Raw genomic sequence first — 41,048 nt, 5'->3', positions numbered from 1 at the left:
GCTGTGTATTGCTAGCCCGAATGCGGATATCTTCCCAAACAGTATCGCTGCTGAGAAATTCATCAGGTTTGGGGGGTAGACCGCCACGTCCAGCATCAACAAATGCACTAGCAACCTTTTCATTCACCGCGCTACAGCTTTGGGCTATCTGTTGCGAAGGGTCGGTGGCATTGATTGGTAACGAAACTATTCCTTTGCTGGGGTCAATCTCTGGCGAACTGATGCTGACTATGCCATTTAACTGCGGGTTGGTTTGAGAAATCGCTGTAATATCGTTGGTTGAGAGAAATTGTGGGTCGAGTTTTTCCGGGTCGGTGGTGCCTAATTTCTGCTCAAGTTCTTGTCTAGTCAGCGTTGCTAACCCAATTACGCCTTTGGCGTTGATTTCGATAGTTCCGCCGCTACCTGAGAACGCATTTGCAGAGATATCGTTATTTTCCACAGATGGGGAGACAATAAAACCGCGATTAGTATCTAGGTTAATTGCGATCGCACCGCCATCGCCACCTGCACCTTGTCTACCTGCGGTGGTGGAGACGACACTTTTGCGCCGAAACAGCAATAAATCTTGCAAGTTGAGTGCGATGCTACCACCTTGACCGCTATTGGTGTCGGCGGTAATCTTTGCTTGATTGTCCAGAGTCAAACGATTGGATGTAATGCTGATACTTCCAGCTATACCTGTTCCTTGGCTATCTACAGAGATTCTGGCACTATCTTTAATTGTGGCTTGTCCTGATACAACATCAATCGTACCGCCATTACCTGTAGAGTTCGCTTCGGTGTTGGCAAACAGTCCACTATATTGATTAATCGGGCCGAGGATGCGTCTAATTTCCGCATCATTTTCAGGGGTAACAAAATCGTAAGTTTTTTTAATAAAATCGAATTGATTTTTTAGTTGAGTCAATCGGCGATCGTAAGTTAAGTCTTGACCCGCGATCGCAACATTATCAGTTGCATTAATTTTAATGTTACCGGCTTGCCCGCTTCTATAGGCATTAGTAATAATTTGTCCGCCACCTGCAACATCAATATTATTAACATTAACGTTGATATTGCCACCACTGCCACTACTTTGAGAAGAGGCGCTCAAAACAGCACCATCCTCAATAGTTAAATTACCAGTATTAATAGTAATACTGCCTCCAGCACCAGCATTTGATAGTTCGCTTTCTGTATTGACAAATAATCCACTAGAAAATCCATTTAAAGGATCTGCTCCTGAGAGAGTAACCGCAGCAGCCGATTGTGATTGAAAATCAAGAGGATTAATAGTAATATTGCCACCTTTGCCACTACCAAAAGTATCAGCATTAATTCTCGAACCATCTGTTAATGATAAAGATTGGGTTTTTATATTAGCATTACCTGCATTACCACTATCAAAAGTTTGAGCATCAATTCTGGATGCATTACTTAATGATAAAAGTTCAGCAGCTATATCTAAATTACCTGCGTTACCACTGTCAAAAGTTTCCGCTTGAATCAGTGAGCCATTATTGAATGAAATTTCCTGAGCTTTGATATTGACATTACCAGCATTTCCATTTGTGTAAGTTCTGGCATTTAAACTAGAAAGGTCTGTAAAAGATACTGTTTTATCTGCCGTAATATAGACATTACCACTGTTTCCAGAACCAAAAGTACTAACATTTAAAAGAGAGTTCTTTGTTAGCAATACAGAATTAGCAGTGATATTAATATCACCACCGCCTTGACCTTCTTTTTTTTCTACATTTTCGGGTTCTGTGGGAATTAGCCCATCGCTACCAGTGTTAATACTACTCTCAGAAAGCGATACTGCACCACCAGTTGCGTTAACAGTTACGCTTCCGGCTTTTCCTGTTCCTTGAGTATTAGCTAATAGAGAACTTTTATTGTTTAATGAGACTGAATTAGCCTCAACATAAATACTTCCTCCTTTTCCCGAACCATAAGTTGCAGTTTCTAGATTACTGCTATTGAGAAATAAGTCTCCAGTTGCTTGAACTATTATATTGCCTGCATCTTTAGTCAGAATATTTTCTTGACTATTACCTTCGGCTTTATTGCTAGTAGTCAAGAAAGTCTGGTCAAGTATTACTTGTTTAGGAATAATTGGCTGATTGTCTACAGCATAACCAATAAAGATGTTTCCCAAATAGCCATTACTAAAAATGCCTTTATTTAGAGTTCCCTCATTACCTGAATTACCAATAAGAGAAATCTCATTTAGTGCATTAATAATTATATTTCCAGCATAGCCCCCACCTGTATTAGTTGTACTCACTCTCGAATTATTCACCTGTACCGAGCCTCGATTAGCATTAATTTGAATGTAGCCAGGTAAAAAGTAGGGATTAGAATCGTTAGGATTACTGACTAAGTTATTACTTTCACTAGTTATTTGGCTGTTATTAATAGAAATATCTTTCTCAATAGCATGAATCTTGACAGATCCCGCTTCTCCTATGCCATTATTATCTGTTTTGAGAATAGCTTCTTGCAGGGATATCGCACCTGCTTCAACACTAATATTACCTGCATCACCTGTACCGCTTAAGACATCACTATTTAGCCAAGAATTCAAAATCTTTACTGTACTAGGAGAGAAGTTGGCATATTCTGAGTTGCCAATGAAAATTCTGCCATAATTTCCAGTACTAGAAATTTGAGTTTTGTTCTCTATGCTGACTTCGTGACGAGCGCTAATATTGATATCTCCAGCATAGCCTGAACTAGCATTATTAGTATTCAGATGAGACCCATTTAAGTAGACAGAACCATTCGTAGATTTTATATTTATGCTGCTAAATTCTTTACCATTTGAACTATTATCTCCATCTAGAAAATAACTAGCAGCTGTTATATTACCTACATAAATATCACCAGGAGCTTCAATAGTTACATCTCCAGCAAATCCATTGGGTGTTGCCGATATAATCTCTCCTAATCTTGTATCAATTCCCCCATTTTTACTAATGAGGGTAATATTACCTCCATTACCGCCGCTAGTATCGCGTAAATTTGAAAGCAATGAACCACCAATAGTAATATTATTATTAGCTAGAAATAGGATATTATTATTACTGTCAACGCCGAGAGAAATATCAATTACTCCATTAGTTGCAATGTCGCCTCTTGAATCAATGGTGACATCACCGAAATTCAAAATTGAACCAGCTTTGATATTGCCTGGTAATTGATTAGGTGCATACTGATTAGTTAAAAGAATTTTGCCTTTTACAGGTTCACCAATGCCAGAATAATTTAAATTCTCAATACTACCGATATTGATATCTGCACTTGAACTGGGTGCGTTAGGGTTAAGCATACCGATAACACCAACAATAGAATTTGGTGTTAGCCCAGGACTTGCAAAAGCAGTAGTTCCAGCGCGAATATCTAAGGTTGGTTCTCCTCTACCGTTAATCGCAACAGATTTCGTACCATCAGAGAGGCTGGTTGATAGCGGTACATTTTCTGCGATCGCGTTAGTTGCATCTGCACCTATAATTTTGATACTGCCAATATTTACAGAACCTCCTGCTAAGATGTGCAAAGAGGCTCCTTCATAGCTATCAAAGCTGACATCTCCACTAGCACGAATAATCGGATCGCCAGGACTAGTAAGATTTCCTAAATTACCATCGAGTTTCTCAATACGAAAATTGCCACCAGCCCAGTAGTGCGCATCTCCAGCTACAGCATTGGGACTGCGCAATACTATATCGCTACCAGAGAACAAACCACTATCGGGGTGATTCAGGGCAAATATATCGACAGCGCGATCGCCTTGTACAATTAACTGATTACCTGCTGCAACTATTAAAGGATTGGCAACCGAATCTCGCAGTTTGACAGTATCTTGAGCTTGCAATGTTAAATCTCTGCCAGCCTGTAACTTACCTTGTAAATCGAGATTACCAGCAATGAGGCTCAAATCTTGTGCAACGTTTAAATTCCCATTATTACTAATACTTCCCGCTAGACTTGCGCCAAACTGCAACCCCGGACGCAAACTGACTGTCAGGAGTGGCGCTGTTTCGGGATTTGTAGCACTGAATTTCAAGCCATTTTCAAAGACAAAGCTATTGGCTGTCGTCGCCAGAAACGAACCTGCAACATCTAAGCGGGCATTGGAACCGAAAATAATACCATTGGGATTGAGGAAGAACAGATTTGCCCTCCCATCCACACCTAAAGTCCCGAAAATCTTGGAGGGGTCGCTACCTGTAACGCGAGTGAAGATATTTTCAATCCCTGCGGGATTAGCAAAGTAAACTCTTTGTCCATCACCAACGTTGAATTGTAAAAAACTCTGGAATAAATTGACACCTCTGGTAGCACCGCCTTCAATTAAGCTTGCAGGTAATCCCTGAACGTTAGTATTTGGTGTGAGTATTGTACTTTCTGCTCCTAATGTGCCATCTGGGACAATTTGAGCGCGTGCAGAATTCGTTAATGTAGTAATTACGCTACTGATAGCTAGTACAATTACCAGCCCCAATTTTCCTAACTGTTGGTGATTAGCTCGAAGCATGTCAGAATTGCCCTTGCAGTCTTTAGTATTTCGGATATACAAAATTCAGAAATAAATTAAGTAGATTTTTGGATAAAAAGTATCCAACATTCTACTCACATACCAGGGCAACTGGCGAGGTTAGCAATTTTATCAGCCTCGTCCTAAAAAAGACACGATCTAAGTCCTAAAGATATGAAAAAACCTAGTTTCTCACAAGAAACCAGGTCTGTAACTAATGATTAATTCATTTCTGCGCGCTGCAACAAGGCAATAGAGGCTTATCTGTAACCTCATCAAGGTTCACTGATTTCAACAAATCTGTCCAATATTGTTGGACTTCAGTATTAGTAGGATTCTGACGGCGTAAATCAGCCAAAATGCTCAGTGCGTTCTCCCAAAATCCAGCCGTTGCATACAAAACTGCCCGATCTAAAGGTTTGGGAGTCTCTTGTATCTGCTCTGCAATGTTCTCATCTTGCATGAGTTCAATTTTACCTTCTAGATACACATCGCGATCGCGGCTGTTAGGATCGCAAATCATGGAAAAACTCCAGGTATACTCTTTACCTGCTTTTAAAGATGGTTGGTTAGCAGGTAAGGTGACACTCACAATTCCAGCCTGCCCAACTGGCGGGAAACTTTCTTTATATAAAGGATCTGTATTCTCGTCATCCCGCAAAGCAAATTCTATTCCTGCTACTGTTTCAGAAGTTTTCGGAATATAGAAAAAGAATGTCGGATGGTCATTTGTGGTATGTTGCGCTTCTTTGCTGCTAGGAATTAAGGGAATAGCAATCTCTGCATTCTGGAAACACGATCCCCGCGATGCTGCTGACCTTACCCTACCTGGTTTTCCGGGAACAAAGCCAATCAAACTTCTGCGACCTTGAATATAACCTGTAACATTCCTAATTGCCGCAGTTGCATATCTATCCCCAGGACGTAACTGTGCTGCTTGCTGAAAAAATCCCAAAGCTTTGCGGTAGTTTCTCTGCCTAGTTGCAGTGTAGCCCGATCGCATATATTGGTCATAAGCCGACTTCGCTTGTGCTACCCTAACAACTGAATCTGCTGCAAAAAGTTTGTTTGTGCTGATAGCACCAAAAGGTAAACATACTAAAGCAGCAAACAGATAACTTAGCCACAATTTACGTTTCATAATCTTCATATCTGCTGGTACCACTGTACTCAGTTTCTAATACAGTCAAAGCTTTTTTCTATAACAGTTTTCCAAAACGCATTCCTAATAATCTTAAAAACTTCATGTTAAAAGCCTTGAATTTATGTATATCTCCTTAGATATACATAGTGGTATTAGACAGCAGCTAATAATTACTAGTTCCCAATAGAACTTTTATAGTCCTTTAAATCCCATACCCATTTCTATTTGCTGTTCAACCTGCATAGAACTCAAATTACGAGATGCAATTCTGCGAGAATTTTGCCGTTGCATACCAAGTTGGCTGAGGAATATACCCGCTAATATCAAGCTACCACCAAGGTATTGAGCCATACTAGGAGTTTCATTTAATATCAAAAAAGCTGCAATAATGCCGATGATTGGCGTAAAAGAGCCAATTAAGGAAGCCGTTGATACTGTAGAGCTTCTTAAACCTTTAATCCAAAATGACTGGCCTAGCACTACAATCACGAAACCATAAACTAACATCCATTGCCAAAGAAAAGGTGAGAATACATCTATAAAATGCTCTTGACCGTAAAGTCCCAAAGCAATAAAGAAAAATATAACTGTTCCTAGGGCAGTACGAAATATAGTGTAAATTCCTAAGGGAATTTGGGAAAGGTATTTTTTACCAATAATTGTAGAAATAGCAACAGCTAAAGCTCCTACGGCTGTCAAGATTTCCCCTAAACCCAATTTTAAACCACCCATATTCATCATAGGTGTATCTGGCGATGGCAGAAGAATTGTCAGGCTCACACCAATAAATGCAGCGATCGCACCTCCAATTTCCCATTTATTTACCCGTTCTCGCAACAACCAAACAGAGAAAGCCAAAGTTAATGGCGGTTCCAAGCGACTAATTAAGACGACATTGTTAACTCCTGTAATTGCTAGTGCTTGGAAAATTAAGCCAGGAGCCAGCGCTCCCGATAAGATGGCTACTATAGTGAGACTAATCCAATCTCTTTTGGATAGCTGGCGCAAGTTCGTTTGATTCCACTGTCGCCAGTAGATTGCAATCAGCACCATTAAGGCGCACAGATTGCCGACAAACAAGACATTGCACAATGATATGGGATTGCGATCGCCTATGAGGTGATGGGCACCAATTTCTGTTAGCTTGCGGGTGACTGCACTAGATGCGCCAAAGATTAGGATTGCTAGCCAGAGATATATTTGCCCTGGAATTTTGTGAGTGAGGCGGTGTTGTCTTTTTACTCTGGTCACAATATACCACTGCATACTAAATTGCCCTCATCGATTTATCATGAGGCTTTGCTAAAAAAAATACTGAAATTCACTGGTAAATTTAAGATGTCATAACTCTATGAGGAAACGCTGAGAAGCAAGTTAAATTTCTCAGGGGATAAATTCATCAAAATCATGGTTGAGTTTCAGATGGGTTTCAGTCTCAACAGCGATAGTTTGATTATTCCAGACAAGCCCAAGATTAGGAGTCACAAATGAAACTCGCCGCCATGCTCACAAGTGTTGCTTTAGTTGGTTGTTTTACAGTTTGGGATGCTCCCCTTAAAGCAATCAATCCTTTACTAGTTCAAGCATCAGCCGCAGAAGCCAAAGATGCTACAGGGTTAACTGCTCAACAAAAAATTGAATATCTCGGAAAGCATAAAGGTGAATTTGGTAGCGGTGATGCTTTACGTCGTTACTTTTTTGGCGATTTAGAGCCAATTGCTGTACAGCCTGGTGGTGCGGGTATGGTGGTTAACCTTTACAACAAAACCAATGATGTCACGATCGCTTACTGTACAACCTACGATGTGGTTGTCGCGATTAAGAAAGGCAAGATTACTAAATTTGCTGCTAACGAAGTAAAGTAAACCCCCAATTTCCGCAGCTAGTGGGGACGAGGGACTTTTCCCCGCGTCCCTGCGTCATTTGCTGGCGATCGATTGATAAGCTGCATTTATGGATACTATCCATAATTATTTGTCAAGCCGTGTTGACTTATTGTAACAATCTTGTTAAATTTATTTACATAAGTTAACAAGCAAAAGAAAAAATTATGTATACCACAGTTAATGAAGACGGCGTTCTCAACAACTACGCAACTGAACCCCAGATTTACTACGCTGAGTACCCAACAATTTGGGAACAACGCAAATATCTTTTACAAGCTGGATTCGCTACATTACTTGTCACCACTCTTCTATTGGTTGGCTTGAGCGTTAGCTAAGATTTTTAGATTTCGGTAAAAGTAGCTCTCATCGTCATTTAACCTCTTCCCCATTACCTCGGTTGGTCGCCGAGGTTTTTTTTGTTGCTGTGGCAATGAGTTTTCCGACGTCAATTAAAAGTGAAACTGCTTACTACCTGATTATTTGCTTGTGCCTGTTCTAAGCAAACAATTAATTTTTCGGCTAAAATCTGCACCGTTGGTTCTCCCAGCATACCGAGATGTGTCCCAGGAACCTCGTGAATCTCCACTCCTTGTTTAGCCATTTCATTCCAGCCTCTACAGAGTTTGAACTGACACCATCTCAACACTTCTTTAGTAGTAAATAAAGTTACCTTACCAGCATAGGGTTGTGGTATATAATCCGCCATTGTGGCTTGCTTGAGAGCTTCTATTAATGCCATGTTGTAAGGGTTGGCATCTTCAGTAAAAGAGTGTTCATTCCACAAGTCAAACTTGCTGCTTGGTTTCCCAGTTAACATAGATCTCAACCAATCTAGTTTGGCGAGAAAATAATTCCATCTATCTGTCGATCTCAGTCGCCAGAAAGTCAGCAAATAGACATAAAGTGTACGCAATAGCGAAGGATTATTAATATACAAACTAGGGCTATATGTATCAAACATAGCTAGTAAAGCCACGCGATCGCCTTGAGCAACTAACTGACGCGCCATTTCAAAAGCAACTGTCCCGCCACTAGAGAAACCACCCAACAGATAGGGGCCATACGGTTGAACAGTGCGAATTTCTTGGATGTAGTGAGATGCCATATCCTCAACTTTAGTGTGGGGAGTTTGTTTACCATCAAGTCCTTGTGCTTGCAACCCATACACAGGTTGTTCTGTACCCAGGTAACGCACTAGAGTTTGGTAGCCAATAACATTACCTCCGAGGGCATGGATTAAGAATAAAGGCTGTTTCGCACTGCTACCTGGCTGAATAGTTACCAGAGAAGACCAAGAAGCTGATGTATTTGATTGACTGAGAATGCTAGCTAATTGTTCTATGGTTGGTGATTGGAACAAGGTAGCTAGGGGAAGTTTTTGACCAAATTTCTTTTCGATTTGTGTAAATAATTTGACTGCTAGTAGCGAGTTTCCCCCCAACTCAAAGAAATTATCTTTGACTCCAATTGACTCAATACCTAAAACCGCTGACCAAATTTGTGCTAACTCGATTTCTACGGTGTTTTTTGGAGAAACAAAGGCTTTTTCTAATTCGGGTCGGCTTTGGTCAGGGATGGGCAAAGCACGGCGGTCTACCTTACCATTTGGAGTCAGTGGGATTTTGGCGATCGCTACAAAGGCAGATGGAATCATATACTCTGGCAATTTCTCTTGCAGAAAACGCCGCAATTCATTCATCGTTGGTTTAGGCTCACCATTGACCACTACATAAGCTACTAATCGCTTATTTCCAGGCTCATCTTCCCGCGCTATAACTACAGTCTCCTGTACACAATTGTGTTGTGCCAATACATTCTCAATTTCTCCCAACTCGATGCGGAAACCGCGAATCTTTACCTGATGGTCAATCCGACCGAGAAATTCAATGTTACCATCACTGAGATAGCGGGCTAAGTCTCCTGTTTTATAGAGTCGTGCTGATTTCTTATCGCTAAAGGGATTGGGAATGAATTTTTGGGCTGTAAGTTCGGGTTGATTTAAATAGCCAGAGGCTAAACATTCTCCACCAATATGCAATTCCCCAGAAACACCAATGGGACAGGGATTGAGGTAATCATCAAGAATGTAATATTCAGCGTTTTGGATGGGTTTACCATAGGGAATACTCTTCCAATATGGCTCGACTTTGCCAATGGGATAATAATTAGACCAAACTGTTGCTTCGGTTGCGCCACCCAAACTAATTACTTCTACTCCTGGGAAGGTGGCTTTAAGTAAATCTGGCAGTGTGACTGGTATCCAATCACCACTCATAAATACTAGCCGCAATTGGGGATGGCAATTACTTTCTTGAACCTTGGAGAAAAAGCCAGCCAGTTGTTGCAGTGCAGGCGGTGCAGAGTCCCAGAATGTAATTGGCTCATGGCAAAGAATGTGCAATAAAGCTTCTGGATCTCGGACATCATGGCTAGGGACAACCCGAATTGAACCACCTGCGGCTAATAACCCGAAAATGTCATAAACTGACAGGTCAAAACACAAAGATGTGATAAATAAAACTCTGTCAGCAGAATTAACATTAAATGTTTTGTTAACCCACTCAATCAGGTTGATAACGGGTCGATGACGAACCACAACCCCCTTTGGTGTGCCTGTAGAGCCAGAGGTAAAAATCACATAGGCAATATCATTTGAATTGGCAGATGCAGGCAAATTTCTGCTAGGTAGTAAATCTAGATAAGAACCATTCCATACCTGCTGATGTCCAACTTGCCATACAGATTCAGTATGTGCAGATTTATCTAAACAGATTAAGTGTTGCAGTGCTACCAGTTCTAGGTCATGAATATTAGGTAATAACCAAGTTTGGGTGACTAGACAGTTAATTTCTAGAGAAGACAGCAGTAATTGAATGCGTGCCTTGGGGAAACTGGGTTCTAGTGGTACGTATGCACCTCCAGCTTTTAAAATCCCTAGCACCGTCGGAATCATTTCTAGCGATCGCTCTAAATAAACAGCAACTAACACTCCTGGTTTGACACCCAGTTGCTTCAAGTGATGGGCTAACTGATTAGCTCTACAGTTCAACTGTTGGTAGGTTAGTTGTTCCTGTCCACAAACGACGGCTACAGCATCGGGTGTCTGCTCTACCTGCGCCTCAAACAGTTGATGAATACAAAGTTGCTCCTCAAAATCTGCTTGTGTATGATTCCACTCCATCAACATTTGATGTTTTTCATCGGTCGTCAATAGTGGTAATTCTCCTAAACACTGCCAGGGATTATTTGCCATGCTGGACAATAAAGTCTCAAGGTGTCCCAGCATCCGAGCGATTTTGGCATTGTCGAAGAGATTTTGGTCGTATTTGAGTTTCAATAACAGTTCTGAATCTGCATAACCAACTAATGTCAAAGGAAAGTTCGTCTGTTCTTCTAGCCGGAATTCCAGGTTTTGCCATCTGCCACCCTGAGAACGTAAAGCCGAATTCAATTCATAGTTTTCAAATACCAAAATACTATCGAACAAGGGCTTTCCTGGTGGAACATCGCTCCATCTTTGCACGTTGACTAGGGGAGTATGTTCATAGTTTCGCAAAGCCACCCACTGCGATCGCAATTCTTTGAGCCAAGTCAGAAGCGGTTTTTTCCCTGACACCTTGACTCGAACTGGCAAGGTATTGATCAACAGTCCTACCATTGATTCAGCTCCAGCTACAGAGGAATGACGACAGGCTCTTGTAGCACCAAATACAATATCGCTTTCACCACTATAACGACTCAAAAGTATTGCCCAAGCGCCTTGTACTAAAGTATTCAGCGTCAGTTGATGTTGTTGTGCTAAAGACTGCAACATCGCCGTAGTTTTTTCTGAGAGTCGGATTGCTTGCTCGCCAAAACCGCTTTGATCGCGCGGATTTGAGTCTACTAATAAAGGCGTGGGTGCGGTAAATCCTTTGAGCAAGTTCCGCCAAAAACTTTCAGCCTTAGACCAATCTTGTTGCTGTAGCCATGCGATATAGTCTTGATAAGGACGTGGTTGGGGAAGTTGTAGGTCGTTGCCTTCGCAGAAAGCGTCATAAAAAGCGAACACTTCCTTAATAATGATTGACAAGGAACGACCATCTAACAAAGCATGGTGAAAAGTCCAAATAAATTGGTAGACAGATTCTCTTAGCTGAAATAATGCAAGGCGCATCAATGGCGCGACATTTAACTCAAAGCCAAGAGTGCGATCGCTTTGCAAATAAGCTTGCAATTTAGTTGATTGTTCTGTGTCAGACAAGTCACACCAATCTTGCTGTTCCAGAGGAATTATTACTTTTTGATGCACATATTGCTGAGGTTCTCGTTGACTTTCCCAATCAAAGCTAGTTCTCAAAACTGCGTGTCTTTCTACAACTTTCTCGCATGCTTGTTGAAATGCAAAAAAATCAATTTTTTCGTATACTACACACATCATCTGCTCAATATCTACTCCTGATTTTTGAGCAACCAGATTGTTAAACAGCATTCCTTGCTGTAGAGATGACAGTTGATATGAATATTTTCTGGTTTCTACTTTCATTTTGTTTTTATAAAAATCATGAATGACTTGATAGTCACTAAAAATGTAACTATCCGATAAAAGGTTAGATGATTACAAAATTAAATAAAATAAATTCTCTGCAATATCTAGTAATTAATACATTGACTACAATGCATTAAATATATCCATTAATTACTAAATAAATTTTTTCTAACAGGCAGAGAACTTATTTATAAAAATTATGGTAGTGCAGCTTTATCAATAAGTATCAATAGAATTTAGCAGGTAATATTTCAAATTATATATAAAAATAATAAAGAATTATCTAGATTCTGCAAATAAAAGATAAAGTTATAATAGCTACTCCGTGGTTTCAGCTAATAAATTTGATATTTTTAACCAGTGAACTATAGCTAAAATTCAATATATTAAATAATATTTACCACATAAATATTACATAAAAAGCAAAGTATCTATTTTCGTAATTAGATAGCTTGATACCAGCAGTGGCAAAGTCAAAATTTCCTAATTTGGATAAAATATATACTCACCAATCTTGTGAACCAATACTGAGTCAAAAGGGTGAGCAAAATTGGCTACATAGAGTCTTGTACATCAGATCGGATTGACTGTTGTATTAAGCAAGCCTTTGGTGATAGTGGCTATGATACAAAAAGCTAAAGCTAAGATTCCGCCTCGCTTTAATCCCAAGATTCAACAACAAGGCATTTTATTTTTTAGCTTTTGCCAGTGGTAACGAGCGCTACATAAAATTTAAGCAAATAAAAAGGCGGCTTTGCCACCTTTTTATTTATCTAGTTTTTAGATAACGGTACAGTATCAACTACACGGCTGGCTACAAATTATTCTCCGCGTCCCCATATCATCATGTAGCCAAATTCAAGCGAATTGAAGTTACCACTTGTGTCTTATCCAGTCGTAAATCTCTACATATTCACTGCCTGGAATATTCCATGAGTAGTCATACTCCATACCCTGAATAGCTAATTCGCGGAACTCGTCAGGAGAGTAATTCCACAAATCAATTGCCCGTTCCATTGCTGATTCAAGCGCTTGATTATCGCTCTGATAAAACACATAACCATTGCGCTTTTCTGGCGGTACATTCTCGTCGTAATTGCGGTCAAATACTGTATTTACTAGACCGCCAACACCGCGCACAATAGGTACAGTGCCGTATTTCAAGCCAATCATTTGCGTTAAGCCACAGGGTTCGTAATTGCTAGGGACAACTATCATATCTGCCCCTGCATAAATTAGGTGAGATAATTCTTCGTTAAAGCCCAGTTCTAAATGGACATCTGGGTTGCTATTTAAAAATTGTTTTTCATGCTGGAATTTTGCATTAATTCCTGGTTCTGTTGCCGAACCTAGCAATACAAATTGCGCTCCTTTATTCAGGGCATAATAAATTGCATGGTGAACAAGATGTACGCCTTTTTGATTATCTAAACGACCAATGTAAGCAACGATGGGTTTATCATCTTGGCGGAGCAGAAGACGCTCTCGCAAAGCTTTTTTGTTATCAAATTTTTGTTCAAAATTGTCTTTGGTATAGTTAGAGGGGATGTAGCGATCGACTTCTGGATTCCAAAAATCGTAATCAATACCGTTGAGTACCCCACGGAATTTATCTTGATGCAAATGCAAAGTATGGCCTAAGCCGCAACCAACATCGCTGGTACTGGCTTCCCACGCATGGTTTGGTGAAACTGTGGTGACAGCATTGGAATACACAATCCCCGCCTTCATGAAGTTCAAAGCAAAGGGGTTGAAGTTGTCACGCAGCTTATCGTATTGGAAGTAATATTCTGGTCGATTTAAACCTGTAGCTTGTAGAGTTTCTACGCCGCCCATTCCTTGATGCTTAAAGTTATGGATGGTGTAACAAACTCGCTGATACTCCAAACCGTAATACTTGTACATTTCATTGAGCATGACAGGAACTAAGCCTGTTTGCCAGTCATGACAATGGATAACATCGGGTCGCTTATTGCTTTGAAGTAAAAACTCTAAAGCCGCTTTGCTAAAGAAGGCAAAGCGCATATTATCGTCATTGCAGCCGTAATAGCAACCGCGATTAAAGAAATTATCTTGAGAGTGGGGTTCAATAAAGAAACACACTCTTCCATGTACCCAACCGCAATACACAGAACACTGAATCGCTCCACCATACCAAGGTACTGATAAGTTGCGGTAGGCATCATGCAGCCCCCAAATATGGTCGTAGCGCATACAATCATACTTGGGCAAAATTAGCTCAACGCAATGTCCGCGAATCTCTAATTCCCGACTCAGTCCGTAGACAACGTCCCCTAAACCGCCAGCTTTAATTACAGGCGCACACTCCGAGGCAATCTGTACAATGTACATTCCTAGTCCCCGCTTCACAAAACTTCATTAATACTCTATTCTTATCAGTACCTGAAAAATGTACTCATTGACACGCGAGTGGTTGAATGATAAGTAAAAAAAGTTAAACATCCGTCTAGCAATAACGAAATCTATTAGCATCGATTCAAATTTATACAATTTGCGAGATGCGATTTATTGCTAATGTCGTACTATTACCTTTTGTATGTGCTTTAGCACGCTGCAATTAGATAAAGCTTGATTTACTAACTTTCGCCTGATGCTAACTTTTGCAGCCATCTTTGAGCTTCGGCATATAATTTGAATCGGCTTTCATCAGAGCGAAACTCTGGAGTATGCACCATTCTTCTACCATTTACCCATTTTGTGCCGTGGTATTTGTGCAGTAATTCGTGAAATAACACAAACTCGGTAACAAATTCAGGTATCTTGGCATTATCTAGAGCCGAACTCATCACTACTCTATCTCTAGCTGGCTCATAATGTCCGAACTTACGGTAAGTATTAATTTTGCTCCATGCGAGGCGAGGTTTGAGAAGATTTGCGTCAAAATATTCGTGGTTAAGTTTGTCGAATAAATCGTCTAAGTTATAAAATCCACCTTGTGGGTTTTCTGAGATGACTTCAGCAATTAAATCCAGCATTAGCAGTATGCTGCTGTATTCTTCGGAAGCAGCAAACGAACGAATTATGTGTGAATTATCTTGACTTTTACCTATAATAGTAGATTTGACTAATGCTTGTAAAACTTCATCAGGTGCATTGATAAATCCTTCACTGATGGAAATATGGGCGTAGGTATGAGATTTTTTCCCTTTATATAAGCCTGCTAAATTAGTTAATTCAACCGTAAGTTTGAGTGAGCTTAGTTGATGTTTATGGAGAATTTCTTGAGCGATTTGTCGTATTCGATAAGTGCTGCTTAGGTGAAGTTGTAAGTTCTGTTCATCTGTTAAAAACTTCATCCAAGAGTAAATTTGTCGAGATGTACTAGTTAGATTGGCTGGTGTTGTTTGTTGATGAGAACATATTGCTTCGATTGTGGTAACTGTTTTGATTAAACTGTGAGTTATTTGTTCTATAGCAGCAGAGTTAGGATTTGCAGTAGAAGCTAAATTAAAAATATTTTCTAGAATATTATTTTGTTGTGCTTTGATGTTTTTAATGCTGATACTTGCAATTTGAGTTTGGGTAGCTTGACTGGAAGCAATGGGTAAATTATCTAAGTCTATACTTTTAAGAAAATAATAAGCTTCGCGAGAGCGTCTTGGTAAATGGTGAGGGGTAGTTTTAGCTTCAGCACATATCTTCTCAATAGTTGTAACTGAACTTGTAATAAATTGTTTAAATTCGGCAACTTTATGGGTTGATAATCCATTCTCCAAGTTGTCTTGTACTGTTTGAGCAGTTTTTAAAATGCCGCGAATTTTTATCATGCTATTTTATCTAGCGCTAAAGCGCAACTACGAGCCAAATCCAAAGATTTTACTTATTGTAGAGACTGTCTTGAGTATAAAGCGATCGCGCTGACTATTTCACAAGCGGTAATTGAACGCTGACAATAGTCCCCGTTAATGGCTGAGACTGAATGCTTAACTTTCCACCATGAGCATTAACAATGCGTTTGCTAATAGCCAGTCCTAATCCAGTACCTTCAGGTTTCGTAGAAAAGAATGGTTGAGAAAGCTTGCAGAGGATTTCTGATGGAATCGGATTACCACTATTATGTACATTAATGCAAACTTCATCTTCTAGGGAAGAATTTACTTCCCATGTGACAACATCTCCATCTCCAACTGCTTCACAAGCATTGCGGACAATGTTAATAAAAACTTGTTTGAGTTTGTCCTTATCTCCGGCAATTTTTACTATTGATGATGCGGGTATAAATTTGATTTCTGTTTTCACAGCTTCTGGCATTTCACGGATTGTAAGCAGCAACTCGTTAATGAATTCATTTACATCTAATTGAGCAAGTTGCAATACCTGTGGCTTGGCGTAGAGTAAAATTTCACTTAGTAGCCTTTCTAAACGGCTAGCTTCGCTGAGTGCTAACTCTAATCGTTCTTGAGCAGCTTCCGTTATAACAGTCTTTTTAAAATACTTCAATCCCATAACCATAGTAGTTAAGGGATTACGAATTTCATGCACAATTATGGAAGAAAATTCCCCAATAGCTGCCAATCTTTCTTGTTCTACAAGTTTAGCTTGGGCTGCTCTTAATTCTGCTGTACGTTTTTCTACTTCTGCTTCTAGTATTTGATTAAAGTGACACTGTTGTTGATAGAGATGATAGTGGTCAATTGCTGTAGCTGCACGTTCTGCAAACAGTTCGACAATTTGGATTTCATCAGTAGTAAATTCACGTGCTTGTCGATGAAAAGAACAAATCGTACCAAATACTTGACCTTCAGAAGTTTGCAAAGGTATCCCTAAATATGCTCGATAACCTGGCGCTGGTCTACCATATTCTGGATTATTGACAGCATCTTCAACGGCTAATGTGCGCTTAATTTCCATCACTGTACCAATCAATCGACCGTGTAGTGCATAAACACGGGGTTGATCTTCACCCATTTCAATACTGCTTGCTAAAATAGTTTCAAAACCTTCTTGGCAATAAGTAACAACAGTCCAATCTACTCCTATTAACTCGCTAACTCCGCAGGCAATATTGTGTAAATAGCAGCTAAGTTCACCAGTTCGATAGTTCAAAGAAGATAAAAGTTCTATTATCCGTCGCTCGCGCTGCCATCTTTGGGTTTGCAACAATATTTCATCATCACTGGTTTTGCTCATGGATGCCTGTTGCATAATTTAATAAAAGAATTTCAAAAAAATTAAATAATAAATTTTTTATGTTAAATAGTATTTGGGATATCAAGCTAGTAGCTTTACAAAATAACTTTGATGATTGATTCGGGTCTTTAATCTTAAGTTCAGTACTAAAGTTATGACTACAAACCTGACAAAGTTGATATGAAGATTTTACTAGAGATATGTGCGATTCGTATACAGCACAATTATGAAAATTTGCTTAAATAAGCTTAAATTAATGCAAGAGATGTTAAAAAGTTAGATTTTGCTGAGAAATCCCTAAGAGTTTTCTCGATAAAATATCAGCTTTATAGATGTAAATCCTTAGTTCTGCATAATTTCCTGATTCCTCATGCAAGCAATAATCAGTTTAAAGCTCAAGCAAAAAGTAGGAATTTTAATTATGCAATTCAGGTATTTATTAATAGCAATTACTGCATCTATCGTTACTATCGGCTGTGTTGGACAGGTATCTAATAGCCAAGATGTTAAAAGTTCAGGAAATGGCGTTGTGACTACATCACCGACGCCAGCAAAATCTTTAGCCCAGTCAACAAAGGCTCAAAATGCTACTGCTATAAAGTCGGGCACATTTGTTTCTGGAGAACACACAACTAAAGGAACAGTGCGTATTACTGCCAAAGATGGCAAATCTATTCTAGAACTTGAGCAGTCGTTTAAAACTTCTACTTCAGGGCCGGACTTAGTAGTAATCTTGCATCGTTCAGATAATGTATTGGGTTCAACTCAAGCACCATCCTATTCATTAAAGAAGGGTGATTATGTAGTTATTGCACCCTTACAAAAATATAGTGGCGCTCAAAGTTATGCGATTCCTAACAACATTAACCTAGCAGATTATAAATCGGCTGCTATTTGGTGTCGCAAGTTCAATGCTACTTTTGGTGCTGCCAAATTGAATGGTTGAGGAAAGGCAGAAGGCAGGAGGTAGAGAGCAGAAGACAGAGAGAAGGAAAAATAACAAAGGACGAATAAAAAATGACTAATTTTGATGAAAAATATTAGGAGAAAATTTATGAAGCTAGAAGGAAAAGTTGCGTTAGTTACTGGTAGTAGCCAAGGAATTGGACAGGGGATAGTTTTGCGTCTGGCTCAAGAAGGGGCGAATGTTGTGATTAACTATCGCTCTCATCCAGAGGGTGCTGAGGAAACATTGGCTAAGGTACAGGCGCTTGGCGGTAAGTGTCACATGGCGCAATGTCCACAAGCTAATGGTTATACTGTGAAGGCAGATTTGGGTAGTGTGGATGAAGTACGTCAATTGATTGCAGAAAGCATTCAGCATTTTGGTAAGTTAGACATTTTGGTAAATAATGCGGGGATTGAAAAACACGCTCCTTTTTGGGAAGTTACAGAAGCAGATTATGATGCGGTGATGAATGTCAATTTAAAAGGAGTTTTCTTTGCGACTCAAGCTTTTGTTCAACATTTAATTGCGACTCAGCGGTCTGGGAAAATTATTAATATTAGTTCGGTGCATGAAGAGTTGCCATTTCCCAATTTTACGGCTTACTGTGCCAGTAAAGGCGGAATGAAAATGCTGACTCGCAACTTGGCGGTTGAATTGGGTGCTTTGGGAATAACTATTAATAATGTTGCACCAGGAGCGATAGAAACTCCTATTAATACTAAACTGTTGAATGACCCAGAAAAATTGGGGGCGCTGTTAAAAAATATTCCGCTTGGTCGTTTGGGTCAACCACAAGATGTTGCTTCTTTAGTGGCATTCTTAGCTTCTGCTGATGCTAACTACATTACAGGTAGCACGTTCTTTGTGGATGGTGGATTGTTGTGGAACTATCAAGAACAGTAGGGGGAAGAAAACTATGTTAGATTCATCTCTATTTATTCCGGTAATCCTGGGAACTCCCCGTAAAGGTCGCCAAAGTGAATATGTTGCGAAGTTTATTGTTGAACAGGTTGCGGCACGCGATCGCTTACATACCGAACTGATAGATATTAGAAATATAGCGATCGCAACTGATGATGCAGGCGAATCGATCAAAGAACCTCAGTTTGCGGCAACTATGGAACGGGCTGATGGATTAATTATTGTCGCACCAGAATACAATCATGGTTATCCTGGTTTGCTCAAGCACGTACTTGATACTTGCCTTAAAGAATACATTCACAAAGCCGTGGGATTATGCGGTGTCTCAGCCGGGCCTTTTGGCGGTACAAGGGTTATCCAAAATTTATTACCTGTGATGCGGGAGTTGGGGCTAGTTACAATTTTTTATGACCTCAATTTTGGCAATGTTGGGGAATTATTTGATGAGTCAGGTAATTTAATTGATAAACCAACCTACATCCGCCGGATGCAAAGGTTTATGGACGAGTTAATTTGGATGTCTACAGTCTTAAAATATGGGCGGGAAGTAGTCAGCTTAGAAAAGCAAGATAATACCCAAGTTAATCTTCATGCTAATAAGCCTTGTCCAGAAATGGCTACGCGCATGGGTACAGATGCAATGGAGACTGTGTTGCAAGTTGGGTTGTGTTCTCAGACGGGTAAGGTAGAAGCTACCGCAATTACCTAAATTATGATTTTGAAACGCAGAGGGGCGCAGAGTTTTAATGAGAGGAAATGAAAATGACAGTGAATTTACAGGGAGTAGTGCAGCAACCAGGACAAGGTTCTTCCTATTGGGTGCTGGGAGACTTGTATACTTTCAAGGTAGTGGGTGAAGATACTAGCAAAGCTTATGCTTTAGTTGAGATTACCGTTCAACCGCAAAGTGGCACACCGCCCCATATTCATAGTCAGGAAGACGAATCTTTTTATATTCAAGAAGGAGAGTTGGAATTTCAGCTTGATGAGCAAATAGTTGTAGCTACTCCTGGGACTTTTCTGCATTCTCCCAAAGGTCAACTTCACAGATTTACAAATGTTGGCACACAACCAGCAAAATTATTGTGTTGGGTAACGCCAGCAGGATTAGAAAAATTTTTCATAGAAGTAGCTATACCAGTAGGAGAGATAACGCAGCCACCGACAGTTAGCCCCGCAGATATCGAAAAAGTAATAGCAGCAGCCCCAAGATATGGACTTGAGATTATTCCACCACCGGATACTAAGTAATGGTGATATGTCACGCATAGACGCAAACCAGAAAACAAGATTATGCGTCTATGCGTTCTTTTCATTCTCAGTTTTCGGAACCGATGTGGATGCGGTTCTCTACTTCTGCAAATTTTTCTTCTGCTTGTGTTTCGCTAGACAGTAGAGAAACAACGATTCCGACAATAAATGCTAAGGGAATTGTTACTAAGCCAGGATTTTTTAAGGGGAAAAGTGCATTAGGGTGATTAAGGATTGCTACTTGGATGGTGGGGGAGAAATAAATCAATATCAAAGCGGAGAAGGTTCCGACTAACATACTTGCTACAGCACCGTAAGTAGTGAAACGTCGCCATAACATTGATAGCAGTAAAGCTGGGAAGTTGGCACTAGCTGCGATCGCAAATGCTAAACCTACCATGTATGCTACGTTTTGTCCTTTGAATAAGATACCCAGGATAATCGCCAATGCGCCCAAAAGCATTGTCGCACCGCGAGCTACTTTTAGCTGTTCTGATTCGTTGGCATGACCTCCGCGCACCACATTCACCCATAAATCGTGAGACAATGCGGCTGCACCAGAAAGTGTTAAACCTGCAACTACTGCTAAAATTGTGGCGAAGGAGACAGCCGCAATAAAGCCCAAGAAAGCATCTCCACCGAGAAATTCGGCTAACATCGGTGCAGCCATGTTACCACCAGTGCCGATTTGCTTGATGGCATCTTGACCAACTAGTACCATTGCCCCAAACCCTAGGATAAAGGTGAGGAGATAGAAAAAGCCAATCAAAGCTGTGGCGTAAGTTACAGAAATTCTCGCGGCTTTGGCATCGGGTACTGTGTAGAAGCGCATCAAAATATGAGGTAATCCCGCAGTACCGAACATCAACGACATCCCCAAGGAAATCGCATCCCAAGGATCGGAAACTTGCTTACCAGGCGCTAATACTCCAGAATACTTGTCTGCGGCGGCAGCGAAGAGATTGAGGGGATTAAAACCAAATTTTGCTAATACTAAAATAGATAACAAAATAGTTCCGCCTAACAGCAAAACTGCTTTGATAATTTGTACCCAGGTAGTAGCAATCATCCCACCAAAAATCACGTAAGCCATCATCACACCGCCAACGATGACTACCGCTAATTCATAATCAAAACCAAATAGTAGTTTGATCAGTTCGCCAGCGCCTACCATTTGGGCAATTAAATAAAAGCTGATGACTGCTAACGTCCCAATGGCGGCAGCGATACGTACAGGTTTTTGCTGCAAGCGATAAGCTACCACATCTGCAAAGGTATATTTGCCGAGATTGCGCAATGGTTCGGCAATCAGAAACATGACGATCGGCCAGCCTACCAAAAAGCCAATAGAATAAATTAAGCCGTCAAAGCCATTGAGTGCAACTAACCCAGCAATTCCTAAAAAGCTAGCTGCACTCATGAAGTCGCCTGCTAAAGCTAGCCCATTTTGGAAACCGCTGATATTACCACCAGCCGTGTAGAAGTGGGATGTGCTTTTAGTTAACTTTGCCGCCCAGTAAGTAATACCTAGAGAAGATGCTACAAACAGGAAGAAGAAAGCGATCGCCAACGGGTTAAAATGTCCCAGGCTAGTAACATCAGCTACAGCCAGTTGGGGAATATACCAAAGACTATTTACGATCATATTTTGGTTACAATTTGGGATTTTTGATACAGGTATAGCTATTTACTCGCGTGTTAAATTGTTGATGCGGTTGTCATATTTGTTATTTGCCCAGCGGACATAGAGAAAAATTAATACCCATGCTGAAACAATTACCAGCGCCCCCAACAAAATACCTAGACTCAACCCTGGTAAGATTAATGAGCCTAATAAAGGCTTATTGAAGGCAATCAGCAGAATAAAGCCAAAATAAATCACCATCATCGCCCCACTAAGGAGCAGAGATACTCGCCAGCGTGCAGCTGCGATTGACTGGAGAGCTTTTTTGCGATCGTCCATGTCTTCCTTAGATTGAGAAAATAAGCTCAGATTGTCGCATTTAAATTGCTGGCTATGCTATTTCTTAAAATTAATTAGTAAATATATTGCTAAAGTTTTTAACGCTCAATCAAACAATATGGCCTAAAAAATAAAAGTCTAGAGACATTTGTGTAAATCATCTCTAGAGCAAATCTTTAATTATAATTTTGTGAATGCTAGCTATTGTTCAATCGTAGGCGTGCGTAAGTCTTCCACTAGTAGCTGAATTTCTTCTGGTGGTGGTGGAGTGAGGCGCGAAACCACTAGAGTAACGATAAAATTGATCAGCATACCCAAAGTGCCAATTCCTTCAGGAGAAACGCCAAAAAACCAAGGTTGACCGCCACCAAACTTGACACTGATAATGTAAACAATCGTAAAAATCAAACCGATTAACATTCCCGCGATCGCCCCTTGAGAATTGGTACGCTTATCAAAAATCCCCAAGAAAATTACCGGGAAGAAGCTAGCTGCTGCTAAACCAAAGGCGAAAGCGACGACTTCACTGACAAATCCTGGAGGATTTACCCCAAAATAGCCAGCTAAAACCAGCGATATACCCACCATAATCCGCCCGACAAACACCCGTTTTTGTTCGGAAGCATTGGAATCTATTATGCGGTAGTAGACATCATGGGCAACAGAACTGGAAATTACTAACAACAGACCCGATGCTGTAGATAAAGCCGCCGCTAACCCGCCAGCCGCTACTAAAGCAATTACCCAAGCTGGTAGATTAGCCACCTCTGGGGTAGAAAGCACAATAATATCTCGGTCAATCTTAATTTCGTTGGTGTCTTTATTTGGCGTTAACTGGAAACGTCCATCTTTATTTTTATCTTCAAAAGCCAGCAGTCCAGTTTTTTCCCACTTGTTTGCCCAATCTAGTTGCTGTACTTGCGTAGTTGTCTGATTGTGCAAGTTATCAATCAAGTTATAGCGGGCAAACATTGAGAGTGCTGGTGCAGTAGTATAAAGTATGGCGATAAATAACAATGCCCAACCAGCAGAAAAGCGGGCTGCACGTACACTAGGTACAGTGTAAAATCTGACGATGATATGCGGTAAGCCAGCAGTGCCGACCATCAAAGCAATGGTAGTAAATAGTACATCCACCATTGGCTTGTTCACAAATGCTTGAGTATACTCTTGAAAGCCAAGGTCTTTCTGGATTTGATTGAGCTTATCAGCAACATCGCTAAAGGTGAATGCTAGCTGAGGAATAAAGTGACCAGTCAGCAACTGCGCGATCGCGATCGCTGGTATGAGATAAGCAACAATTAACACGCAATACTGGGCTACTTGCGTCCAAGTAATGCCTTTCATCCCTCCCAATACAGCAAAAAAGCCAACGATTACCATACCGATGACCACGCCTGTATTGATGTCTACTTGCAAAAAGCGGCTGAAAACAATGCCCACACCCCGCATTTGCCCAGCAACGTAGGTGAAAGAGACAAAAATCGCGGCAATTACTGCTACTAACCGGGCAGTATTAGAATAATAGCGATCGCCGACAAAATCCGGCACTGTATACTTACCAAATTTCCGTAGGTAAGGAGCTAAAAGTAATGCTAGCAGTACATAGCCGCCAGTCCAGCCCAGCAAATAAATAGAACCGTCGTAGCCCATGAAAGAAATCAGCCCCGCCATTGAAATGAACGAGGCCGCAGACATCCAATCAGCCGCAGTAGCAGCACCATTCGCAATAGACGGTATTCCCTGGCCTGCGACAAAGAAGTCTTTCGTATTTTCGACTCGCGATTGCCAACCAATGTAAATGTATATTAAAAAAGAAAGTCCAACTATTATCAGAGTCCAAATTTCAACTGATACCATTTCACTAAAAAAATGATAAAGATAATTAAGGAAGAAATATGAGCAGAAGTTTATGGCAGGAGTCACCAAAGTAAAAATAAAGGAGTCAGCCGAGGAATTACATGAGCTGCTAAGAAAACAAAAAACAGCATTAGGTAAAGAACGGATTCAAGCGTTGTATTTACTGAAGATAAAGCAGGTAAAGACAATACAAGATTTAGCAGTGGTATTGGGCAGAGGAAGCGCGACGGTACAAAGGTGGTTAAAAGTTTATGCAGAGTCAGGAATCACTAGTCTCGTATCAAGAAAAAAAGGTTCAGGACGACCACCAATTATTAACACAGATGTTCGAGAGCAGCTTTCAAAGGAACTGGAAGACCCCCAGGGATTTAAAAGTTATGAAGAAATCCGAACATGGTTAAAAGCGGTAGAGGGTGTAGAAGCTTCATACAAAGTAGTACATGATACAGTGCGTTATCAAATGAAAGCGAAGCTAAAGGTGCCGCGTGCAGTAGGCATTAAACACCAACCAGAAGCGGAAGAAGAGTTTAAAAAAAACTCCCACAATACCTAGACGTAATTCAGAAATATGTCATATCACCAATAGATAGACAAAGAAAAATTAGGTATTGGTGTGAGGATGAAAGCCGCGTAGGACTGAAAACAGAAGCAGGAAGATTAATTACTACAAAAGGTACTAAGCCTATTGGCATCATGCAATGGAAGCGAGAAAATTTTTATTTATATGGATTGGTAGAACCATTAACTGGTGAGAATTTTATTTGGGAATTCTCTCATTTAAATGCAGCTTGTTTTCAGATTTTTCTAGAAAAATTCTCGGCTAATTATGCCCAAGATATACATATTATTCAGTTAGACAATGGTGCTTTTCATTTTAGTCAACATCTTCAGATACCAGAAAATATAATTTTGTTATTTCAACCCCCACATACACCGCAAGTTAATCCAATTGAGCGATTGTGGGAGGAAGTTAAAAGATATTTGGCGTGGGAAAGTTTTGGAGCGTTGGATGAATTAAGACAATTTATCTGGAAGCGTTTGGAGAAATTAAACACATCAACCATTGCTTCTATTACAGGTTGGGACTTTATTCTTGATGCTTTATTTGAATCAAATTTTTCGTGAATTGGTATCAGGGCTTTGCTCCTCACTTCCTATTGCTATATTTGCGGTCTAACTTATCCATCTGGAAGGCATAAATGAAAATTAATGCTACAAATATCAAGATCGATCCTTGCTGTGCCATCCAAAAGCCAAAGGGAACACCGAAAAAGCGAATTGAGTTCAATGGTTCAACTAGCAAAATACTGAAAACAAGGGAAACAAGCGCCCAGACAATTAAAAGATTCCGAATTAAAGCAGTATTAGCACGCCAATAAGAGTGGCGGTTATTTTCGTCCATTGCTGTTTCTCATAGATGTATCAAAAAATAATAGCAACAAGGGGTAGATGATACTATAGAAAATTCAATTAATTAGAGCGATCGCCCAATGCTGTTGTTAAATGGATACATCGCTATCACCGCGTACCTGAAATTTTTCACTATAAGCGGCAATTAACGGTGCGTTAGACTACGGCATAACACACTTTACATTTCAGGTGGAGCGATTGAATTGATAATTTGTAATTCGTAATTATTCACCCACAACTACCCATGTGGCTAGATTGCTTAATCAAAAATTCAATACACGGCAAAACCCGTATATTGTCGTAATTCTTCTGGATGAAAAGCTAATACAATATCTTCTTTAGGTACACCTGCATCTATAAGTGCTTGTGCTAAAGGTTGAGAACAACCATCATATTGAATCCAAACTTTTTCACCAATAATATCAAGATGCACAGTACAGCCATGTACGCGCCGCACTCCATCCCAGCCTACTTGTACAACTTGATAACGGTCATTTTCTGTGTCAATAATTGGTAAAGGATCGATTTTGCCGTGATAAGGTTTATGCTTGGCGTATTCATTGATTATTTGTCTGACAATTTCCCGATATTTAGTTAATTTATCCATTGCCAAACCCTCTCATTTTTTTCGTCAAATACAATAAGTTTTATCTGTATTCGATTGACAATTAGCTGACCTAAGCGTTCTGAAAAAATCCCCTCATAAACTCGTTTGGCAACAGCTAAATACAGTATACGTTCTGGCTCTAATTCTAATAGTATAGTGCGATAAATATCATACTGACCAACTGCTTCTTGCAGGTCACTTACAGGAGAAGGGCTGAGAAAACTTTTAATTTCAACTGCTATCTTTTGATTATCTTTTTCTGCCGCAATTGTGCTGCGTTCTGCACCTAAATCTATATATAAATCTCTACCACCGTAACCCAAATATAAAGGGTCATCAGTAATTGTCCAGCCATCTGCTATTAATGCTTGAATAACTACATTGTGATATATATCTCTGGCAGGCATGATTGAGAAATAGTTTAGGGTTAGCGATCGCTTTTGAGTAAAGCACCATCAGCAATTAACAGTGCGTTAGCCTAGGGTATAACATTACAAAATTCTACTCCCAGAGGGAGAATGCCCAGTGCCAGGTAACAGAAAGCTACAATCCGCAAGGCTTCGTGGAAAATGATGGGTTCTTAAATCTTTAAAATTTTCTGTAGGTTTTATATGTTACAGTTTACAAGTCTCAATGCGAGAGAAGAGAACCCACCACCACTTAACCCAAAACCCCCCAATAAACGTTAATAAATACAACCCGTAAGGGAGGTGGGCTACTGGTGCTGTGAGGTCAAAGGTCAGGTCGTTGTAGTACATCCACTTTCCTTCCTTTCTCCAGCCAACTGAGTCTATGAAGGCTTGCCATATTTTGCTGTTATGTTCTCTGGTTCCAACCGTTCCACCCAGACTTTGATAAATGCGCTTTTGCACAGAGAAGCCAAAGTGCCCATTGCTGTGTTTTACCCATAACTCGTCTATCGTGCAGAGGTCTTCGCAAGGAAAGTTCTCAATATGTTCAAGATCAAGCCAGCCTTCGTTTTCTCTCCCAGCTATAGCTAGTATGACTCGCGCTGTTTCCTCATCAGCTTCTTTCCACTCCCCTGCTGCGAGTAAATCACGTAGTCTTGTGTAGTGCAGTGATTGATTGGGTGTCCATTGCATAGGTAGATTTGGTACGTAAAGTTGGGTAAACAGATAGATATCTGCATCGATGTAGATGTCAGGGGCTTGGGGTCGATAACCTGGTTTGATGGTAATTGTCTTTATGTTGCTAGAAGGTATTTTTTCCATTCTACATATTTAAGAAACATGGCATGAAGTTGCACAAGGTAAGCCCAACTTACGATTTACTACTATCATCCAAGCAAAATTGATGAGGATTTTTTAGCATGAATATACCGTTTTCCTTAATTAAGTCACCTGTGCAGTAAATTGGTAAGCGTTCTTGATAAGCTTTAAGTGCCAGAATGTAGTCACGGTCAGCTAATTCTGTATGAATAGGACGCAGTTTATTCACAACAATACCCAAAAGAGTTATTTCACCACTCAGTTTATCGGCGTTGGGTGTGGCGATATGTGTGACGACTGCTTGGATGGTGGTGTTAGGTGCATTTGTAATTAAATCTCCGAAAATTTCCAGTTGGGATTTAGTTTCAGCTAACGCCAGGGTTTCTACGACTTCCGCCATGCAGCGGGAAAAGTCAATAACTTCTGTTTTCAGGGGGAGTAAAATTTCAAAACCATCTAGAGTCCAAATAGCAGCTTTATCACCATGATTTTGCTGCATTTGCCAACCATGTGCTAGTAAATAGGCTTGTACTTGTTGGGGTTCGATATATTTAAATTTTTCTGCATCTGGGAAGATAGCTGTCATAGGGATTCTCCAACGGTGATGCGAGACATGATAGTTTTGAGTGCTTCGGGAGTAAATATATTTTGAAGAGGAATATCTATAGTAATAGTTGTTTGGTTCTCAATTAGCGGTTGTCCACGCAACGATATCCAGTAACCGCAACGTTGGAGACATAAAGCACCCTACGGCTATGGGACAATATCGGGGCGATCGCACTTTGAAAGTCAGTCTTGGTTATCAACGAGACCTCATCCATAGAGAACTCGATCGCATTTGTGACCAACCAGATCGAGTTGTTTATTAACGAGTACTCATCCATAGAGAACGCGATCGCATTTGTGACTAACCAGATCGGGTTGTTTATTAACGAGACCTCATCCATAGAGAACGCGATCGCATTTGTGACCAATCAGATCGGGTTGTTTATTAACCAGTACTCATTCATTGTGAACGAGTACTCATTTGTGACAAACAAGATTTATCTGGTCTCATGTTGTTGATTCTCGATGTCCAAATCCCCCATTTCTTCGAGAAGTCAGGGATCTAATAGTTGGAGACTGTCGCGCAATGCTGCTACTAATTTTTCAATATGCGCTGGTTGATGCGTCGCCATTGCAGATATCCTAATGCGGCTGGTGGGTACAGTTGGCGGACGAATCGCTGGGGCGAAAATTCCTGCATCTTTTAAAGACTTACCAGCTTGTAGCGCATCTGCGGCACTTGGCAATTGAAAACATAATATAGGTGATTCTGAAGGCAGCAACTTTAATTCAGCTACCTGTGCTTGCATTAGCGTTTTCAAGTAATCGACATTCGCCCATAATTGCTGACGGCGTTGTGGTTCTTGTTGTACTATTTCAATTGCGGCTAAGGCTGCGGCTGTATCGGCGGGTGAAAGACCTGTGGTATAAATCCAAGTTGGTGCGCGATTGCGTAAAAAGTCAATTAAGGTAGCGCTTCCGGCGACATATCCGCCTAAACTACCCAAAGCTTTACTTAATGTACCAATTTGTATTAACTGCTTCCCCGTACAGCCAAAATGTTCCACGCACCCTGCGCCAGTTTTACCTATGACTCCCGTAGCATGAGCTTCATCCACTAAAAGCATACAGCTAAATTCTTCAGCTATATCTAATAGCGCTGGCAAAGGACATAAATCGCCATCCATACTGAAGACGCTATCGGTGAGGATTAAACAGCGTCGGTAATTTTGTCTGTGTTCAATTAAGTAATTTCTTAAAGCTGTACCATCACAGTGGGGATACTCAATTATCGCCGCACTACTAAGAATTGCCCCATTTTTGAGGCTGGAATGATTGTACTGGTCAGAGAGAATTAAATCGCGCTTACCTACCAAAGCTGCGATCGCACCTAAATTAGCTAAATAACCCGAACTAAATACTAAGGCATCTTCTGTTTGTTTCAAAGATGCGATCGCTGATTCTAATTTTCTATGTAATTCCCGATGCCCGCTAAGTAATCGCGAACCCGTACTTCCCGTGCCAAATTCTTGTGTAGCTGCAACCCCGGCTTGAATTAATCTCCGATCTCCTGCCAAGCCTAAATAGTCATTGCTGGCAAAATTAATTACTTCCCGCCCCTCTAAAATCACAGTAGCACCGGGGCAACCGTGGATTGGTTGTACTGAACGATACCAATCCGCCCGATGAATAGTTGCCAAAGACTGCTCTAGCCAAGCATAAGGATCTATGGGCATTGTAGATAGGAGTAATGAGGGGACAAGGGAGACAAGGAAGACAAGGGAGAATAATTTTTGACTCTTGACTTTTGACTCTTGACTCTTGACTACTAACCAATTTGTTCGCTACTGCTAAGATGAGCGATCGCTTGTTTAATCCAATCTTCTACATAGGCGTCTTTTGGTAGTCCAATGTCTTCGCTGACTACGTGTAAAGCATGGCTGACTTCATGCGCAGTGTAGCCTAAAGCAAACAGAGTCATTTGCACTTCTTCGAGAATTCCTGGTGCTGGCCCGCCTGTAGCAACAAAGAACCCTGCTGATTTGCGCCACTCTATTAATTTGCTTTTCAGTTCCAAACAGATGCGTTCTGCGGTTTTCTTACCCACACCTGGGGCTTGAATCAGAACTTGGATGTTAGCAGCAATAATTGCTTGCACTAAATCTGGTAGTTCTAAAGTGTCTAACAGAGTAATCGCTAAAGCTGCACCAATTCCGCTAACACTCTGTAGGTGACGAAATAAATCCCGTTCGGCTGGGGAAGAAAAGCCATACAATAACGGCACTTCTTCGCGGACTTGGTAATGGGTAAAGATTTGCACCACTCCTCCCGACTCAGGTAAATGCTGTGCTAGCCGTTGCGGAATTTGCAAATCATACCCGATGTTATTGACCTCAAGAGTCAAAATCACGCGGTTACTGCTAATTGTCTGAACCCCAGCTACGATACCTTTTAGATAACTAATCATTCTAAAAATCCAAAATATTTCAAGCCTTCTAGAATGCCACCCGCACAAAAATCTCGTGCAAGGTAACGGTGGTCAGCAGGGTAGTCCTTATACCACTGAAGTAACTCAGGGCGGGCATTCCCAACCACGATCCCCCGTTCGTTGCCTACAGCAAATAAAGCAATATCATTACCTGAATCACCACAGACAACTGTTTGTTCGGCTGCAAATTTCCACTGATGACGTAAAAATTGCATTGCCTGACCTTTATCGCTGGAAAGGGGGACAATGTCAAGGTCGATTCCACTGCTGTAGATTAATTTTTTATTTAAATTATATTTTTGCAACTCTAACTCAAGTTGCGATAAAACACCAGGTGCTACAGCTTGTTCGAGAAAAAAACTAACTTTAAAGGGGCGCTGTTCCGATTCTGGTTGCAAAACTAACTCAGGATATTTTTCCGTAATTGATAGTATAAGGTCGCGATCCCATCCGGGGGAGAGAACTTCTGACCAACGCGCATCTGGTGTATCCTTACCATCAAGATAAATTTCCGTACCTACAGACAGAACGAGCGCATCTGGTTCCAAGAGATTTTTTTCTACTTGCAGTTCGCGGTAAAGTAGAGGCGATCGCCCAGTCGCATAGACAATTTTTGTACCGTATTCTTGGCGATGTTTTTGTAGGCGATCGTTTAATTCTACAAGCGCTTTGTCATCGCCTACGAGAGTATTATCTAAATCGGTAACGAATAAAAAACTAGTCACAGCAACTCCTTTGGTGAGATTTACCATCAAAGAGTGTATGCTGTTTTTGTACTTAATCTCATCATCCAAGCGATAGCCTTCTTCTGGGCAAAGAATATCGCGATCGCGTAACATTGCTGTTTTATCACACCAGCCCAACTTGAGGCGACTAGCGTGCGGTTTCTAACCACCTAATTGCTCAAGTAACTCTTCAATATTTCGCAGTTGCAATTCATACTGTTCTATTCGTTGTGAAAGTTCGTATTTAGCTTCGGAATCAGTTTTAATAGTCCATTCTTTCTTCAACCATTTCCACTTCTTCCGAATCTCTTGATACTCTTGTTCTAAGTCTTCACGTTTTTCTTGGACACGTCGTTGGGAAGCAAGTGTTTGAATTTTGCCATCAATTAGATGCTTATCTAACGCAGACGAATCATTTTGCGTGGAAATAGGGTTTGATTGTGACCTTTTATCTGACTTTTTATAGAGAACGGGAGTCCAATGCTCAGGTAAACCTGCTATTGGAATTGCAGTACAACCCAGATTATAAGCAAACTCGATCGCCCGACCAGCTCCTAACGCATCATAAAATCCTAAAGCAAATTCTAGAGCTGCTTTATCGGTAATTGAGCGCTTCATGCCGATTACATAGGGAATATGCTGTGCAATTACCTCTGCTTGCGCCTCGGTGTAACAGCCATTCAACAGAACACAGTTCACTTGGTCTGAAAATAACTTAAATAACTCTGCTAGAGCATTGATCGGGATGAGCCTCATCCGTCCGATGTCATCTTCAAATGTCAATCCCTCCTCTTGCTCAAATTCTGATTTTGTGGTGTTTTCATACCCTTGAGTTATCGCTTCTTGACTACCTAATGTCTTGTTTTGTGGGCGATGTCCAGCGAAATGAACGATTTGAGGGTTAAATTCTAGCAGCGCACGTTGAATATCTCTAGGACGTATCGCCCATCGTTGTTCAAATTTAAAGCGATCGCGATGTTTTGCTCTTTGTAACCCATCACTAATATCTCGTGCTTCTTGCTCTAAACGCGACTGAGAGCCTACTGCTGGATTTGCTGCTAGGAATAAAATAGTCAAAACAGATGGGTCTGCCATATTTAAATGATACGTGCCGATTAAAAAGAATTATGGCTCTCCGAGACTTGCTATACAGAATTAATACTTAATACGACTTCAATTCACTAAATGGCAAGGGATTCAAGACAATCAAATTGTATTTTTATCAAATCTGTTGTTTTGTCTGTATGAAACCTTACCATATAAATGGTTTCACCCTTTTTTAGGTATTAATTTATCATACCCACACTCGGAGAGCCAGAATTATTTCCTCTGTTATTCTTTTTGAAACTCTAAGTTGAGAAAGAGTAAAACCCCACTAATTCCAACTCCAACACTAACTAAGCTTGCTAATGTATCGCTAAGAATAGCAACTAATATTGGAGAGTTTAAAATAAGGCTACTTAAAATTTTTTTCATCAATACCCGTAAGCCGAAAATGATTATGTAAAGTAGCACGTAGAAGAAAAATACCTTCCACCAGTTCCCTTTGACTAAGGAGCGACTGTATTGAAATGCTGCTTTACCTCTTTGGTCTCGAAGTATAAAAGCGTAGGAATAGTAAGCGTTATTTACTAAATAAATAACACCAGGAACAATGAATAATAAAAACCTCAAAATTAAAATAATATTAAATTTTATACCTAAGCAATTTAATGGTATAATTCGAGGCAAGATACCTCTAGTTACAACATTAATCTGAGGATTTTCTCCTAAGATGTAGCCTTCTGCAAGGATAACAAATACAATAATATAAACTGGTATTACAATGAAGAAATAAAATATTAATAAGAGCGAATACGAAATAAAAACAATGGGATTTAAAAAAATAGAAGGACTATTTGAGGATAAAATTTGAAAGATAATTGAGAAGGGTAGTATCACGCAGAGAAGGCTAGAAAAACTTCGGAAATGCTTTAGATATAAATCAAAGCCTATTGCTAATAGTTCAAACAATCCCAGCTTTTTAGTCTGAAGATCAGAAAGGATACTCATACAGGATAATCCCTAACCTTTGCTATAGCCTTGCTTAACTATAAGACTTTTGCTTAATGCTAACGGTACTTCGTAAGGGACTCTTAAATAAAATTTTGTAAATTATTTATTGTATAAAAAATAAACAAACATCCCATAATCCGCAGATGATTATCCCAGATTTGCCTTGGGCAATGACACGGCTACTCGAAAGCCAATAGTAAGCACTTTGTTTGTTGGCGGAATGCCGTTTCGATAGGCAGAACGACATATAGTAGGTTCATGCATCCAAGAACCACCGCGAATAACTCTGGGGAAATTTTGGTGATCGGTAATGCGGACACTTCCGTCTGCTGGTGCATTCGTATAGCCGTCATACCAGTGATCGGCGCACCATTCCCAAACGTTGCCATGCATTTCATCTAGTCCGAAAGCATTCGCTGCATTATGAAAACCTACTTCACTAGTTTGTTTGCTGGCTTGCCCTTTGGGACCGGAACGATATCGTTTGCTTGCGTCATAACTGGCAAGTTGCGGAGAAATTGTTTCGCCAAAGTAGAATGGGGTTTGTGTCCCTGCACGACAAGCATATTCCCACTCGGCTTCGCTGGGTAAACGATAGGGCTTCCCAGTCTGTAATTGCAAACGCTCACAAAACTCGATCGCTTCAAACCAGGTAATGTTTTCTATAGGTAAGTTATCACCCTGAAAGTAGGCAGGGTCAGGATTCAGTTCAATCCGGACTTTGGTAGTCTTGGTAATTGCTCGCCACTGAGCTTGTGTCACAGGAAAACGACTTAAAAAGAAGGACACAATGGTGACTGGATGTTGAGGACGTTCCCGATAGTCTCCTTCGTTATTTGCAGTTCCCATCCAGTAGTTGCCCTCTGGTATACGCACCATTTCTAGGGAAATCTGCCCTTCTAATCGCTCATAAAACAGGGTTGCTTGTTGTTCATGTCGCTCGATTACCCAGCGTGAACCCAACCGCAGAAACCGGGGTTGACGAGTTAGTTTAGCTGTCTCAAATTTAAATGGCTTTAGAGAGGTAGTTCTGGATGCAATCGGGTTGATATGCCAAGTAGAGTCTTGGAATTCAGGAATGGGTAAAGTGACTCCAGCAACGACAATTCGATTATTATGGGCTGGCAAAGATTTGAGTGTTGATTCTGCTTGGATATGATTGCCACGAGCCAATTCGCGCATTCCCTGAAGATACACTAGCAAGGATTCAAAATGAGCCTGACGCAAAGGAGTGGCGATCGCTTCTGTTAACGATGTCATCCGCAGCCATTCTGTTTTTTCGCTGAGGCTTAATTCGGCAAGCTTGTTAGCTAAATCATGGGCGACAGCTTCCGGATAGACATACGCAAGTGCCGTCCAACGTTGAGCCTGAGCCAGCGTTTTTATAGAGGATTTAGAATCATTTAATTCTCGCTGCACATAGGACAGTAAAAAATGGGCTAATTCCTCAACACGCGGCTGACCGAAGCGAGGATGATGAATCATTTGCTCTAACAGATAATTGCGTAAATCAACATCCATCTCATATAGCTCATGTCCTACCTCACGGCAAAGCGGAGAGAGGAGCAAGTCGGCTACAGCAATCCACGGCACCTTCAAGTCCTGCTTTTCGATATCCAGCGGAAAATTTGCCCAGATACAGTAGATCAAATGAGGCGTGAGCGCGATGGGCAATGCAGCATGATAGGCTAGGTATAAATGAGCTTCGCTAAACCGTTTCTGAAATGATGCGATCGCCTGCTCAATTTCCTCAGAGCGTGTTTTTGGCAGCAAATTACTAGCATTCGTCATATTATTGTCCGTCCCTTGACGGTCGATGCCGTCCCCGCAGGACATCGATCGCGCTGTAAAATTCCTGACGATTTACCTCAAACATGGAAACTAAAGCCGCAATATCATGGGCGGTTGTAGTTTCCCAGCGATCGCGAGGAACCGGATTCAGCCAAGCAATATAGCGTACATACTGCCCTAGCTCTTTTAGAAAGAATTTTGTCAATCGCCGTCGCCTAGAACTAAATCCACCACGAGCTGCTCCAGCATCACTAAAAATCAAGCAGACTGTTCTGGTTTTAGGCAAGTTTGATAAACAATCATCAATTGATTCTGCTTCTAAATGATAGCGATCGCGGTACAGATATTCATCAGGGCAGTTGTGAAAGTAGTAGACTCTAACCTGGCTGAAGCGCCCGCCACGCAATGCTGTATCTGCTAACTCTTGGGAAAGGTGGTGAAACGGAACCATCGAACCATCCCGATCAATTAATAGCAGAAGTTCTATGCGGTTGGTACGTCTTGGAACCAACACAGGATTTAATAAAACTCCCTGCTGGGCAACCTGTTGAATAGTGGCTTCCATATCTAGCTCAATGGGTGGTCCCTCCCGACTAAACTGACGCAAATGACGCCACCCTTGCTTCATTTGTCGATGGGTGACAGGTAAATTGTTAACGATTAGGGGGAAGAGTTCGCTAAGTGGACTGTCAGATTGCCTGATTGTTTTGGCAACTTGAATCTCATCAGCCATTGTCCGAATGACTTCAGGCGACAGCATTGTTTTGGGTAAGTTGGTGTAAGTTTGTGGAACGAGTGCTTCATTTTCAGAAGCTTGGATATGCCGAATTTTCCGTATCCTCCCAACAACAAGCAGTAGAATAATGCAGGTGGCAACAATTAATAAAGGCTCAAAAATATCTTTATTAAATATCTTCCTCAAACAATTGCTAAAGTAATCCAGATTTTGAATTGCTAAAATTGACGAGTCTTTACCATCAACGAGTTTAACTCCACCTTTAGGGTCAGTTAAGCATAAGAGAAAATATTCTGCGAAAGAATTAGCATTATTAACCTTGATAATAGGAATCAGGAAGGTTTTTTCTCGTGCATCGCCATCTTTAAAGACAACTGAAGGAAGATCTCCTAATTGGAAATTCTTGTTTTGCTCGTCTAGAAGAGAGTTTGGAGAACATTGCTTTCCAGCATTCAATTTTGCACTGACTACTCCATAGCTTCCATCACTACGGGTGATTTTTATAAGTGCTGCTTTTTCTCCTTTATTATCGTTAGAATACTGGAAAAGGAATGAAGTGCTACTAAACTCTAAGCTGCCAGGTTTTGATGGATCTATAGAAGGTGGCTTAAAAATGTACTTTTTGAGGAACAATGCACCACCGATCGCAATAATACAAGTCGTAAACCCTAAAAGCGAGAACCATATGATTCGAGATGCTTTATGTCTTCTTTTAGTTGCTCTTTCTGTTTGATTGGTTGTGAAGCTGATGTCCGTTGAGGTAGCTTTCACCGTTTCAGTTGGCAAAAAAAATTGCTCAGGTTGCTGTGGAATGATCTGGTCGAAATAATCTTGAAAAATCTGCTTTTCTCGCTCAGATTTTACCCAAAGGGCACAGCATAGTTGAGCTAGTGCTGTGCGATCGTGTGTACCAAACCCTGCATGAACAGCCTGAAGCAGCAGGTGATATTCTGCCAACCCTAGTGGCAATCCTGCTTCCCTTAAACAGGTGAATAGTTCTAGTAGTGCCGGATCATTCACGATCGCTACTGAGCCTCAAGTAATTCACATGAGCATCCCAACTTTTGAGTAATACTTCTAAGTAAGGCAGGCGATTATCTCCTGATAACTTTTTTAAGGACTCTGGCAGCGAATCTCGCTTCAGGATCTTAATCCAATCGAGTAATTCACTGGTACTTACATTCTTACTGAATTTTCCTGTTTCGCCATAGAGAGTTTCACGTAATTCCATAAATCGAGAAACGGCTGTGTCTACCAATTCATCCGCAATATCTGGGAAGCGATTTTTGACAATTTGAACAATTTGCTGATAACTGGGAAAATTGATGCGGTAAAATAAACACCGACGCAAAAAAGCATCAGGTAGATCTTTCTCATCATTACTAGTGATGAAAACAATTGGTGGATTAACTGCCTTAATTTCCTTTTCTCTCCCGTTTTCTCTTACTTCTTCAATCTTGATTAGTTGCTCATCAAGTTCCAGCAATAAATCATTGGGAAAATCAATGTCAGCTTTGTCAATCTCATCAATTAAAACTACTGTGCGCTTTGGATTTATAAAAGCTCGCCCTAATGGTCCAAGACGGATATAAGAATTTGGATCGTTAAAGCGTTGCTTATCTTCAATAGTTAAAGAACCGGATGCGGCTAATTGAGCATCTCGCAGCCGCCCAATGGTATCATAAACATATAATCCATCCTTGGCTCGACTTGTGGATTTTACATACCAAGCCTCAAAATCTAACCCTAATTCATAAGCGACTGCAAGAGCTAATTGGGTTTTCCCACATCCAGGTTCTCCTTTGAGTAATAATGGACGACCTAAGTAAATCGCTAGATTCACAACATCCACTAATTCTTGACTAGGCAAGTAAGGGTAGATGAGCTTACCTTTGTAACTGTCTCCTTGTTTCGGTTGTTTACTACCTGTATACTCCAGGCGATCAGAATTTAAAGGTGTAACCACTTACCCTCCTGTTCAGACAAACTACAACCACAAAGATTGCAAACTTTTCGTAGAGTTGGTATTGGAATTCCTTGCTTCTCTAAAAGCACTTTAACGGTTTCTGCCTTATTAGCAGAGATAGCTGGAGGTAAGAAATCGCTCTGATAATTTAACCAATCCCGTAACTCTTCCTCTGAAAATGGATCGATCAAAGGTAATCCCAGAGGGTAAATCGGTTGCCAATCTGAATGATAATTCTCGACAAAACCGACATTCCACCGAGCGACTACACCTTGATAATCTAGAAGGAAGATAAATAGTTTAAATTTATTTTGTTGATTCTTAAATTCTAGGAATTTTTGAGTGAGTAATTTCCAAAAATCGTTTAATAAGTCAGACAGGTTTTCTTTAATAGTTTCATCAACGTTATTAAACGCAATTATAACATTTTGTGTTTTCCATAAATCACAAATTTTGCTAGCAATTTCAGCAGGTGAGCTATTTTCTAATAAACCAATTCGATCTGCAAATTCTGCCCAAATTGCTGAAATGTCTGTTCTTGATGAAGTTCGATTTAAATCAACAATAATATTTCTGCCCTCTAAACTACTGGGGATAATCGCAGCCAAGCGATTGAGTAACCATCTTTGACCATATTCCTTGGTAGGTCCTTGAATCAAAAATACACCATAAGAATATTTACCAGCAATCTCTTCAAAGAGGTTGTGCTGTTCCCAGTATCCTAACTTCAATAATGATTTATATAAATAATCCACGTTTGAGTATTTTTCTAAGTTAGAGTTTCCCGCTTGTTTAGATTGATTAATTTGCGTTTCTAACTCGTCAAGTTCTTCGTCTATATTTTGCAATCTTTCTTCATATTCTTGTATTCGTTGATCAAGTTCATATTTCGCTTCCGAGTCAGTTTTGAGGTTTCGTTCTTTCTTAAACCATTTCAACTTTTTACGAACTTCTTCATATTCCTCTTCCAAGTCTTCGCATTTTGCCTCCAAACGTTTAAGAGAAGGCATATATTCTCCTGAATTTCTAAAATAGTTAACCTAGTTTGGATTCTACCATCCATATTGGTTGCAAAAATAAATCGCGGCCAGGGAAAAATTGCTTCATGTTGAAGAACATACTAAAAAAGTTATTAAAGTATTTTTAAATCGAGATCAATATCATCATTTGGCAATGACAAACAAACTGAGTAGAAATATTTTGAATTCTGCCTATAAACAGTTATGACTCTGCGTTTACAGACTACTCAACTACTTTGGATAGTCTCTACTATTTTGATCCATTTGTGAGGGAGTTAACAGCCTTACGAATCCCTTCGACTACATTCACAAACGCGGCATCGCGATCGCTCCACTGTGTCACGGGCTTGGCATCTTTTGGCAAAACCTGAAGTTTACTGAATGGTGAATCTTGCCAATCGCAAGGTCGCAGAATAATGGGAATCACCCTTGCTGTACCTGCATTGTGTCGCTGGATTGCCTGCTGCATCTCAACGTCATAGCAGTAGTCTGATGCCATGAAGGGGGGACTTATTAGCAGTAGAATAATGCGAGCAGATTGCAGGCGCTGTTTTATTTGAGTTTCCCATTCTTCCCCTGCTTCGATCGCGCGATCATGCCAAGCAGTAATTTTACCCTGCCTTCTAAGGTTAGCAAGCTGGGTGACTAATTCTTCCCTTAGGTCGTCATCTTTATGAGAATAGGAGATCAAAACATCAATAGGTGTATTCTGCGGTTGCTCAACAGAAGCTTGGGGAACTGATGGCACAGCACCAGAGCTGGTTGAATTGTCGCATCCCCAAACGTGGATTTTGTTAGCAGAACTGGGGTTAAATGTTCTGCAACACCTGCCATCCGAATTGCTGCACACCCCAGTTTATAGGCAAACTCGATGGGACGACCTGCCCCTAGCGCATCGTAGAACCCTACCGCAAACTCAATCGCCGCGCGATCGCCAATTGCCTGATTCATGCCAATCACATAGTCAATGTGTTGAGCGATCGCTTTTGCTTGCACTTCTGAATAACAGCCGTTGAGTACAACACAGCGAATTTGGTCAGCAAAAAGTTCAAATAGCCCTGCTAATGCGTCCCCATCCACAAGCTTGGCGTTGCCAATTTCATCTTCAAAGACAAGTCCTTTGTCTCCTGTTCCATGTCCAGAAAAATGGATAATCTGTGGATTCACATCGAGCATAGCTCGTTGAATATCACGCGGACGAACCGCCAACCGTTGTTCTAACTTAAATTGGTCACGCTTTTGAGCGCGTTGCAGTCCTTCCCCAATATCCCGCAACTCTTGATCGAGCCGTAAACGAGTGGTGTCTTTAGGATTAGCAGCGAGAAATAGAATAGTTTGCGGATGACGGCTGGAGGAATTCATAAAGAACTTGTTGAATACAGTAGCTTGCTTGTGTCCTAATTATTAACTAATACCTTTCTTCTATTGCCAATTACCCACTAAAACGTAAGGTGCCCAATAATAAGGATGAGGTGGTAAATTCTGCAACTCCTGAAAAGGCGGATTCAGCTTCAAAGATTCCAACAGCGAGAGTTGTGCCTTCCTCAAAGCATCTGCTTGTTTCCCCCCTGGCTGTTTCAGATTTTGGTAAAATTCACCCATGAATTGCGCAGTTGAAGCATCGCTTACAGGCCAGAGTGTAGCTAGAGTACTGCGTGCGCCCGATCGCACAGCCATTCCCGCCAAGCCTAAAACGGCGCGTTCATCGCCAGTAGCAGTTTCGCAAGCACTCAGCACCAATAATTCTACAGTTGTACCTGGTTCTCTGAGCAAAGTACTCAACTCATTAATACTGATGCTTTTACCATCGCCTGTAATAATAAAATTCTTCTGGGGATTAGAACTAAATAACCCATGCGTTGCTAAGTGGACAACGGGAAAATTTGATTTCAACTGTTTTTGAATAGTTTTGGCGGTAAACTCTTGATTCAGCAGCTTTTGGGAGGCGGGAAAAGTTTGTTTAATTTGGTCTAATTCCTTGGGCACATTAACTAGTGCAGCAAAAAATTCTCCTTGTATTTTAACTTGTTCGCTAACGCCAGCAGCTAAAACTTTTAGTTGTTTGCTTTGCAATCGTTTTGTCGCGAGTAGTTGTAGGCTGGGAACCAGCGCCACGCTATATTTTTGAATTAGATAATTTTGTCCATTGTAAAGTGCAGCTATTGGTACTCTTTGTAATCTGCCATTTAGTACAAAGACTAAATTTTTGATTTGGTTGTTATCTAATAGTGTTTCAAAAGGTTTAATCAGCCAGTTATAAACTTCTTGGAAAATTGGTAATAGCGTCTGAAGATTTTC

The 41,048-nt window shown here is 40.6% G+C and carries 35 protein-coding genes (1 of these 35 only partly in view); 8 read left to right on the top strand and 27 right to left on the bottom strand.

The genetic code is table 11. The features are described 5' to 3' along the window. From AACU33_RS36340 to AACU33_RS36330, 3 genes are all read right to left on the bottom strand, one after another. Positions 1-4,525: two-partner secretion domain-containing protein (locus AACU33_RS36340; protein WP_339376483.1), on the bottom strand; the 4,525-nt coding region annotated here is incomplete at its 3' end. 226 nt (positions 4,526-4,751) lie between these two features. Further along, entirely contained in the window at positions 4,752-5,666 is a 915-nt protein-coding gene (locus tag AACU33_RS36335; protein WP_339376482.1) for a DUF928 domain-containing protein, read from the bottom strand. Positions 5,667-5,861: 195 nt separating this feature from the next. Beyond that, positions 5,862-6,920: an EamA family transporter gene (locus AACU33_RS36330; RefSeq protein WP_096595515.1), complete on the bottom strand. Its 1,059-nt coding sequence runs from the start codon at positions 6,918-6,920 to the stop codon at positions 5,862-5,864. Positions 6,921-7,156: 236 nt separating this feature from the next. On the opposite strand from AACU33_RS36330, the gene AACU33_RS36325 reads away from it, so the two are divergent. Together AACU33_RS36325 and psb34 are read left to right on the top strand one after the other, a co-directional pair. Then, positions 7,157-7,534: a hypothetical protein gene (locus AACU33_RS36325; RefSeq protein ID WP_096595063.1), complete on the top strand. Its 378-nt coding sequence runs from the start codon at positions 7,157-7,159 to the stop codon at positions 7,532-7,534. A 185-nt stretch (positions 7,535-7,719) separates the two neighbouring features. Continuing rightward, complete coding sequence (psb34, locus tag AACU33_RS36320) at positions 7,720-7,890, top strand: photosystem II assembly protein Psb34 (protein ID WP_339376481.1); 171 nt, start codon at positions 7,720-7,722, stop codon at positions 7,888-7,890. A 110-nt stretch (positions 7,891-8,000) separates the two neighbouring features. Here the strand turns inward: psb34 and AACU33_RS36315 are convergent, their stop codons facing one another. The 4 genes from AACU33_RS36315 to AACU33_RS36300 form a co-directional block, all read right to left on the bottom strand. Beyond that, positions 8,001-12,080 carry a non-ribosomal peptide synthetase gene (locus AACU33_RS36315; RefSeq protein ID WP_096595062.1) on the bottom strand — a complete coding sequence of 1,360 codons (4,080 nt, stop codon included), beginning with the start codon at positions 12,078-12,080 and terminating at the stop codon, positions 8,001-8,003. 876 nt (positions 12,081-12,956) lie between these two features. Continuing rightward, positions 12,957-14,435 (bottom strand): glycogen synthase GlgA, encoded by a 1,479-nt coding sequence (gene glgA, locus AACU33_RS36310; protein WP_096595061.1) that lies wholly within the window; start codon positions 14,433-14,435, stop codon positions 12,957-12,959. A gap of 245 nt (positions 14,436-14,680) precedes the next feature. After that, positions 14,681-15,871 carry a M48 family peptidase gene (locus AACU33_RS36305; RefSeq protein ID WP_339376480.1) on the bottom strand — a complete coding sequence of 397 codons (1,191 nt, stop codon included), beginning with the start codon at positions 15,869-15,871 and terminating at the stop codon, positions 14,681-14,683. Positions 15,872-15,965: 94 nt separating this feature from the next. After that, positions 15,966-17,234, bottom strand: coding sequence for a GAF domain-containing sensor histidine kinase (locus AACU33_RS36300; protein WP_096595060.1), 1,269 nt, complete (start codon positions 17,232-17,234; stop codon positions 15,966-15,968). A 370-nt stretch (positions 17,235-17,604) separates the two neighbouring features. Between AACU33_RS36300 and AACU33_RS36295 the strand changes: the two genes are divergently transcribed. The 4 genes from AACU33_RS36295 (at position 17,605) to AACU33_RS36280 (ending at position 20,355) form a co-directional block, all read left to right on the top strand. Then, positions 17,605-18,180, top strand: a complete 576-nt coding sequence (locus AACU33_RS36295; RefSeq protein ID WP_445291778.1) for a DM13 domain-containing protein — start codon at positions 17,605-17,607, stop codon at positions 18,178-18,180. A gap of 108 nt (positions 18,181-18,288) precedes the next feature. After that, positions 18,289-19,086, top strand: a complete 798-nt coding sequence (locus tag AACU33_RS36290; RefSeq protein WP_096595059.1) for an SDR family NAD(P)-dependent oxidoreductase — start codon at positions 18,289-18,291, stop codon at positions 19,084-19,086. 13 nt (positions 19,087-19,099) lie between these two features. Further along, positions 19,100-19,813: an NADPH-dependent FMN reductase gene (locus tag AACU33_RS36285; RefSeq protein WP_096595058.1), complete on the top strand. Its 714-nt coding sequence runs from the start codon at positions 19,100-19,102 to the stop codon at positions 19,811-19,813. A gap of 53 nt (positions 19,814-19,866) precedes the next feature. After that, on the top strand, positions 19,867-20,355 hold the full coding sequence (locus tag AACU33_RS36280; RefSeq protein WP_096595512.1) for a cupin domain-containing protein: 489 nt from the start codon (positions 19,867-19,869) through the stop codon (positions 20,353-20,355). A gap of 67 nt (positions 20,356-20,422) precedes the next feature. Here AACU33_RS36280 and AACU33_RS36275 read toward each other — a convergent pair whose 3' ends face one another. From AACU33_RS36275 to AACU33_RS36265, 3 genes are all read right to left on the bottom strand, one after another. After that, positions 20,423-22,000, bottom strand: a complete 1,578-nt coding sequence (locus AACU33_RS36275; RefSeq protein WP_096595057.1) for a sodium:solute symporter family transporter — start codon at positions 21,998-22,000, stop codon at positions 20,423-20,425. A gap of 42 nt (positions 22,001-22,042) precedes the next feature. After that, positions 22,043-22,318 (bottom strand): DUF485 domain-containing protein, encoded by a 276-nt coding sequence (locus AACU33_RS36270; protein ID WP_096595056.1) that lies wholly within the window; start codon positions 22,316-22,318, stop codon positions 22,043-22,045. A 201-nt stretch (positions 22,319-22,519) separates the two neighbouring features. Continuing rightward, entirely contained in the window at positions 22,520-24,178 is a 1,659-nt protein-coding gene (locus AACU33_RS36265; RefSeq protein ID WP_096595055.1) for a sodium:solute symporter family protein, read from the bottom strand. Between the two features lie 52 nt (positions 24,179-24,230). Between AACU33_RS36265 and AACU33_RS36260 the strand changes: the two genes are divergently transcribed. Both AACU33_RS36260 and AACU33_RS36255 read left to right on the top strand, forming a co-directional pair. After that, the gene (locus AACU33_RS36260) at positions 24,231-24,731 is read left to right on the top strand and encodes a helix-turn-helix domain-containing protein (protein WP_096588144.1); all 501 of its coding nucleotides are present in this window, start codon (positions 24,231-24,233) and stop codon (positions 24,729-24,731) included. 5 nt (positions 24,732-24,736) lie between these two features. Next, positions 24,737-25,303, top strand: coding sequence for an IS630 family transposase (locus AACU33_RS36255; RefSeq protein ID WP_096588143.1), 567 nt, complete (start codon positions 24,737-24,739; stop codon positions 25,301-25,303). Between the two features lie 22 nt (positions 25,304-25,325). Here the strand turns inward: AACU33_RS36255 and AACU33_RS36250 are convergent, their stop codons facing one another. The 17 genes from AACU33_RS36250 to AACU33_RS36170 all read right to left on the bottom strand — a co-directional run. Continuing rightward, positions 25,326-25,580: a DUF4212 domain-containing protein gene (locus AACU33_RS36250; RefSeq protein ID WP_096595054.1), complete on the bottom strand. Its 255-nt coding sequence runs from the start codon at positions 25,578-25,580 to the stop codon at positions 25,326-25,328. 279 nt (positions 25,581-25,859) lie between these two features. Next, positions 25,860-26,195 carry a XisI protein gene (locus AACU33_RS36245; protein WP_096595053.1) on the bottom strand — a complete coding sequence of 112 codons (336 nt, stop codon included), beginning with the start codon at positions 26,193-26,195 and terminating at the stop codon, positions 25,860-25,862. Continuing rightward, complete coding sequence (locus AACU33_RS36240) at positions 26,183-26,602, bottom strand: element excision factor XisH family protein (RefSeq protein ID WP_096595052.1); 420 nt, start codon at positions 26,600-26,602, stop codon at positions 26,183-26,185. Before AACU33_RS36240 ends, AACU33_RS36245 begins: the two co-directional genes overlap by 13 nt. Positions 26,603-26,809: 207 nt before the next feature. Then, on the bottom strand, positions 26,810-27,427 hold the full coding sequence (locus AACU33_RS36235) for a GUN4 domain-containing protein (protein WP_096595051.1): 618 nt from the start codon (positions 27,425-27,427) through the stop codon (positions 26,810-26,812). A 49-nt stretch (positions 27,428-27,476) separates the two neighbouring features. Beyond that, positions 27,477-28,010 carry a hypothetical protein gene (locus tag AACU33_RS36230; RefSeq protein WP_096595050.1) on the bottom strand — a complete coding sequence of 178 codons (534 nt, stop codon included), beginning with the start codon at positions 28,008-28,010 and terminating at the stop codon, positions 27,477-27,479. A gap of 514 nt (positions 28,011-28,524) precedes the next feature. Further along, on the bottom strand, positions 28,525-29,706 hold the full coding sequence (gene bioF, locus AACU33_RS36225; protein WP_096595049.1) for an 8-amino-7-oxononanoate synthase: 1,182 nt from the start codon (positions 29,704-29,706) through the stop codon (positions 28,525-28,527). A gap of 92 nt (positions 29,707-29,798) precedes the next feature. Continuing rightward, positions 29,799-30,437, bottom strand: a complete 639-nt coding sequence (ruvA, locus tag AACU33_RS36220; RefSeq protein ID WP_096595048.1) for a Holliday junction branch migration protein RuvA — start codon at positions 30,435-30,437, stop codon at positions 29,799-29,801. Further along, the gene (locus AACU33_RS36215) at positions 30,434-31,183 is read right to left on the bottom strand and encodes a sucrose-phosphate phosphatase (protein ID WP_339376534.1); all 750 of its coding nucleotides are present in this window, start codon (positions 31,181-31,183) and stop codon (positions 30,434-30,436) included. Before AACU33_RS36215 ends, ruvA begins: the two co-directional genes overlap by 4 nt. 162 nt (positions 31,184-31,345) lie before the next feature. Then, on the bottom strand, positions 31,346-32,278 hold the full coding sequence (locus AACU33_RS36210; protein ID WP_339376479.1) for a CHAT domain-containing protein: 933 nt from the start codon (positions 32,276-32,278) through the stop codon (positions 31,346-31,348). Positions 32,279-32,515: 237 nt separating this feature from the next. Then, positions 32,516-33,235 carry a hypothetical protein gene (locus AACU33_RS36205; protein WP_096595047.1) on the bottom strand — a complete coding sequence of 240 codons (720 nt, stop codon included), beginning with the start codon at positions 33,233-33,235 and terminating at the stop codon, positions 32,516-32,518. 150 nt (positions 33,236-33,385) lie between these two features. Beyond that, positions 33,386-35,029: a formylglycine-generating enzyme family protein gene (locus AACU33_RS36200; RefSeq protein ID WP_339376478.1), complete on the bottom strand. Its 1,644-nt coding sequence runs from the start codon at positions 35,027-35,029 to the stop codon at positions 33,386-33,388. A 1-nt stretch (position 35,030) separates the two neighbouring features. After that, complete coding sequence (locus tag AACU33_RS36195; protein ID WP_096595045.1) at positions 35,031-36,785, bottom strand: hypothetical protein; 1,755 nt, start codon at positions 36,783-36,785, stop codon at positions 35,031-35,033. Then, positions 36,778-37,731 carry an AAA family ATPase gene (locus AACU33_RS36190; protein WP_096595044.1) on the bottom strand — a complete coding sequence of 318 codons (954 nt, stop codon included), beginning with the start codon at positions 37,729-37,731 and terminating at the stop codon, positions 36,778-36,780. Before AACU33_RS36190 ends, AACU33_RS36195 begins: the two co-directional genes overlap by 8 nt. Then, positions 37,716-38,741 carry a hypothetical protein gene (locus AACU33_RS36185; RefSeq protein ID WP_096595043.1) on the bottom strand — a complete coding sequence of 342 codons (1,026 nt, stop codon included), beginning with the start codon at positions 38,739-38,741 and terminating at the stop codon, positions 37,716-37,718. The genes AACU33_RS36190 and AACU33_RS36185 overlap by 16 nt, the downstream gene beginning before the upstream one ends. A gap of 259 nt (positions 38,742-39,000) precedes the next feature. Then, on the bottom strand, positions 39,001-39,498 hold the full coding sequence (locus AACU33_RS36180) for a toll/interleukin-1 receptor domain-containing protein (protein ID WP_339376477.1): 498 nt from the start codon (positions 39,496-39,498) through the stop codon (positions 39,001-39,003). Next, positions 39,438-40,112, bottom strand: coding sequence for a CHAT domain-containing protein (locus tag AACU33_RS36175; protein WP_339376476.1), 675 nt, complete (start codon positions 40,110-40,112; stop codon positions 39,438-39,440). Before AACU33_RS36175 ends, AACU33_RS36180 begins: the two co-directional genes overlap by 61 nt. Positions 40,113-40,172: 60 nt before the next feature. Then, positions 40,173-41,048, bottom strand: the 3' portion of a protein-coding gene (locus tag AACU33_RS36170) for a CHAT domain-containing protein (RefSeq protein WP_096595042.1). 1,821 nt of this gene lie beyond the right edge of the window; 876 of the gene's 2,697 nt are visible here — the last part of the coding sequence; its start codon lies beyond the right edge, outside the window — the gene reads right to left on this strand; it ends in the stop codon at positions 40,173-40,175.

Origin of the sequence: Calothrix sp. NIES-2098 (assembly GCF_963875125.1) — a bacterium.
GTDB lineage: Bacteria > Cyanobacteriota > Cyanobacteriia > Cyanobacteriales > Nostocaceae > Aulosira.
The sequence above is the reverse complement of the archived record's forward strand: the minus strand, read 5'-3'. Positions and strand labels throughout refer to the sequence as shown.

Bases quoted from the DNA above. Each gene is read 5' to 3' on its own strand.
- AACU33_RS36335 (WP_339376482.1), bottom strand. From the start codon at position 5,666: ATGAAACGTAAATTGTGGCTAAGTTATCTGTTTGCTGCTTTAGTATGT.
- AACU33_RS36270 (WP_096595056.1), bottom strand. From the start codon at position 22,318: ATGGACGATCGCAAAAAAGCTCTCCAGTCAATCGCAGCTGCACGCTGG.
- AACU33_RS36285 (WP_096595058.1), top strand. From the start codon at position 19,100: ATGTTAGATTCATCTCTATTTATTCCGGTAATCCTGGGAACTCCCCGT.
- AACU33_RS36185 (WP_096595043.1), bottom strand. From the start codon at position 38,741: ATGCCTTCTCTTAAACGTTTGGAGGCAAAATGCGAAGACTTGGAAGAG.
- AACU33_RS36245 (WP_096595053.1), bottom strand. From the start codon at position 26,195: ATGGATAAATTAACTAAATATCGGGAAATTGTCAGACAAATAATCAAT.
- AACU33_RS36275 (WP_096595057.1), bottom strand. From the start codon at position 22,000: ATGATCGTAAATAGTCTTTGGTATATTCCCCAACTGGCTGTAGCTGAT.
- ruvA (WP_096595048.1), bottom strand. From the start codon at position 30,437: ATGATTAGTTATCTAAAAGGTATCGTAGCTGGGGTTCAGACAATTAGC.
- AACU33_RS36315 (WP_096595062.1), bottom strand. From the start codon at position 12,080: ATGAAAGTAGAAACCAGAAAATATTCATATCAACTGTCATCTCTACAG.
- AACU33_RS36235 (WP_096595051.1), bottom strand. From the start codon at position 27,427: ATGGAAAAAATACCTTCTAGCAACATAAAGACAATTACCATCAAACCA.
- glgA (WP_096595061.1), bottom strand. From the start codon at position 14,435: ATGTACATTGTACAGATTGCCTCGGAGTGTGCGCCTGTAATTAAAGCT.
- AACU33_RS36205 (WP_096595047.1), bottom strand. From the start codon at position 33,235: ATGAGTATCCTTTCTGATCTTCAGACTAAAAAGCTGGGATTGTTTGAA.
- AACU33_RS36280 (WP_096595512.1), top strand. From the start codon at position 19,867: ATGACAGTGAATTTACAGGGAGTAGTGCAGCAACCAGGACAAGGTTCT.
- AACU33_RS36240 (WP_096595052.1), bottom strand. From the start codon at position 26,602: ATGCCTGCCAGAGATATATATCACAATGTAGTTATTCAAGCATTAATA.
- AACU33_RS36325 (WP_096595063.1), top strand. From the start codon at position 7,157: ATGAAACTCGCCGCCATGCTCACAAGTGTTGCTTTAGTTGGTTGTTTT.
- AACU33_RS36290 (WP_096595059.1), top strand. From the start codon at position 18,289: ATGAAGCTAGAAGGAAAAGTTGCGTTAGTTACTGGTAGTAGCCAAGGA.
- AACU33_RS36265 (WP_096595055.1), bottom strand. From the start codon at position 24,178: ATGGTATCAGTTGAAATTTGGACTCTGATAATAGTTGGACTTTCTTTT.
- AACU33_RS36175 (WP_339376476.1), bottom strand. From the start codon at position 40,112: ATGAATTCCTCCAGCCGTCATCCGCAAACTATTCTATTTCTCGCTGCT.
- psb34 (WP_339376481.1), top strand. From the start codon at position 7,720: ATGTATACCACAGTTAATGAAGACGGCGTTCTCAACAACTACGCAACT.
- AACU33_RS36300 (WP_096595060.1), bottom strand. From the start codon at position 17,234: ATGAGCAAAACCAGTGATGATGAAATATTGTTGCAAACCCAAAGATGG.
- AACU33_RS36210 (WP_339376479.1), bottom strand. From the start codon at position 32,278: ATGGCAGACCCATCTGTTTTGACTATTTTATTCCTAGCAGCAAATCCA.
- AACU33_RS36230 (WP_096595050.1), bottom strand. From the start codon at position 28,010: ATGACAGCTATCTTCCCAGATGCAGAAAAATTTAAATATATCGAACCC.
- AACU33_RS36200 (WP_339376478.1), bottom strand. From the start codon at position 35,029: ATGACGAATGCTAGTAATTTGCTGCCAAAAACACGCTCTGAGGAAATT.
- AACU33_RS36305 (WP_339376480.1), bottom strand. From the start codon at position 15,871: ATGATAAAAATTCGCGGCATTTTAAAAACTGCTCAAACAGTACAAGAC.
- AACU33_RS36260 (WP_096588144.1), top strand. From the start codon at position 24,231: ATGGCAGGAGTCACCAAAGTAAAAATAAAGGAGTCAGCCGAGGAATTA.
- bioF (WP_096595049.1), bottom strand. From the start codon at position 29,706: ATGCCCATAGATCCTTATGCTTGGCTAGAGCAGTCTTTGGCAACTATT.
- AACU33_RS36295 (WP_445291778.1), top strand. From the start codon at position 17,605: ATGCAAGCAATAATCAGTTTAAAGCTCAAGCAAAAAGTAGGAATTTTA.
- AACU33_RS36250 (WP_096595054.1), bottom strand. From the start codon at position 25,580: ATGGACGAAAATAACCGCCACTCTTATTGGCGTGCTAATACTGCTTTA.